The 57,671-nt window shown below is 68.8% G+C and carries 45 protein-coding genes, 4 tRNA genes and 3 pseudogenes (1 of these 52 only partly in view); 29 read left to right on the plus strand and 23 right to left on the minus strand.

Features of this window, described 5'->3' with window-relative positions:
* Positions 1-529 carry the 5' portion of a helix-turn-helix transcriptional regulator gene (locus tag HHX41_RS22445; RefSeq protein WP_182907598.1) on the minus strand. Its footprint begins 299 nt before the window's first position, so 529 of the gene's 828 nt are visible here — the first part of the coding sequence; its start codon is at positions 527-529; the stop codon falls past the left edge of the window.
* Positions 530-1,096: 567 nt separating this feature from the next.
* On the opposite strand from HHX41_RS22445, the gene HHX41_RS22450 reads away from it, so the two are divergent.
* The 5 genes from HHX41_RS22450 (at position 1,097) to HHX41_RS22470 (ending at position 5,893) form a co-directional block, all read left to right on the plus strand.
* The gene (locus HHX41_RS22450) at positions 1,097-1,606 is read left to right on the plus strand and encodes an ATP-binding protein (protein ID WP_182907599.1); all 510 of its coding nucleotides are present in this window, start codon (positions 1,097-1,099) and stop codon (positions 1,604-1,606) included.
* A 426-nt stretch (positions 1,607-2,032) separates the two neighbouring features.
* Positions 2,033-2,878, plus strand: a complete 846-nt coding sequence (locus HHX41_RS22455) for a hypothetical protein (protein ID WP_220504335.1) — start codon at positions 2,033-2,035, stop codon at positions 2,876-2,878.
* Complete coding sequence (locus HHX41_RS22460; RefSeq protein ID WP_182907601.1) at positions 2,878-3,765, plus strand: TRM11 family methyltransferase; 888 nt, start codon at positions 2,878-2,880, stop codon at positions 3,763-3,765. Before HHX41_RS22455 ends, HHX41_RS22460 begins: the two co-directional genes overlap by 1 nt.
* A 244-nt stretch (positions 3,766-4,009) precedes the next feature.
* The gene (locus HHX41_RS22465) at positions 4,010-4,237 is read left to right on the plus strand and encodes a helix-turn-helix domain-containing protein (RefSeq protein ID WP_182907602.1); all 228 of its coding nucleotides are present in this window, start codon (positions 4,010-4,012) and stop codon (positions 4,235-4,237) included.
* A gap of 6 nt (positions 4,238-4,243) precedes the next feature.
* Positions 4,244-5,893: a site-specific integrase gene (locus HHX41_RS22470; protein ID WP_182907603.1), complete on the plus strand. Its 1,650-nt coding sequence runs from the start codon at positions 4,244-4,246 to the stop codon at positions 5,891-5,893.
* 67 nt (positions 5,894-5,960) lie between these two features.
* Here HHX41_RS22470 and HHX41_RS22475 read toward each other — a convergent pair whose 3' ends face one another.
* The 4 genes from HHX41_RS22475 to HHX41_RS22490 form a co-directional block, all read right to left on the minus strand.
* The gene (locus tag HHX41_RS22475) at positions 5,961-7,031 is read right to left on the minus strand and encodes a hypothetical protein (protein WP_182907604.1); all 1,071 of its coding nucleotides are present in this window, start codon (positions 7,029-7,031) and stop codon (positions 5,961-5,963) included.
* A 480-nt stretch (positions 7,032-7,511) separates the two neighbouring features.
* The gene (locus HHX41_RS22480) at positions 7,512-10,625 is read right to left on the minus strand and encodes a HEAT repeat domain-containing protein (protein WP_182907605.1); all 3,114 of its coding nucleotides are present in this window, start codon (positions 10,623-10,625) and stop codon (positions 7,512-7,514) included.
* Between the two features lie 653 nt (positions 10,626-11,278).
* Positions 11,279-11,353: transfer RNA gene (locus tag HHX41_RS22485), tRNA-Lys, on the minus strand.
* A 133-nt stretch (positions 11,354-11,486) separates the two neighbouring features.
* Positions 11,487-12,644, minus strand: a complete 1,158-nt coding sequence (locus tag HHX41_RS22490) for an acyl-CoA dehydrogenase family protein (RefSeq protein WP_169981722.1) — start codon at positions 12,642-12,644, stop codon at positions 11,487-11,489.
* An 86-nt stretch (positions 12,645-12,730) separates the two neighbouring features.
* On the opposite strand from HHX41_RS22490, the gene HHX41_RS22495 reads away from it, so the two are divergent.
* Positions 12,731-13,162, plus strand: coding sequence for a PspC domain-containing protein (locus HHX41_RS22495; protein WP_169981723.1), 432 nt, complete (start codon positions 12,731-12,733; stop codon positions 13,160-13,162).
* 1 nt (position 13,163) lies between these two features.
* On the opposite strand, the gene HHX41_RS22500 is transcribed toward HHX41_RS22495, so the two are convergent.
* From HHX41_RS22500 to HHX41_RS22515, 4 genes are all read right to left on the minus strand, one after another.
* Complete coding sequence (locus tag HHX41_RS22500; protein WP_169981724.1) at positions 13,164-14,453, minus strand: MFS transporter; 1,290 nt, start codon at positions 14,451-14,453, stop codon at positions 13,164-13,166.
* 182 nt (positions 14,454-14,635) lie between these two features.
* On the minus strand, positions 14,636-14,977 hold the full coding sequence (locus tag HHX41_RS22505; RefSeq protein ID WP_169981725.1) for a metallopeptidase family protein: 342 nt from the start codon (positions 14,975-14,977) through the stop codon (positions 14,636-14,638).
* A 12-nt stretch (positions 14,978-14,989) separates the two neighbouring features.
* Complete coding sequence (locus HHX41_RS22510; RefSeq protein WP_310742124.1) at positions 14,990-15,820, minus strand: ABC transporter permease; 831 nt, start codon at positions 15,818-15,820, stop codon at positions 14,990-14,992.
* Positions 15,817-16,764 (minus strand): ATP-binding cassette domain-containing protein, encoded by a 948-nt coding sequence (locus HHX41_RS22515; RefSeq protein WP_169981726.1) that lies wholly within the window; start codon positions 16,762-16,764, stop codon positions 15,817-15,819. Before HHX41_RS22515 ends, HHX41_RS22510 begins: the two co-directional genes overlap by 4 nt.
* 68 nt (positions 16,765-16,832) lie before the next feature.
* Here HHX41_RS22515 and HHX41_RS22520 point away from each other — a divergent pair, with 68 nt between their 5' ends.
* From HHX41_RS22520 to HHX41_RS22560, 9 genes and pseudogenes are all read left to right on the plus strand, one after another.
* Positions 16,833-17,474: a TetR/AcrR family transcriptional regulator C-terminal domain-containing protein gene (locus HHX41_RS22520; protein WP_182907606.1), complete on the plus strand. Its 642-nt coding sequence runs from the start codon at positions 16,833-16,835 to the stop codon at positions 17,472-17,474.
* A gap of 57 nt (positions 17,475-17,531) precedes the next feature.
* Complete coding sequence (locus HHX41_RS22525) at positions 17,532-19,163, plus strand: metallophosphoesterase (protein ID WP_169981728.1); 1,632 nt, start codon at positions 17,532-17,534, stop codon at positions 19,161-19,163.
* Positions 19,164-19,236: transfer RNA gene (locus HHX41_RS22530), tRNA-Glu, on the plus strand.
* A gap of 110 nt (positions 19,237-19,346) precedes the next feature.
* Positions 19,347-19,421, plus strand: a tRNA-Asp gene (locus HHX41_RS22535).
* 20 nt (positions 19,422-19,441) lie between these two features.
* Positions 19,442-19,518: transfer RNA gene (locus HHX41_RS22540), tRNA-Phe, on the plus strand.
* A 441-nt stretch (positions 19,519-19,959) separates the two neighbouring features.
* On the plus strand, positions 19,960-20,670 hold the full coding sequence (locus tag HHX41_RS22545; protein WP_182907607.1) for a hypothetical protein: 711 nt from the start codon (positions 19,960-19,962) through the stop codon (positions 20,668-20,670).
* Positions 20,670-21,986, plus strand: coding sequence for a PD40 domain-containing protein (locus tag HHX41_RS22550; RefSeq protein ID WP_182907608.1), 1,317 nt, complete (start codon positions 20,670-20,672; stop codon positions 21,984-21,986). The genes HHX41_RS22545 and HHX41_RS22550 overlap by 1 nt, the downstream gene beginning before the upstream one ends.
* Before the next feature lie 16 nt (positions 21,987-22,002).
* Positions 22,003-22,076, plus strand: a pseudogene (locus HHX41_RS22555).
* 48 nt (positions 22,077-22,124) lie between these two features.
* Positions 22,125-22,970 (plus strand): barstar family protein, encoded by an 846-nt coding sequence (locus HHX41_RS22560; RefSeq protein ID WP_182907609.1) that lies wholly within the window; start codon positions 22,125-22,127, stop codon positions 22,968-22,970.
* A 38-nt stretch (positions 22,971-23,008) separates the two neighbouring features.
* Here HHX41_RS22560 and HHX41_RS22565 read toward each other — a convergent pair whose 3' ends face one another.
* From HHX41_RS22565 to HHX41_RS22580, 4 genes are all read right to left on the minus strand, one after another.
* Positions 23,009-23,410, minus strand: coding sequence for a PIN domain nuclease (locus tag HHX41_RS22565; RefSeq protein ID WP_182907610.1), 402 nt, complete (start codon positions 23,408-23,410; stop codon positions 23,009-23,011).
* The gene (locus HHX41_RS22570) at positions 23,407-23,631 is read right to left on the minus strand and encodes a type II toxin-antitoxin system VapB family antitoxin (protein WP_182907611.1); all 225 of its coding nucleotides are present in this window, start codon (positions 23,629-23,631) and stop codon (positions 23,407-23,409) included. Before HHX41_RS22570 ends, HHX41_RS22565 begins: the two co-directional genes overlap by 4 nt.
* Before the next feature lie 573 nt (positions 23,632-24,204).
* The gene (locus HHX41_RS22575) at positions 24,205-24,528 is read right to left on the minus strand and encodes a hypothetical protein (RefSeq protein WP_182907612.1); all 324 of its coding nucleotides are present in this window, start codon (positions 24,526-24,528) and stop codon (positions 24,205-24,207) included.
* Between the two features lie 165 nt (positions 24,529-24,693).
* The gene (locus tag HHX41_RS22580; RefSeq protein WP_182907613.1) at positions 24,694-25,566 is read right to left on the minus strand and encodes a class I SAM-dependent methyltransferase; all 873 of its coding nucleotides are present in this window, start codon (positions 25,564-25,566) and stop codon (positions 24,694-24,696) included.
* Between the two features lie 199 nt (positions 25,567-25,765).
* Between HHX41_RS22580 and HHX41_RS22585 the strand changes: the two genes are divergently transcribed.
* On the plus strand, positions 25,766-26,131 hold the full coding sequence (locus HHX41_RS22585; protein WP_220504336.1) for a hypothetical protein: 366 nt from the start codon (positions 25,766-25,768) through the stop codon (positions 26,129-26,131).
* 61 nt (positions 26,132-26,192) lie between these two features.
* Positions 26,193-27,050 (plus strand): hypothetical protein, encoded by an 858-nt coding sequence (locus HHX41_RS22590; protein ID WP_182907614.1) that lies wholly within the window; start codon positions 26,193-26,195, stop codon positions 27,048-27,050.
* 188 nt (positions 27,051-27,238) lie between these two features.
* Here HHX41_RS22590 and HHX41_RS22595 read toward each other — a convergent pair whose 3' ends face one another.
* Positions 27,239-28,279 carry a LacI family DNA-binding transcriptional regulator gene (locus tag HHX41_RS22595; protein WP_182907615.1) on the minus strand — a complete coding sequence of 347 codons (1,041 nt, stop codon included), beginning with the start codon at positions 28,277-28,279 and terminating at the stop codon, positions 27,239-27,241.
* A gap of 168 nt (positions 28,280-28,447) precedes the next feature.
* On the opposite strand from HHX41_RS22595, the pseudogene HHX41_RS22600 reads away from it, so the two are divergent.
* Positions 28,448-30,238, plus strand: a pseudogene (locus HHX41_RS22600) (glycoside hydrolase family 9 protein); the annotation flags it as partial.
* Here the strand turns inward: HHX41_RS22600 and HHX41_RS42370 are convergent.
* Positions 30,178-30,537 carry a hypothetical protein gene (locus HHX41_RS42370; RefSeq protein ID WP_396795037.1) on the minus strand — a complete coding sequence of 120 codons (360 nt, stop codon included), beginning with the start codon at positions 30,535-30,537 and terminating at the stop codon, positions 30,178-30,180. The pseudogene HHX41_RS22600 and the gene HHX41_RS42370 sit on opposite strands and share 61 nt — an antisense overlap.
* Between HHX41_RS42370 and HHX41_RS42375 the strand changes: the two are divergent.
* The 6 genes and pseudogenes from HHX41_RS42375 to HHX41_RS22625 form a co-directional block, all read left to right on the plus strand.
* Positions 30,464-30,751 (plus strand): annotated as a pseudogene (locus HHX41_RS42375) (cellulose binding domain-containing protein); the annotation flags it as partial. The gene HHX41_RS42370 and the pseudogene HHX41_RS42375 overlap by 74 nt on opposite strands.
* Before the next feature lie 291 nt (positions 30,752-31,042).
* A complete protein-coding gene (locus HHX41_RS22605) occupies positions 31,043-31,378 on the plus strand; it encodes a hypothetical protein (RefSeq protein WP_182907617.1) in 336 nt (111 codons plus the stop codon).
* Between the two features lie 177 nt (positions 31,379-31,555).
* Positions 31,556-35,146: a WD40 repeat domain-containing serine/threonine protein kinase gene (locus tag HHX41_RS22610; protein ID WP_182907618.1), complete on the plus strand. Its 3,591-nt coding sequence runs from the start codon at positions 31,556-31,558 to the stop codon at positions 35,144-35,146.
* Positions 35,147-35,242: 96 nt separating this feature from the next.
* Positions 35,243-35,995 carry a hypothetical protein gene (locus HHX41_RS22615; protein WP_182907619.1) on the plus strand — a complete coding sequence of 251 codons (753 nt, stop codon included), beginning with the start codon at positions 35,243-35,245 and terminating at the stop codon, positions 35,993-35,995.
* A 263-nt stretch (positions 35,996-36,258) separates the two neighbouring features.
* The gene (locus HHX41_RS22620) at positions 36,259-41,814 is read left to right on the plus strand and encodes a metallophosphoesterase (protein ID WP_182907620.1); all 5,556 of its coding nucleotides are present in this window, start codon (positions 36,259-36,261) and stop codon (positions 41,812-41,814) included.
* Positions 41,815-41,979: 165 nt separating this feature from the next.
* Positions 41,980-42,507 (plus strand): EF-hand domain-containing protein, encoded by a 528-nt coding sequence (locus HHX41_RS22625; RefSeq protein WP_182907621.1) that lies wholly within the window; start codon positions 41,980-41,982, stop codon positions 42,505-42,507.
* Here the strand turns inward: HHX41_RS22625 and HHX41_RS22630 are convergent.
* Positions 42,480-43,424 (minus strand): RNA polymerase sigma-70 factor, encoded by a 945-nt coding sequence (locus HHX41_RS22630; protein ID WP_310742125.1) that lies wholly within the window; start codon positions 43,422-43,424, stop codon positions 42,480-42,482. The genes HHX41_RS22625 and HHX41_RS22630 overlap by 28 nt on opposite strands.
* A gap of 479 nt (positions 43,425-43,903) precedes the next feature.
* Between HHX41_RS22630 and HHX41_RS22635 the strand changes: the two genes are divergently transcribed.
* Positions 43,904-46,027, plus strand: a complete 2,124-nt coding sequence (locus tag HHX41_RS22635) for a prolyl oligopeptidase family serine peptidase (protein WP_182907622.1) — start codon at positions 43,904-43,906, stop codon at positions 46,025-46,027.
* On the opposite strand, the gene HHX41_RS22640 is transcribed toward HHX41_RS22635, so the two are convergent.
* From HHX41_RS22640 to HHX41_RS22650, 3 genes are all read right to left on the minus strand, one after another.
* Positions 46,003-47,037 carry a WxL protein peptidoglycan domain-containing protein gene (locus HHX41_RS22640; RefSeq protein WP_182907623.1) on the minus strand — a complete coding sequence of 345 codons (1,035 nt, stop codon included), beginning with the start codon at positions 47,035-47,037 and terminating at the stop codon, positions 46,003-46,005. The genes HHX41_RS22635 and HHX41_RS22640 overlap by 25 nt on opposite strands.
* Positions 47,038-47,156: 119 nt before the next feature.
* A complete protein-coding gene (locus HHX41_RS22645) occupies positions 47,157-48,680 on the minus strand; it encodes a metallophosphoesterase family protein (RefSeq protein WP_182907624.1) in 1,524 nt (507 codons plus the stop codon).
* Positions 48,681-48,791: 111 nt separating this feature from the next.
* Positions 48,792-50,024, minus strand: coding sequence for a HupE/UreJ family protein (locus HHX41_RS22650; protein ID WP_182907625.1), 1,233 nt, complete (start codon positions 50,022-50,024; stop codon positions 48,792-48,794).
* Between the two features lie 164 nt (positions 50,025-50,188).
* Between HHX41_RS22650 and HHX41_RS22655 the strand changes: the two genes are divergently transcribed.
* Entirely contained in the window at positions 50,189-50,860 is a 672-nt protein-coding gene (locus tag HHX41_RS22655) for a hypothetical protein (protein WP_182907626.1), read from the plus strand.
* 188 nt (positions 50,861-51,048) lie between these two features.
* Complete coding sequence (locus HHX41_RS22660) at positions 51,049-51,969, plus strand: LLM class flavin-dependent oxidoreductase (RefSeq protein ID WP_259401213.1); 921 nt, start codon at positions 51,049-51,051, stop codon at positions 51,967-51,969.
* Positions 51,970-52,072: 103 nt separating this feature from the next.
* Here the strand turns inward: HHX41_RS22660 and HHX41_RS22665 are convergent, their stop codons facing one another.
* Positions 52,073-52,699: a class I SAM-dependent methyltransferase gene (locus tag HHX41_RS22665; protein WP_182907627.1), complete on the minus strand. Its 627-nt coding sequence runs from the start codon at positions 52,697-52,699 to the stop codon at positions 52,073-52,075.
* A 36-nt stretch (positions 52,700-52,735) separates the two neighbouring features.
* Entirely contained in the window at positions 52,736-53,584 is an 849-nt protein-coding gene (locus tag HHX41_RS22670; protein WP_182907628.1) for a hypothetical protein, read from the minus strand.
* 160 nt (positions 53,585-53,744) lie between these two features.
* Here HHX41_RS22670 and HHX41_RS22675 point away from each other — a divergent pair, with 160 nt between their 5' ends.
* Positions 53,745-54,983: a hypothetical protein gene (locus HHX41_RS22675; RefSeq protein ID WP_182907629.1), complete on the plus strand. Its 1,239-nt coding sequence runs from the start codon at positions 53,745-53,747 to the stop codon at positions 54,981-54,983.
* 28 nt (positions 54,984-55,011) lie between these two features.
* Here the strand turns inward: HHX41_RS22675 and HHX41_RS22680 are convergent, their stop codons facing one another.
* The gene (locus HHX41_RS22680) at positions 55,012-55,668 is read right to left on the minus strand and encodes an NAD(P)-dependent oxidoreductase (RefSeq protein WP_182907630.1); all 657 of its coding nucleotides are present in this window, start codon (positions 55,666-55,668) and stop codon (positions 55,012-55,014) included.
* A 52-nt stretch (positions 55,669-55,720) separates the two neighbouring features.
* Between HHX41_RS22680 and HHX41_RS22685 the strand changes: the two genes are divergently transcribed.
* Positions 55,721-56,212, plus strand: a complete 492-nt coding sequence (locus HHX41_RS22685; RefSeq protein ID WP_169981771.1) for a MarR family winged helix-turn-helix transcriptional regulator — start codon at positions 55,721-55,723, stop codon at positions 56,210-56,212.
* Here the strand turns inward: HHX41_RS22685 and HHX41_RS22690 are convergent.
* Entirely contained in the window at positions 56,209-57,399 is a 1,191-nt protein-coding gene (locus tag HHX41_RS22690) for an MFS transporter (protein ID WP_169981772.1), read from the minus strand. The genes HHX41_RS22685 and HHX41_RS22690 overlap by 4 nt on opposite strands.
* Between the last annotated feature and the right edge of the window lie 272 nt (positions 57,400-57,671).

A 57,671-nucleotide genomic window follows, 5' to 3' on the forward strand; every position in this document is an offset into this window, starting at 1 on the left:
GGCTGCCTACATGACGCCGCAGCACGCCGGCGTCGAAGAGGACCAAGATCATGGGTGGGTCATCTCTGTCGATGATCTGCCGGCGCTGCATACGGGCATGAACGCGTGCTTCAACCTCGTCATCGGTGATCCGGGGCTCCTGGCGGAACAGCTCTCGCGCGTAGGGCTCCGTCTGCAGCAGGCCTGGGACGAGAAGGGGATCCCAGGATCGAAGCACCACTGCTGAAGGCTCGATCTCTTCTACCCAGCCCAGGAACCAGCCGGGTCCTCCCGGGCGCGAGGCGATCCGACGGTACAAGCCGACAAAGTATTGCCTATCGCTCAGCCCAAAGATTTGGTCCAGCTTCTCCGCATCCGACTTGGACGGCGTTCGCTTCGCCATCTCCAGGCGGCTCACCTGGGTTTGCGTGCAGCCCAGACGTGACGCCACTGCAGCTTGTGACAGTTGGGCCGCCTCTCGTAGACGCCGCATCTCGGCGCCGAAACGTGCCCGTGGACCCGTGGAGTCGGGGGTCGGCTCGTGGGTCATTTCATCCCTCCAAAGAGCGGTGGAGCCGCCCCACAATGTAGCGGTCATACCGCTAACCAAACCAGCCTAGACCGCTGATTGTCATCATCTGGTTTTCACTGGTATGCAAATCCGGCTTCGAATTACCTCTAGGTACGGGCACTCTAGGCGTACGCCGATCCTGCGTGCGGGGCTGGTGGCAACCGCATATTCGGGAGACGGGCTGCTGATCACGATGTGGCCTGGTGAGCGGGTGGTTTGACGTCTCTCGTCTTGAGCCGCGATGGCATTGGAGAGGTCCGATATGAAAAGCGACGAGCGGGAGCAGCAATTCGTTCACCTGGTTCGCCTGGCATGGGACTTGCGGAATATCGGGATCGCCACCTCCGTGATGATGGCCCCCGGCGAGCCTCCAATGCTGGACATCGCGCAGGGCACTAGGCGACCTGTTCGTATTCGGGTGAGTCGTCGCGCACATGGCTGGGTATTCACCTGGAGGCCCTCGTGGTCGCGATTCTGGCGGCGCGATGGATGGGTGTGGGCACTCGATGCGAATGCGGCTGAGAGAATCCGGTCGGCGGTGATCGCGTGATTGGGCGTCAGGAACTCCACGAGGCCCGTTTTCGTGATCACACCGCGATCGGGAGGGAACTGCGCCTGTTGGGGTGGCGGCAGTTGCCCGGCCAGGCAGCGTCCGTCGGTGAGGCCCGCGCTTGGGCGAGGCGTCTCCTGGCCGGAGAAGTGGCAGAGGAACTTGCCGACGATGCCGTGCTGTTACTCAGCGAGCTGGTTACCAACTCCATCGTCCATTCGGACTCGGGGCGTAACCCGGATGGCCTCGTCACTGTGGTCCTGGCCACCGGCGGCGGCGTCACCCACTGCGAGGTGATCGATGACGGCTCCGCGACGAGCGTCCCCGTTGTTCGGGATCTGTCGGAGGAGGATGCCGGTGGCCGGGGCCTGTGGATGGTGAGCGCGATGGCAGACGCCTGGGGGTTCCACCATGACGACGAGGTTGGGAACGCGGTCTGGTTCCGGATCGGCGCTCGTCTGGCGACGGCGCATGCCGTCTCATGCTTGGAGGCTACTACCGGCTGACGAAAGCACGGTGGTCATGGTTGGGAGGGTCCGCTGGCGTTCCTCCTGATCAATATCGGCGGACTGCCACTGATCCGGCAGACGCCTTATGAGATGACCCGGTGAAGCTCCGTGCCGTCCTGTGCACCCCCAGCTACGGCGGCGCGGTCGCGGTCTCTGCCTTCCCCCATAGCAGGGCCGCCATATGGCCTGCTCGCACGCGGTCTGACGCGCGGCAGGCCCAGCGCGACGGTACGGGCAAGCCCCCGTATTACCCGTACCGTCGCGCCCTTCTCAGCCCCGGCCTCGCTTCCGATGTCCTGACGCCGTCGGCGAGGCGTCGCCCCGTAGGCACCTACGCCTGGAGCTGTCCGATCGCAGCTCTGGCGGCAGGTATTTGGTTGAGTGACAGGGATCAGGTGGCCTGGGTGACCGGGCCACACCATCGTGACAACAGCACCGCACTCCAGTACGAAATCGTCCGGTAGCTCCTCGGAGCACTTCTCGCTGGTACGGCATCTGCCGCTCAGCGTCTGGCTGACCGCTTCGGAGGGGCAGTCGCCCGCCGCATGCGCCAGCGGCTGCTGCATGCCGGTCACCGGGCGGCTGGCCCGTCAGCTCATCACGACCTGCAGTCGAGCCGACGGCTTGGTCGTCGACGTTCACCCCGCCGATCACGCGTTGGTGGCCAACGCGGTGGCCCTCGGCCGCCGAGTCTCGACCGTGGTCATCGACCCCGCGGTGGCGGGTGTCATCTGGACGAGGGTGACCTCTGGCCGTGATGAGGCCGACCTGCGCAGAGTGGAGGTGCGCGTCGCCCGAGCGGAGGCCACCTATCTGGCGCTGGCCCATCGGCGCGGTGAAGCATCCCTCGTCGTCATCCGGCGGACCTGCGATGCGGAGCCGGACATGACCTCGATCGACGGGTCTCCCCGTGAGAGCTCGCTAGGCGAGCCCGCTGCTCTGCTCGCCCCCGGCGGGCACCTGGTGGTTGTCACCGGTCTGCACCTGATCGAGGGGCGCCCGTACGACCCGGTGCCCGGCCTTATCCGTGAGGCGCAGCGGGCTGGGCTGGTCTACCTGCAGCACATCGTCGCGGTACACGGTCCGGTCCGGCGGCGCCAGATCGTCTTGTCCCTGCTCCCGGCGAACATCGCCGCCAGGAAAGCGCAGGCTGTCTCGCCGCACGTGCCTACAGCGCTGCGGGCGCACGCGGATGTGCTGATCTTCAGTAAACCCCTCACATCGCCGGTCTTCGTCGGCGCCTGCCCGCGCGGAGAGGAGGAGGCGTGATGGGTGAGCCGGGCGGGTCGGTGTGGGTGACGGGGCAGCAGCCTTCGCGGACGCAGCGGCGGGGCCGCTATCTGCCCGAGTCGATGAAGCATCCGGGCAAAATGCTGCCCGCCATCGCCGCGCAGGTGATCGCCACCTACACCGCGCCGGGTGAGCTGGTGGTCGATCCGATGTGCGGGATCGGCACCACTTTGGTGGAGGCGATCCACCAGGGCCGGCACGCGGCCGGTATCGAGTACGAGGGGCAGTGGGCCAAGCTCGCCGCCGAGAACGTCGCCCATGCCCGATGGAACGGCGCACCTGGGACGGCTCAGGTCGTGATCGGCGACTCCCGGAATGCCTCCCGCCTGCTGCCTGGGTTGGCGGGGATGGCGGCGCTGATGCTCACCTCCCCGCCGTACGGGTCCTACACGCACGGGCACATTCGTTCCACCCGGGATACCGGGCAGCCGGGGATCCGCAAGTGGAACCACCACTACTCCCGCGACCGGGCCAACCTCGCCCACCAGAGCCTGCCGGTCTTGCTGGAGGGCTTCGCCCAGATCCTGGCCGCCACCACGCCCCTTCTCCGGCCGGGTGGGGTGGTCGCGATCACGGTGCGGCCGTACCGGGTCCGTGGCGAACTGGTCGACCTGCCCGGCCAGGTCCGCAACGTGGCCGAGCAGGCGGGGCTGGTCTTCACCGATCGGATCGTGTGCCTGCTGTGCGGTATCGACGACGGTCGTGTGATCAATCGGGCGTCGTTTTTCCAGCTTCACGAGGCGCGTAAGGCATGGGAGCGCGGGGTGCCGATCCACGCGCTCGCACACGAGGACCTGCTGATCTTCCACAAACCGCTCAACGACCCGGCCGAGGCCGGGCGGTCCAACGATCGGGGGCGCCGGTGAGAACGGGACCGGTTCGGCGGCGACGCGGGGTTTGTGACCAGCGGATATTGCTTGACACCCGGCATAGAGGTGGGCGTCGATACCGGCGGCCATGGCCGATCGGTCACCCCGTGGCCCACGACGTCCGCGTACAGCGGCGACGGGGCAGGGGGCGCCCGGTTGGCCGGGCCATGGCAACGACACCACACCACGTCGCTTCGGCGGCCTGCCCGCGCCCCTGCGGGGGCAGGCGTTGACATCCCCGATGCGGGCAACCGACCTGGGGGACCTCCCGGCGGTGATCGATGTGGTCACCGCGGGGCGGCTGCTCGGATTCGGCCGGACCAAGGCCTACCAGTTGGCCAAGAACGGCGAGTTCCCCTGCCGGGTGCTGCGCATCGGACGCAGCTACCTGGTGCCGACGCGGGAGGTGTGGGCGTTGCTCGGCTACCACCACGACGGCACACGCCGTCCCGACACCGAGGAAGGGTGAACAAGGGTGGCGAATGGCACCACCTACAAAACCTGCGGCTGCCGCGACGCGGCCACGGGCAAGCAACTCGGGAAGAAATGCCCGAAGCTGCGCCGCTCCGGCGGGGGCGAGCGGTGGAGTTCCACCCACGGCACGTGGGCCTACCAGCTCGAGCTGCCCCCACACGCCGACGGCCGACGCCGTAGCCCGCTGCGGCGTCAGGGGTTCGCGACCCTGGAGGACGCCGAGGCCGAACTCGACCACGCCCGCGGGCTGCTCGCCCTGGATACCGACCCGCACACCCGGCGGAAGATCTGCGAGCTGATGCTGTCGGTCCTGAAGGACACCCGGGCGCTGCCGTCGATCGAGGAGGTGAGACGCAAGGTCCGCACCCACCAGGACCTCGACCGGACGGTCACGGTCGCCGAGTGGATGGGCGAGTTCCTCAAGCGGAAGAAGAAGATCGACCCGACCACCCGGCGATCGTACGAGACGCACATCCGGCTCTACGTCATCCCCTACCTCGGCGACATCCGCCTGGACCGGCTGCGGGTCTGCGACATCAGCGGCATGTTCGACGCGATCGAGGAGTTCAACGACGTCATCACCAGCGCCTATGCGAGCGGGAACCCGCAGGAGCGGGCGAAGGTGAAGTACCGGCGGCCGGTCGGACCCGCCACGATGCACCGCATCCGCGCCACCCTCCGCCACGCACTGAATGTGGCGATCAAACAGGACCGGCTGATCGACTTCAATCCCGCCGCCGTGGTCGAACTCCCCGCGGCCGCCCGCCCGAAGGGGCTGGTGTGGACCGAGGAACGCGTCGCCCGCTGGCGGGCCGACCACGCCGCCAACCGGGCCGCAGAAGACGAGCGCCGCGCCGGACGCAGCGTGGACGTGATCCAGGTCTACCTCGGCACGGCCCGGCCCTCACCGGTCATGGTGTGGACACCGGAACAGACCTCGGCGTTCCTGGCCTACGCGCGACGCCACCGCCTGTACGCGCTGTACCGGCTGATCGCGTTGCGCGGGCTACGCCGGGGCGAGGCCGTCGGGCTGCGCTGGCCCGAGGTGAGCTTCACCTCCGGGACGATCGCGGTGAACTGGCAGATCACCCAGCTCGGCTGGACCCCGGTCCAAGGCAAACCGAAGACCGACGCCAGCGACCGCGTCATCGCCCTCGACGCCGAAACACTTGAGATCCTGAAAGAGCATCGCAGGCGACAGGCGAAAGAACGCCTCAAAGCGGGCGAGGACTGGACCGACAGCGGATTCGTCTTCACCGACGAGTACGGCAGGCCGCTGCACCCGCAGCACGTCACCGACCAGTTCTACTGGATGTGCTACGAGGCAGACCTGCCGCCGCTCCGGCTGCACGACCTCCGCCACGGCGCCGCCTCCCTGATGCTCGCCGCCGGCGTCGAGCTGAAAGTAGTCCAGGAGACCCTCGGCCACGTCTCCTCCACCTTCACCCGCGACACCTACACCAGCGTCTATCCCGAAGTCGCACGCGCGGCGGCCGAATCCACGGCCGCTCTGCTGGCTGCCCCCAGCTCGACGGCGCCGTCTCCGGCTGGGCCGAGCAGTCACCAAAGCGACAAGAGTGAGGCCTCCCGGTCCCGACGAAAAACCCCTACAGGGTCCCGTGCGCGGTTGGCCATCGTGCCCGACGTCTGATCAGCCCTTCAGACAAGAGGTAGACGCAGGCCCGCTGGAATTATCAGCGGGCCTGACGCTTGGCAGATTAGTAACCGCCATTCATGTTGATTGATTCATCGAGCTGGCGAGGAGCGGTGGGGGCGGGCGGAGATGGTGGGTAACCGTAAATACGCTCCAGTTCCCGTCGCCGGCTACGTTCTCCTTTAAATAGTGGCGGGAACTCTTCAGCCAGGTCGCCGTTGTATCTCAGGTAGCGCAGATCGATACGGCTTCCGCTTCCGTCCCTGCTTACGAGGCGGACCCACGTGCAATGATCCGCGTAGACATCGGCCAGAGAGGTCTGATCGTGGACCAGGTCGATCTGAACATCGAGCCCAAACGTTCGGTCGAGGATCAGATCCAGCACCGCGTTTGGCGGTCGGCTATTTTGCCATTCGAATTGAATATAATATTCGCTATCGGTAGCGCCATAAAAATTGAACCACATGTCGTGGGCCATGAATGGGCTGCAGAGCCCTGGCAACCTGCGCAAAAGATCGGATGCTAGACGGCTGGCCTGGTAGTGCTCTCCGCCGATGGCGTAGCGGCCTGGCCAGGACGTGTTGATGAAGTAGAGCTCGGCGGGGTGCCAAGCGTTCGGGTGGGAGTCCCATGGGAAAGCGAGATCAGAGTCGAAGCCATCTGTGGCGATCTTGATTGCTTTGTGCCAGAGGCTTTCGTTCTCCAGCGGGATGCTGACACGTGCTGGCTCGCCAGGGCGGTACAGCACCACGTGCCCGTTCTCGTAGGAGAACCTCAATCCTGCAATTCCTTGGATCTCGATGTCATCGTTGGCTGAAGGCCCTGATGTGTGAAGCTTCGGGATGAGTTCTCGGATGAGGTCGGGTAGGTACTGTACTGGGATTCCTACGATGAGGTCCTCGGGTGAGGGGTCGACCCAGGCGATGCCGTAGGCCAGGACGAAGGGAGACCAGAAAACTGGACTCCACTCCCCGATGCGTTCCAGGATTAGCGCTTCGAGCGCGGCTTGCGCGGTCGTAGCGACGGGAATCGGGCCACATCCCTTTCTCTGATCCCGCCGCAAGGACTTGAGCGCATGCTGGTGAGCCTGGCCCGTGTAGAGAGCCCTCTTCCGCGCGTTCTCATTCGTGCCCATGACAACTCCGATGGCACGCCGCCCGGCTCAGCGTAGATCGAAGTGACAGTCGCACGTGCCTTGGCGAGTTGACGTGCTCGAGTGGAAGAGCCTAAGCCCCTGCAACCCTGCTGGTGATCTAACTGCCGGGTCGATCACCGGGAACGGCGCCCACAACGCCGGGAGTCTCTCTCCTGGCAAGAGTTTGCACTCGACACGCGGGCGGTGCAAGCGAAACCCGCCGGTTCGCTATGGCCGACGCTAATAGCGGGTCAAGGTCGTTCATTAAATGGGGTTCTGGCGCAGTTTGTGCATCTGGTGTCAATCGTGGTGCTGACTCTTTGATCACGACTGCCGTTCGGTTCGATCGATCTTTAGGGAACGGTTCACTGCTCTGCCTCGTCAGTTACCTCAGCGAACCCACCCCACTTCTTGCTTCCCCGTGGCCTAACGCAGGGATGGCTCCTCAGGTGGCGGGGCGGTGGGCTGGTCTAACAGCGCTTATCGCTCGTTACCAGCATCATGATCGTGGACAGCCAGCGCCCGGCGTGCCAGCCGACGGACCGAATATCGTCGGTCCTTTACCAGAGAGTGAAGAAGCTCAGGCGCGGGTGCATCTGCTTCTCCTAGGGTGTCTGCCAGGGTTCGGCGCACGATCGCGGCCTTGTCATGGGCGAGGCGTTGACCGATTTGCTCATCACGTTGTTCAGGAAGTTTCGCCCACCGATATGCTGCCAACGCGCGGACCGCTGGATTCGGATGTCCGATGAGCAGGGCCGGAGAGGTTAGGGCGGAGTTGGCGGGGAGCCAGCAAAGCGCCCTCGCGACGGCTTGGACGGTCGGGTCGTCAGCGGAGCTCATGAGGCTGATTCCTATCGCGTCAACCTGCGGAGCCTGGTCTATGCGGCAAGTGATGCTCGCCAGCTGTAGTCCGCAGGCAGCGAGATTGGTCTTGCCGAGATCGATGCGGAACAGACTGAGGGGGTGGGTGGGAGTAAACGGGCCGTCGTAGGCGGTAGAGTTTTCCTCTCCTTTCGCGAACCGTATGGCCATCTCAAAAAGGCGGTCGCGGGTCGGGGATGACAGGGAGCCCGCCAGGGCCGCGAGAGCCACCATTGCCTCACGCCGGTTGCGGGCCACCTCCTGGCGGTCCTGCGCTCGCCTGACCAATGCTGCAGTGACCTCTTCCCGGTCCTTTTCGGGTAGCGCTGTGACCAGGCACGCTTGCAAGCCGAGACCGCTCGCGTAGGCGATGCAGCCCGGGAGGGTTGCGTACGGCGTCAGTAGGCTGTCGCGGGCTTGGAGCGCCACAGTGATATCGGGAAGTTCGATGTCCATGCGCACGAGTAGCCGTGCTGCCGTCGCACTATCGCGGGCCAATGTCTGTAGTTCGGCGGCGAAGAGATCCGCATGTTCGGTGATGGCGACGCCAGCGAGAGTCGCCACCTGCTGAGAAATGGATGCGTCGAGCCCGATCATGTGGACGAGTTGGCCGGCGGCTCGTTTGGCCAGATCCTCATCGCCGTACAGGATCCCGGCCAGCGCCTTCACATGCGCCTCATCGCAAAAGCGGTAGGTGCCGCTCTTGCGTTCGACCAGGGGGTCAAGGGTATCCAGCAGACGGGAGGCCTGGGCAGCGGTGCCTCTCTCGATGAGCGAGGCGAGGAGCTTGAGAGCGGCCATGCCTGCCGAAGGTCCCATTTGGCTCTGCCGGATACGCCCTGAGCAATAACGTTCCCACTCGTCCAGGGCGATGGCGAGGAGGCTCGTGACCTGCTCGTCGGGAACCAGATCACCTTGCAACGCCATACCGGTGAAGCCGGCGGCTCGCTGATCAGGTACGAGGCTGGTGAGGTAAGGAGTGAGGTCGAGGTAGTCATCCTCCATGCCGCCGGCAAGCTTCTTGATCGCTTCGGTCTGGCCAGATCGGGCGTACAGCGAGGCGGCCCGCGCGTGTTCGCCGGTTTCGGCGTAGATCTCGGCGAGCAGATCGAGGGCGAATTGCTCACTGGCGAAGTGGGCAGAAGTGACCGCGGAGCGCAGGGCCCGGCGGGCGGCATGGGCCGCGCGCGCATACTTCTGGCGCCTCAACGCGGTTGCCGCATCCTCGATGTGGTTCCTGCGTTGGGCGAGCAAAGCGGTTCCACCGCTGGCCCGCATAGCCTGCGCCAGCGGATGTGTCTCCGTCCATTCCTCATCCGGCCCGTAGATGGACATGCACGTGCGAACGGCGTACAGCCATTCGGCGGTATCGTCTCCGAGCCCGGCAAGGGTGCCAGCGTTGATGGCGTCCCACCACATCTGGACCGCCGCATCCGCCGCCCCAGTGAGCATCAGATGGCGGGCGTACCTGGCCAGAATCAGCGCGGCCTCCGGCGGCGGCAGGCGTCTGCGCTGGGCGGATACGACGATGTCCTGCCAGCTCTCGGTTACTTCCGCGATGACCAGGTTGATTCTGGTTCGGAGCAGGCCGGTTGCTCGGTCGGCGGCTGCGGAGAAGGCGGGCAACCGCGTGAGGATCAGATCCGGCTGCTCGCTGGCGATCGCGGCCTCACCCAGCGCCAGAGCGTACTTGGACAGGTGATCGTCTTTCAGTTCGGCTAGGGCGTCGACCGCCGCCGCGAGTGCGGTCAGATTATCCAGGGCATGCCATGCTGCGGAATGGACGGCCAAGGCGGCGGCGGCCCGCTCTTTCGCGGGCGAGCCCAGGCGTGCCGTGTGCGCGAGTTGGCTGAGGCGATGGTAGACGCCCGTATCCTCATCAGGTCCCTCAGTGTGCGCGTATTGTTCGATGATGTCGGCGTAGAGAATCGCTGCACTGTCGCAATCTCCGCTGGCTTCCAGCGCAGCGCCAGCGCGAGTGAGCATGAGCAGAGCGTGGCCCCGATAGCCTGCCTCCCGTAGCGACATCGCGATTTCATGGAATAGCTCAGCAGCATGGAGCGGCTTGTCAGCTTCGTCGGCCGTCGCCTGGTAGAGCTTCTCGGCCAGACCCGGGATCGCCTCGACCGGCCCACGCGCCAGTGCATCCGCGCGGATGGTGCTGTCGATCGTGTCAGGGAATTGGCCGAACAGAAGCGCACGCGAAAGACCGAGGTAGCGGTGGGCGATCCAGCGCAGATCGGGATCGCTGAGCCGTTCGGCGATGGCGTAACCGTCGAGGATCTCTAGATCCAGGTCATACTCCCGTTGCGCCCACGCTTGAAGGTCATGCCGGGTTGCTGTGTTGACATCGTGGGCGGTGAAGGCGTACACGCTGTCGACCTGACGGCCCGTCATCACGGTGGCAACATCAGACTTGATCTTTCCTGGCAGGTCCTTACGCTGAAGGGTGCACGCAAAAACGATCATCTTGCCGCTATCATTGGAGATCTGCGCTCCTGGTAACCGGTCCCGGATGAAACTCCGGAAGCTCTCGAAGTCCCGTCCCTGATCACCGCCGGAGGACACCGGCCCGGTGGCGGGAACGAGGTTCCGGGTGATCCTCGCACGTGCGAATTCGCGGCAGATGTCCTCGAATGTGTGATGCCCATTGCGGCCCGACAACCGTAGCAGCGCCTCATGCACTGCTTCTGCGATGACATCAGGCGTTTCGCTAAGCCAAGGTTGCGACACGGGCAACAAGCGTAGCCAGACGGTCCGACACTCTCGCAAGGTCGCGTGACCGTTCCTGTGCGAATGATATTGCCGGCCATTTTTGGGGGGGTGGTGGTGTGGTGCAGGATGAGCCATTGGCGGTGAGCAGGGACGAATCCGCGTTCGCCCGGGAAACGCAGTGATCGAAACAGAGGGTGGTAGACGCGACGTCAATACCGGGCGGGCGTCTATCGGCGGACTGCTTGAGCGGGGTGTCCACCCCGTGACTGGCTTCCCTCGGCAGCAAACGCCTTGCCGACTTCACCGCCAACCCCTGCGTCACCTCTCCACTGATCCACGCCCAGGTAGCCACGCGCTGGTATGGGTCGAGCAGTCGTTTCAGCCCTACGGATTATTCGTCCGCAGGTTCTGAAGGCTGTGAATCGAGCACAGGTTGTGCAGACGGTCCTTGACGGTTGGCATGCAGTAGCCGGGAGTGGGAGGACTGAGAGGTCTTCGGTCGTGGTCTTCTGCTGATGATCTGTGGGGTCTGGCCTGACGGAGGGCGCCTAAACGATCTACCGGGTGCCCGGCGCGTGCCCGCGAGCGAACAACGAGCAACCAAACGAGATCAACTATTCGCCGCGAGGCACACCTCGACCGAGAAATCCCAGGTCAGATGGGGTGTGAAGTGGTGGGGCGCCAGGGACTCGAACCCTGAACCGACGGATTAAAAGTCCGCAGCTCTGCCATTGAGCTAGCACCCCGTGGTCATGCTCCTCGGACCCGCCGCGTCGCGGTGTGATCCGCGGAACACTCCCCACAATGCAGGGTACAGAGAGTACCGCGTCTTCGGCGACGCCATTGTCCCTGATCGCCCCGCCGAAGCGAGCAGAGGCGTCAGCGGAAGGCGTCGAGACCCGTGAGCGCCTTGCCCAGCGTCAGCAGGTGCACTTCCTGGGTGCCCTCGTACGTGAGCACGGACTCCAGGTTGGTCATGTGCCTGATGACGGGGTACTCCAGCGTGACGCCGTTGGCCCCGAGCACCGTACGCGCCTGGCGGGCGATGTCCAGCGCGGCCCGGACGTTGGCGAGCTTGCCGAAGCTGACCTGGGTGGGCTTCAGCTTCCCGGCGTCCTTGAGCCGGCCGAGGTGGAGGGCGGTGAGCCCGGCCTGGCCGAGTGCGACCGCCATCCAGGCCAGCTTCTCCTGCGTGAGCTGGAACCCGCCGATCGGCTTGCCGAACTGCACGCGGGTCGTCGCGTAGTCGACCGCCGCCTCCAGGCAGGCCCGGCCCGCGCCGACCACGCCCCACAGGATGCCGAATCGCGCCTCCGTGAGACACGACAGCGGGCCCTTCAGCCCTAGGACGCCCGGCAGGACCGCGGAGGCGGGCAGCCGTACGTCGTCGAAGTACAGGGAGGCGGTGACCGAGGCCCTCAGGGACAGTTTCCGGTGGATCTCAGGGGCGGAGAAGCCCGGGGTCGAGGTGGGGACGACGAACCCCCGGATGCCCTCGTCGGTCTGCGCCCACACGACCGCCACGTCGGCGATCGAGCCGTTGGTGATCCACATCTTGGCGCCGTTCAGGATCCAGTCGCCGGACGGGTCCTGCTTGGCGGTGGTGCGCATACCGGCGGGGTCGGACCCGTGGTCGGGCTCGGTCAGGCCGAAGCAGCCGATGGCCTCCCCCGAGGCCAGCCGGGGCAGCCACTCCTCCTTCTGCTCGTCCGAGCCGTACTTCCAGATCGGGAACATCGCCAGCGACCCCTGGACGGACACGAACGACCGCAACCCCGAGTCGCCCGCCTCGAGCTCCCGGCAGGCCACGCCGTACGAGACGGCGTCGAGCCCGGCGCAGCCGTACCCCTCCAGATGCATGCCGAGCAGGCCGAGCGAGCCCAGGGCCGGGGCGAGCTCACGGGCGGGGAACGTGCCCTGCTCGAACCACTCGCCGACGTGGGGCAGGACCTTGTCGGAGACGAGTTCCCTGACGGAGTCCCTGATCAGCCGGTGCTCGGGGTCGAGCTGGTCGTCGAGTTCGAGGAGGTCGTCCATGTCCGTCAGGGTATCCGGGCCCCCTCGGGGTAGGGCCAGGGGGAATCCCGATGTGCGCCCACCCCCCTGCACGGCACTGTGGAGGTATGAACGAGATGAACACCAACGGTTCGGTCAAGCAGCTCCACCGCACTCGGAACGGCAGGATCGTCGCCGGCGTGTGCTCGGGCGTCTCCGAGTACACCGGAATCGACGCCAACATCCTGCGCCTCGGGCTCGCCGTCGCGAGCTTCTTCGGTGGCCTCGGCGTCGGCATCTACGCCGTCGCCTGGCTCCTCCTCCCCGAGGAGGGCAAGAACACCTCCATCGTCCAGGACCTCATCAACAAGAACAAGGACGGCCACGTCTGGCAGGACGCCAAGGCCAAGTGGGACAACGTCCAGCAGGGCTGGAACCAGGGCGGCCGCCCCACCGGCACCCCCTACCCCCCGCAGGCCCCGCAGGCCCCCGGCTACGAGCAGCACCCGTACGGCCGGTCCTCCACCGGCGACTCCCAGAACCAGGGTCCGCAGGCCTGACTCAGGTAGCGGCGGCCCGGACCTTGGCGATGATCTCCCTACGCGACTCGGTCCAGAGCATGGTGAGCACGGCCGCGGCGCACAGCCCGGCCACGCCCGCCAGCGTCACCACCGGCTCTGGGCCGAGCCTCTGGGCGGCGGCGCCCCCGACGAGGATGCCGGCGCCCTGCGCGGCCAGCAGCCCCGACTGCACCAGCCCGAACGCCGCGGCCCGCCCCGACGCCGGGACGCATTGGACGAAGGCCGCGTTCGCCGCGAGCTGGTAGGCCCCGCCGACTCCGGACAGCACCCACAGGGCGAGCACGCCCTCCAGCGGCGGCCGGATCACGCACAGCACGAGCGGCGCGCAGGTCAGCATGGCCAGCCAGCCCATGCCCCGCAGCCGCCCCGACGGCGTGACGAACCGCCCGAAGAAGAACGCGCCGATGACCGTGCCCGTCGGCATCGCCGCCATCAGCAGGCCCGTGATCACCGGGACGGGCAGCCTCCCGTCGGCGAGCGCCGCGGCGTACGGCGCCGCGATGCCCTCGGGGATCACGTAGAACCCGCACAGCCAGGCGAACAGCACGAGCGTGCGCAGCCGCCGTTCGCCGAACACCAGACGTGCGCCGGACCGCGTCATCCGCCACATGGACGGCCTGCCGTCCTCGCGCACCGGCGCCGGGCGGTGCCGCACTCCCGCGACAATGACCAGGGCGGAGCCGAGGAACGTCGCGCAGTCCAGCGCCAGCGCCCGGTACGGCCCGAGCACGGCGATCGCCGCGCCCCCGGCGGCGAACCCCAGCATCTGCACCGCCTGGTTGGTCACGTTCTGCAGGGCCGACCCCACGACGTACCGGTCGCCGTCGAGCACCTCGGGCAGCAGCGCCGCGCGGGCGGCCGAGAACGGCGCCCCGAGCAGGACCACGCAGAAGACCAGCGCGCACAGCACCGGGAACGGCGTCGCGGGCAGGGCCATCGCGGCGAGCATCAGGGCGCGCAGCACGTCGCACCAGAGCATGACCCGCCTGCGCGGGTACCGGTCGGCGAGCCCGGCCAGCAGGGGGCCGCCGAGGATGGGCGGCAGGTAGGTCAGCGCGTAGACGGCGGCCGTGGCCAGCGGTGACGCGGTCCGGCTGTAGACGAGCACAGCGAGCGCCACCTGGGCGAGCTGGTCGCCGAGCAGCGACATGCCCTGCCCGAGCCACAGGGCCCGGAACTCGGGGATCGCGGCGACCTCCCGGTAGGTGGTCCGCACCTCGGGAGGTCGACGATGGCGGCCGGACAGCCTGCCGGGCTTGGGGGCCGCCATCTCACTCCGCAGTGGTCGCTCCGCCGGCCGTGTCCGCCGATGTCCGTCGCGGCGACTGGATATGACAGCCCGTGGTCAACATGTCACTTACAGTGCCCGTCGAATGCGACTTTTGCAAGCCGCTGACGATCCGCTTTCGCGGGACGCGAACGCGAGCCGGCGCCTGACGGGCGGGAAGGGGCTTACCAGCCGAGTTCGTGCAGCCGCTCGTCGTCGATGCCGAAGTGGTGGGCGATCTCGTGGACGACGGTGATGCGGACCTCCTCGACCACGTGGTCCTCGGTCTCGCAGATCTCCAGCGTCGGGTTCCGGTAGATCTCGATCCGATCCGGGAGCACCCCCGAGTACCAGTCACCCCGCTCGGTCAGCGGAATGCCGGTGTAGAGCCCGAGCAGGCCGGGCTCGGGCGGGTCGTCCACCACGACGACCACGACGTTGTCCATGACCCTGGCCAGATCCGGCGGGATCGTGTCCAGCGCCTCGGCGACGAGCTCCTCGAACCTCTTCAGCGGGACGTCGATCACGTGCTCATCGTGTCATCGCGAGGTGGCGGTGCGGTAGCGCCGTACGGCGAGTGGCCCGAACACCGCGATGATCAGCAGCGACCAGCACAGCGAGGCCGTCACCGGATGCCGGAGAGGCCAGGAGGCGGCGGCCGAGCCGGGGTTGCCGAACAGCTCGCGGGCGGCCGAGACGACCGCGCTCATCGGGTTCCAGTCCGCGATGGCCCGCAGCCATCCGGGCAGCCCCTCCAGCGGCACGAACGCGTTGGCCAGGAACGTCATCGGGAACAGCCAGCCGAACGTCGCGGCGTCCGCCTGCGCACCGCTCTTCACGAACAGCCCGATGTACGTGCCCAGCCAGATCATCGCGTACCCGAACAGGGCGAGCAGCGCGAAACCGGCGAGCGTCTCCAGAGGCGTGCCGTGCGGACGCCAGCCCGCGATCAGCAGGCCGCAGACGGCCATCATCGCGAGTGACAGCCAGTCCTTGGACAGGTCCGCGAGGCTCCGCCCGGCCAGCAGGGCGCCGCGCGCGATGGGCTGGGCGCGGAACCGGTCGATGATGCCGCGCGCCATGTCCTCGGCGACCGACGTGGCGGCGGCGACCGCGGACAGCGCCATGACCTGCATGAAGACTCCGGGCATCAGATAGTTCCGGTAGTCGCCCCCGCCGGGCAGCGAGATCGCGCTGCCGAAGACGTACCCGAACAGGACGGTCATGATGACCGGCGCGACCAGCTCGGCGGCGAGCTGGCCGGGCTGGGCGCGCAGTTGCGAGTAGCTGCGTCCCGCGATGACGAATGTGTCGCTCAGGGCCCAGCGCAGTCGTTCCGCCTTCGTCCTGGGAGGTGTCACGGTGATCACGCCGCCTCCTTCTCTCTTGCGGGCGCGTCCGTGAGCGCCAGGAACACCTCGTCCAGCGTGGGCCGGCGCAGCCCCAGGTCCTCCACGCCGACTCCGGCGGCGTCGAGGGCCGCGGCGACCCTGACCAGGGATGCGGCGCCGTCCGAGACGGGCGCGACGAGCCGGCGCCCGGCGTGGTCGATCTCGGGCTCGCCGGGCAGCACGCGGCGGACCGCCTCGACGCCCGGCGCCACGTCACCGGCCTCGCGGAAGACGACGCTCACCCGGTCGCCGCCCACCTTCGCCTTGAGCGCGGACGGCGACCCTGACGCGACCACCCGTCCGGCGTCCATGACGGCGATCCGGTCGGCCAGGTGGTCGGCCTCGTCGAGGTACTGCGTGGTGAGCAGCAGCGTGGTCCCCTCGGCGACGAGCTCGCGCAGCACGTCCCATAGCGCGAGGCGGCTGCGAGGGTCGAGGCCGGTGGTCGGCTCGTCCATGAACAGCACCGGCGGCGCGACGATCAGGCTGGCGGCCAGGTCGAGCCTGCGGCGCATGCCGCCCGAGTACGTCCGCACCGGGCGCCCGGCCGCCTCTGTCAGGCCGAACCGCTCCAGCAGCTCCTCGGCCCTGCGCCGGGCCGTACGGCGGGGCAGGTGGTAGAGCCGGCCGAACAGCTCCAGGTTGCGGCGTCCGGTCAGCAGCTCGTCCACGGCCGCGTGCTGACCGGCGAGGCCGATGCGGTAGCGGAGCCGTTCGGCGTCCCGGACCACGTCGCACCCGGCCACCCGGGCCGAGCCGCCGTCGGGGCGCACCAGTGTGGTGAGGACGCGCACCATCGTCGTCTTGCCCGCGCCGTTGGGTCCGAGCAGGCCGCACACCGAGCCGCCCGGCACGTCGAGATCGACGCCCCGCAGCGCCTCGGTCGTGCCGAACCGCTTGCGCACTCCCTCCGCATGGATCACGACATCTCCTTAACGCAGTTAAATTTAACAGTGTTAAGGATGTATTGAACGCCGTTAAGCTGTCAACCGTGGCACTCGAACGCGACACGATCGTCAGGACCGCGATCCGGCTCCTCGACGAGGTGGGGCTGGAGAAGCTGACCCTGCGCAGGCTCGCGACCGAGCTGGGTGTGCAGGCCCCCGCTCTCTACTGGCACTTCAGGAACAAGCAGGAGCTCCTGGACGAGATGGCCGAGGCGATCTCCGTACAGGAGGCTCCGGCGCTGCGGCCGCTCGCCGAGGGGGAGTCGTGGGAGGAGTGGCTAGCGGAGTGGTTGCGGGGCCAGCGCCGCGTGTTCAAGTCGCACCGCGACACCGCGCGGCTCACCGCCGGCACACACCCCGGCACGGCCACGTTGCGGACCGTCGAGACCATCCTGGAGTCGCTGCTGCGGGTCGGATTCACCCGTACGGACGCGATGTGGGGCCTGGGCACGCTCGCGAGCTTCCTCGGCGGGTTCGTGCTGGAGGAGCAGGCCGACCAGGAGCGGGGATCGATCGACCCCGCTCTGTTCGACGAGGCGCTGGAGAGCCTCGCGCCGTACCCGAACGTGCGCGCCGTCATGGCCGAGACCGGCGGCCCGCAGACGGACGCGTCCTTCGAGCACGGATTGGCGCTGATTCTGTCCGGTATGCGGGCCCGCCTCGAGGTCCAGCCGGACGGCCGGTAACCGCAACACCGTGATCCGGTAACCAAAAAGGCCGCGTCTTCGGGTAGTCAGGAAGGGATGAAGAATTCGCGGTTGCGGGCGCTCGCCCGGAGGACGGTCGGCAGCCGGTTCGCCCGTGTGCTCGTTCGTGTGCTCGCGGTCGTGCTGGCGGCGGTGGTCGGCGGCTGGCTCGGTATGGCGTTCGGCGCCAAGGTGGACACTCCGGTCGGCCCCGCCGACATCGGGATGTCCCTGACCCCGTCCTGGAGCGGGGAGACCGTCATCGACGTACGGCCCCTCGGCGCGCTCAGCTTCGACAGCCACAGCGGCCCGCTGCGGCTCGACCTGACGATCGAGGCGGTGCACCCGGAGGTCGCGGAGGAGATCCTCAAGAACCCCCGGTGGGCCGACCGGCTCCCGACGACGATCGAGGCCGACGTCATCTCAGGGCTGCGGAGCCTTGCCGTGCGGGCGGTGCTGTTCGCCGTCGCCGCCGGGTTCCTCACCGGCCTGGTCGCCTTCCGCCGGCTGTCGCGGGCGGTCTGGACCGCGGCCGGTTCACTGGCGATGGTCGTCGTCCTCGGCGGCGTCGCCGCGCTGACGTTCAACCCTCGCTCGATCGCCGAGCCCCGGTACACCGGGCTGCTCACGGGCGTGCCGTCCCTGGTCGGCAGCGCCCAGTCGATCGTGACCAAGTTCACCGAGTACCGCGGCCAGCTCGCCAAGCTGGTGACCAACGTGTCCCAGTTGTACGAGGCGGGGTCGAACCTGCCGATCTTCGACCCCGACCCGGACACCATCCGTGTGCTGCACGTCTCCGACCTGCACATCAACCCGCTGGGCTGGAACGTGATCAAGTCGCTGAAGGAGCAGTTCAAGGTCGACCTGATCATCGACACCGGTGACATCGCCGACCACGGGACCAAGGCCGAGAACGAGTACGTCAAGGAGATCGACTCGCTCGGCGTTCCGTACGTCTACGTGCGCGGCAACCACGACTCCATGGCGACCCAGCGGGCGGTGGCGAAGCAGAAGAACGCGATCGTGCTGGACGGCGCCGCCGCCACGGTCGAGGGGCTCAGCGTCTACGGCATCGGCGACCCGAGGTTCACCCCCGACAAGTCCGTCCAGGCGGCGGGTGACGAGAGCAAGAGCCTCCTCGACCTCGGCCGGGCCAACGCGGGCAAGCTGGCGCCGCGTGACTGGCCCCGGTCCGCCTCCACCTCGGCCCCGGACAAGATCGCCGCCGACATCGTGGCCGTCCACGACCCGACCGTGGGCAGGGGCCTGTCCGGGTACGTGCCGCTCGTGCTCAGCGGGCACGTCCACGCGCGGTCCACCGAACTGATGCCCTCGGGCACCCGGTTGATGATCCAGGGGTCGACCGGAGGCGCCGGCCTGCGCGGCCTGGAACACGACGAGCCGACCCCGCTGACCGCCTCGGTGCTCTACTTCGGCAAGAGCAGCCACCGCCTGGAGGCCTGGGACGACATCACCGTCGGAGGCCTCGGCGAGCAGTGGATCCAGTGCGAGCGTCATATCGAGCCGGACCCTGGCCGTACAATTTTTCCCGAGTCGCCGCAGGCGCCGTCGCCGACGGCAACCGGCAGCGGCTCGCCGTCGCCGGTCGCTTTGGCATCAGGGGCAAACGTCCCCTATGCTTCAGAGGTCTCCGACGGAAGGCGTCACGGAACAGGGCGAAAGCCTTGAGCCCCCATCGTCTAGCGGCCTAGGACACCGCCCTTTCAAGGCGGCGGCACGGGTTCGAATCCCGTTGGGGGCACGTGGAGCGCGTCGAGCGCACCGGATGACGGAAGGTCGAAGACCTCCCGGAAGCTGGTAAGCTAGGCGAGCCGAACAACACGGGGAAGCGAAAGCTCCCCCGGACATAAAGGTCCTGTAGAGCAGTTTGGAGTGCTCGCCACCCTGTCAAGGTGGAGGTCGCGGGTTCAAGTCCCGTCAGGACCGCGTACGGCGGCAGTAGCCGAGGTCAGGTAGCTCAGTTGGTACGAGCGTCCGCCTGAAAAGCGGAAGGTCGGCAGTTCGACCCTGCCCCTGACCACCACCCTTGAACAGCCCAAACGCCCCGAGCCGATCACGGCCGGGGCTTTTTTGATCTCCAATGACAGCAACAAGCATCGTCCTCTTCCAGCAAGGGATCGTCGTTCAACAGCCTTGATGGCGGGTGAGCGCCAGATCCGGGCGTCGACGCCTGTCCGCAGACGTCCGAGGTTAGACGTTATTCGTTTGTGATCGCATCTGTATATCACTGTTTGCTGTGGCACATCCGTGGGCGAGGCTCTCGCGTTGGAGACGCATCCGCAGATGGACAGGCATCGCCGCGGTCTTCGTGGGTCTGGCCGCCTGTCAGGGGGCGTTCGGGCGCAATATCCAGGCGGTCACGTACGGCGAGCCCACATCGTGCCCCAGCGACCTATTCGAGCCCGGGCCCGCGGCCGGGACGGTGATTGATTGCGTGGGGTGGACACTGCACGTGCCATTCGGTATGGATATCGAGCTCAGTACGGCCGCCAGCAATGCTCGCTCTGAGTCGATGTACGACACCGGCCGTATCCCCATCGAGATCACCCCGGACGGACACCGCGTCGCCTACTTGGACGTGAGGGAGCTCCGCTACGTCGCCAAGGATCTCCGCTCCGGCTTCACCCGCCCGATCACACCACGCCTCACCACTGAGGAGATCGTCGCAATCACCTCGGTGGCCAGTTCCGCCGACAGCCGCCACTTCGCCGTGTCCACCAGTGAGAACCGTCGGACATTCGTCACGGACTTCGAGACGGGCCGGACGAGGACACTCAACCAGGTGTGCTGGGCCTACGGGCTGACCGGCGACAGCCTGATGGGCAGCGCGGGCTGCGATGGTCGCGACGTCTCGATCGACGCCATCCGCTTCGACGGCACGGCGACCCGCTTCCGGTCGGAGGAGGAGCGTCCCCGTGATATGTCCGCAGATCTGCGGTGGTACATCGACTTGGGGGAGCCGACTTCGGTGTACGAGACCGCAACCGGGCGGCGGGTGCGGGTCCTGCCCTCTGAGCTCAGCGAATTCCAGTGGGCGGGCGCCGACACCCTGGTCGCACGAGACGCGGATATCCAGGATGGGGACGACTACATAGCCATCGACGCCAGAACGGGCGAGCTCATCTCGATTGGCATCCCATACTCCGACTCAATCGTCTTCGGGAAGGTCCGTTGATGTCGGACTGGTACGAGCAGGTCCGCCGTACGGCGTCGCTGTTGGGCGGACGCACGCCGTATGCCCGGCGCATGGCGGAGAAGGCACTGCGCGACAGGGCAGGCACGAAGGACGCCTTCTTCTCGCTCTATCGGTCCTATCTCAGCCGCTTCCGCGTCTGGCCCGATCCGGGCTGGGGGAAGGAACTCTCCAATTTGCAGCGTGCCGTCCTGGTTGCGTTGCACCATGACGGCTGGACCGAGCAGGAGACCGCCTATTTATGTGGGCGAAGTAGAAGAGCCGTGCGGCGGGCGGGCGAGAAAGGGCTTCGTGCTCTGGGCACCGATGGCACGGCTCTCGCCGGCACGCTACGGGCAATGACGGAGGATCTTCCCGCGGTCGCCGAGCGGGAGCTCGGGCGGAATCCCGCCGGGTGTGGTGCCTTGATTGCCTGCCTCGTCGCCTTTGTCCTCATGGTGGCCTATTGCTCGGCCCTGGATGCTTCGCTCGGACAGCACGCGGGCCGCGCTCCCTTCGTCGCCCTTGCCTTTTCGGAGCTCAATCCATTGCGCGGTCCTATGCAGGCCACGATCCGGTACGCCTACCGCGTCGAGGCGCCGGTAACCTGGCTCACCGATGGAAGACACTGGGTCGTCATCACCGAGTCGAACCAACGGCTGCTTGTCGAGGACGCCACCCCAAGCGACCTCGAGATCAGCCCGGACGGCCGGAGACTGGCCTATCACAGCCGGAGCAAGCGCGAGGTCGTCGTGTATGACCTTCCGTCGGGAAAGATCAGCAGGATCTCGAAGGCAGATGTGTCGGATTACGGCCTGTTTTTTTCTCCAGACGGTCGCCGCCTCGCGTTCACTTCCGAGGACAAACTGTATGTCTGGGACGGCAAGCGGCGGCGTGTCTCGGGGTTTGGGCCGGAGTCGACACTGTACGGCTGGATGGCGGGCGGGCAGGCCCTGCTGGTTGGCGACTGGGAGGGTGCCCGGGCGGTCGATCTCAGTGGCACCGTCCTGTTCAGCACAGGGGACTTGGACCACGTGGGCCCGTTGCCCGACGGGAGGACGTGGATCGACGTCGACGATGACGAGAATCGCTTCACGCGGTACGGCCGGCGCACAGGTCGCCGGAGCATGCGACTGCCCACGACCGCGAGGGTCCACAAGGTCGAGTGTTGGACCAGTGCGGACACCTTCGTGATCAGTACCCACGGCTACGGGCCCAGCAACTACTACCGGATCGACATCGAGACCGGAGAAGCTGAGCCTCTGCCTGCTCTGGTCCCGGAAGACCTGGAAGAGGTGCGGTTCCCCGGGTGTGTGTGATGATCGACAACCGACAGTGGCGTGCGGTCAGCGTGCTTGCTGCACCTGAAAAGCGGAAGGTCGGCAGTTCGACCCTGCCCCTGACCACCACCATTGGACAGCCAAACGCCCCGAGCGCTCCGCTCTGGGGCGTTTTCGATGTCCAGGCATGGCGCGTCGCTCGACAGCTGGGACAGTGTGATGCCTATGGAGGCTGCTGCCCTGCCGAAGTTCCTGCTGCTTGACCAGGACGACCGCGTCCTGGGCCACTGCCTTGACGCCGAAGATGCCTTCGTGGAGGCGCCGCACGATGACCAGGACGTGACGATCGAGCTTCTGGGTTGCCTTCCGTCCCAGCGGATGCGCAACTACCTGAGTGGATCCAAGCGCTACCGCCAGCGGAACCCGCTGGATGTGGGGGGGCTGCGGATGCTCGACCTCGCTGGGGAGCCACTCGCAGATTTCTGGGTGGGCGAGCTCTTTGACTGGCGACCCTCGACGATCGATCCTCAGCGGGTAGACGTGGTCGCCGACTGGGGGTGGGACAGTCCACATGCCAGTTCACGTCATGTATGGGAGCACTGGCGTACCGCCAGGCCGGACAGACCCGATCTTTGGGCCGGCTACACAGGAGCGGACAGAGAGGAATGGCTGACCATCGTCCGTCTTCAGAACCGGTGGCGGACAAGACAGCCTGATCGTCTGCCAGGCCGTACGTATGATCTCAGTGGATCACATGTCACTGATAAGGCCGGCTTCTACCTCGCGGTCGGAGAGGCGATCAACGGGCCGGGCGGCTACTTCGGCTGCAACCTCGATGCGCTGAACGACTGCCTGCGCGGGAGGTTCGGGGCGCGGACGCCGTTCACATTGATCTGGCACGATTTTCAGATCGCTCGGGAGTCGCTGGTGACTCCTTTTGATGGTCCGGACGAGCCCTCCACCTATTACGACGTCATCCTTTCCATTCTTCAGGACCACGATGTGGCCGTGGTGTTGAGGTGATCTGGCGAGCGGGCCCGGGTGTCTTACTTCCGGTTTAGTCAGCTGATCCAGCGCACCGGTTGCCCGGTTAGGCGGGCGATGGCGTCAAAATCGGCGTCTGCATGCAGCACGGTGAGCTTGTGATGGCGAGCCGTTACCGCCATGAGGAGATCGACGGGAGAGGCACACTGGTGCCACCCCCTGTCAGCGAGTTCGCGTTGCAGCCGACTTGTCTCGTCCCAAGCCGATTCGGGGATGAAGTAGTACGGAAAGGTCTCCCGAAGCAGGCTGTCGGCTTCGTAGAAGGCCGGCCGGCCGCCGACTGCACTGAGGTACTCCTGCCTGATCGGCTCGCAGATGCCGACAAGTCCGGCGGAAACCGTGTGATCCCATTCCGCACCCACCTGACCGCGATAGAAGCGGACCAAGGCACTGGTATCGATGAGGTAGAGCTCTGTCACGCCACAGCCTGTGGTGCGCCGTCACCCTTCTCGATGGCCGAGAAATCGATCTCTCCCTCAGCCACCATCTCGCGCATACGAGCTATGGCGGCTGCACGTCTGCGTCGATCGACGATCTCTCGTAGAGCGGCGTTGACCGTGTCTTTCTTGGAAGAAGTGCCGAGCAGCTTCGCGGCCTCGGCCAGGGCCTCGTCATCGAGGTCGATCAGGGTCTTGGTCATGGGCGCCGCCTTGCTCGTATATATAAATCCAGATTAGTATATCAGCAGGCGCTGGTCAGCGAGAGTTTCCAGCGGCAGAATCTCTGCGAAGACCTGGCCGGTTCCGCATCTCTCAGACCAGCTCACAGAGGAGCTCCGGAGACGAGCGATGACGGCAACGCTGACGGCAACGCTGGCCACCACGCACGCACGACGGGCACCGTCGATCACCCTCGATCCCCAGGTCTTCCATGGGGTGACAGGGCGACTGCTACACCTGAAAAGCGGAAGGTCGGCAGTTCGACCCTGGCCCTGACCGCCACCCCTGAACAGCCCAGACGCCCCGAGCCGATCACGGCCGGGGCGTTCTTGTTTGGCTTTGACGACAACGCCCCGTGAGCTGTCCCCGCTCGGCGGGTGGCAGCCTCGCCCGTCTCCTGCGGACGGGGCTCCTGACCCGCGACGGCGCACCGTATCCGTTTGGCACGTGCCCCATCAGGCCCGATTACGGCCAGCCGTACCCGGGCCATGCACCGAATTCGCAGGCGGCGCGATGCTGTCGCCGACCGCCTATCCGGTGCCGTCCGCGCCCGGTCAGGAGGCGGTCAAGGTGGCAAAGCCCGTCGCGATCCACCACCGCTCGACCTTCCTTCGACTGAGCTTCTCCGGCGGGGTGCTGGTGCAGTTGTTCGGCGCCTTGGGCGGCTTGCAGTACGTACTGCCACCCTTTTTGCCGAGGCAGATGCCGCTGCCGTCCTTATACATCTCGCCGAAGCCACCGCCTGCATTGCAGAGATCCACCATGCTCTTCGGATCGCTCGTCCACGTGATCGTCTTCTCCTCAGCCGACGCGACAGATGCCATTCCCAGCGTGGCGGCCGCAGTGAGCGCGGGAACGAGGACCAAGCGGGCGGCCATCCTGACGGCCGTACTCCCGCTGCCCCTGCCGGTGCTCGCGCCGGTCCGCCTCCCTGCCGTCCCGCCGCCTGATGTTCCGTTCATGATGTCCTCTTCTCCTGCTTCTTTCGTGTCGACTCCGGGCAGAAGCCCGGTTTTCGCTGGTCCAGGCGTACCGCAGCGCGCTTACAACCGGCCGACCGTGCACCGGCTGCCAGCCGGCTCGGTCTTGCGTGCGGTGAGCAGCAGGTACTCCCAGGCCATAGAGGTGGTGCCGGTGTCGTGCGTGTGGCGATGGGCGAGGGCGGCCAGGTCATGGTCCAGAGCGGTGACACGGTCGAGATCGTTCGCGATGGCGCGGTAGGCGGCGACGGTCGGGCCGTAGTTGGATTTGAAGTAGTCGCGGAATGCCTCGGGTGTCGTGAACCTGTCGATCCGCACGGTCCGCCGATCGGCCGTGACATCGGTGATCTGGTCGCCGAAGAGCGCGCGGACGTGTTCCGGGCGCCCCCACAGGGGCGGCGGCTGAGTGCCGGGCGGCGGCGGGGGCGCGTAGGGCTTCATCGTCGCGAACATCTGGCCGATGAACCCCTCCGGCGTCCAGTTGAGCAGGCCGATTGTGCCGCCTGGGCGACAGACGCGGAGCATCTCGTCAGCGGCGGCCTGGTGGTGCGGGGCGAACATGATCCCGACACAGGAGAGCACGATGTCGAACTCACCGTCGGCGAACGGCAGCGCCTCGGCGTCGGCCTGGCGCCACTCCAACTCCACGCCGTGCCCAGCCGATGATCGGCGTCCGGCCTCCAGCAGTTCCGGCGTCAGGTCGCAGGCGACGACCTCCGCGCCAGCCAGAGCCGCCGGGATCGCGGCGTTACCCGTTCCGGCCGCGATGTCCAGCACCCGGTCGCCGGGCCGTACGTCGCATGCCTGCACCAGGGTCGCGCCCAGGTCAGGGATGATCTCCGAGGCCACGATCGGGTAGTCACCCAGCGCCCACATCGCCCGGTGCCTGGTCTTCAAGGCACGGTCGGTCTCCGCCGCGCTGATCAAATTGCTCATGAAACGAGACTAGGTTCCGGCGAAATCGCCTCCTAGTACAACATCTGCACCGGACAGGCGCCGGGGGAGGGGCTTACGCTGCAATCCATGGGGTCCTCCTATTACCAGTTCTGCCCCGTCGCAAAGGCGATGGAGATGCTCGACAAGCGCTAGACGCTGCTCGTCGTGCGGGAACTGCTGTCCGGGAGCAACGTGGGACATGCACCGGCGCGTCGACCACGCCGTCGTCCCGGTCGGCTGGACCGTGGTGCTGTTCAGCTTCCCGGACGTGCACCCGCGCGCCCGCGACTGGTGGCTGGTGATCACATCCGGCGAAGCCGACGTCTGTGACGTGGACCCCGGCTATACCGTGGCGGTCACGGTGACCGCTGGCCTGCGCCACATGGTCGCGGTCTGGCGCGGTGATCTCAGCTGGCGCGATGCCATGCTTTCCGGCGTGGTCGACGTGCATGGCCCCGAGGCCTTCCGTGGGCAACTGCCCCGTTGGTCAGGAGTTCCTGTAGCCCCCCGCGATCATGGAGCGAGGGCTGCGCCCTCGGCCGATCCCGGAGCAGAGCACCTCTGATTCTCCAGCAAGGTCAGTCGACGCCGCCCACGTCGGCGCGGCACTTTGCCAAGATCAGCACATGGTGCGATCAGCCGCGATGCTTCTGGCGGTGGTGCTGCTCCTCAGCGATAGCTCTGGTCTGTTGGGACCGACGTTTGAGGAGAAGGCCACACAAGCCGTTTCAACCTGGCGGACCAGCGGTGCCGCGAAGATCTGGCGTGAGGGTTTCGTCCCACTCGAGGACCTGAGCACGATGCCTCGGAAGGTGCGCGAAAAGATCGACAGTGATGAGGAGTACGGCTGGGTCGTGGCCGGACCGCTGCCCGCTCCGCCGGCCGGGGCGCAGATCCGCTGGGACGACGGGTCCACGATGCGGGTCCCGGTGATCGGGCCTCGAGAGGCGCTGATGGCGCTGTCCCCCTGGCCGGAGGAGTACACCTTCCCCGACGACAAGGAGTACAAGCTGACCGGCGCCAGATTCACGACGAGACGGCTGAAGACCGTACGCGGCATGGCGACCGTGCCTGCCTGGCGGCTGTACTTCTCGAACCTCCCTGGCCCGATTGACCACGTCGCGGTCGATCAGGACGCGATCGGGACTGTCGAAGGCGCTGTCGGCGACCATCTGCCGGGCGACGTCTCGGACTTCGAGGTGCTCGACGAACGCACACTGCTGGTGAGCTACGAATACGGCGTCTGCGTCGGTGAGGAACCGTTCGACGTCATCCTCCGAGCCAGCGAGAGGCCAGATGTGGTGGTTCTGGGACTCGTGATGCCTTATCGAGGCTACGGCCCCTGCGCAGGCGTCGGCGCGTCCGGCCAGGGCGTGATCAGGCTCAACGAGCCGCTGGGCGATCGTGTGGTGGTGGACGAAATGAGCAGGCTTCCCGTCCTCTGCCGTCGTGCGCAGAACACGTGCCATGCCGGGAACGGGTGACACATGCCGCGCCCCGAATGCGACGTGATGAGCGCGGGTGATCGGTGACGGCCTGACCGCTGACGTAGCCGGCGGCAGACCGCACTCGCCGTCCCTCATTGGCGGCGACCTCCTGCACCAATGGCACCGCCGCCGCGGCCGCTGTCAGTGCTGACGCCAGGCGCCCCTTGCTGCCGGCAGTCCGCCGGTCAGGTCGGTGAGGCGGTGCTACCGCGTACGACCAGGTGGGTGGCGAGCTCGATGCGGTGCTGTTCGGACGTGTCGCCCGCACTCACGGTCATGACGAGTTCCGCGGCGGCGGCGCCCATCTTGGCCAGCGGCTGACGGACGGTGGTCATCGGCGGGTCCGTCCACTGGGCGAGCGGAAGGTCGTCGAAGCCGACGACGCTGAGGTCGTCGGGCACGCGCAGCCCGGCCCGCAGGGCTGCCTGGTAGACCCCGAGTGCCTGCAGATCGTTGCCGGCGAAGACGGCGGTGGGCCGGTCGGGGAGGGCGAACAGCGCCTGCCCCTCGGTACGGCCGGTCTCCACGTAGAGCGGACCGGCCCGCAGGAACCGGGGGTCGACGGGCACGCCTGCGGTCTCCATGGCGGCGCGGTAGCCGTCGAGCCTGGCGCGGCAGCACATCAGGGTCGCCGGGCCGTTGACCATGGCGATCCTGCGGTGCCCGAGCTCCAGCAGGTGACGGGTGGCCGCCAGGCCGCCGTTCCAGTTCGTCGCGCCGACCGAGGGAACGCGATGGCTTGGCTCGCCGTACGGGTCGAGTGCGACGAGCGGGATGGACCTGCTGGCGAGCTGCGCGTGCTCGTGGTCGCTCAGCTCGGCGGAGACGGCGATCACACCGGCGGGGCGCCGGGCCAGGACCTCCTCGATCCACTCGCGGTGCGGGGAGTTGTGTCCGTGCATGTCGGTGACAGCCACGGTCAGGCCGTAGGACTGGGCGACCTCGTTGACGCCGCGGATGAGCTCCAGCGCCCACAGACTGTCGAGAGCCTGGAAGAGGACCTCGATGATGGCCGCGGACTCGGTCCTCTCCGGGCGGCGCTGCCAGCCGTGCTCACGGATCAGCTCCTCGATCCGGCGCCTGGTGGCGACCGACACTCCAGGGCGTCCGTTGATCACCTTGGACACGGTCGGAGGGGACACCCCGGCCAGTCTGGCGATCTGCGCGACCGTGATCTCTTGGCGGCGCCGCGGTCCTAGCTCAGTGGGAAGGCTTGTGCCGGTCACACACGGAAGTTTACGGAGTTCACGACAGCATTCGTGAAATATTCAGAATCATTCGTCAGCCCGATCCTACGACCTGCGGAAATGAAACACGTCCGGCTGACGAATGTCCTCCGGCCGATCTCGCCCCCATGATGCGATCACGAAACATAAAGGCCGGAGGTGTTAATCATGAAAAAGCCAGGCTGGACGCGTCGCCCCCGAGCGGCGCTGTCCCTTGCGCTCGCCGTGAGTGCGGCGTCGTTCGCCGTCGTGACCGCGACGAGCCCGGTGCAGGCCGTCACGCGGCCGCCGCTCGGGCAGAACATCAAGGTCAACCAGGTGGCCTACGCGCCGGGCATGGCCAAGCAGGCGACCGTCGTGAACTCCTCCACCTCGCCGCTGACGTGGAGCCTGCTTGACGGGTCCGACCAGGTGGTGGCGACCGGAACCACGACCGTCTTCGGGCAGGACGCGCCGTCGGGCGACACCGTCCACAAAATCGACTTCTCGTCGTATACGGGTACGGGCACGAACTTCGTGCTCACCGTGGGCAATGAATCCAGCCGGCCCTTCGACATCGGCGCCGACACCTGGAAGAAGCTGCCGTACGACGCGCTCGCGTTCTTCTACCACCAGCGCAGCGGAATCGCGATCCAGGCTCAGTACGTGGGCAGCCAGTACGCCCGGCCCGCCGGGCACGTGAACGTCTCGCCCAATCAGGGCGACAACGCCGTGCCCTGCCGCACGAGCTGCGGATACACACTGGACGTCCGCGGCGGCTGGTACGACGCCGGCGACCATGGCAAGTACGTGGTCAACGGCGGCATGTCGGCCTGGCAACTCGTCAACATCTACGAGCGGGCCAGGCATGTCTCCGGCGCCGACCCCGCGGCCTTCGGGGACGGCGCCATGGCCATCCCGGAGCGGGGCAACGGCGTGCCCGACATCCTCGACGAGGCCCGCTGGGAGATCGACTTCATGCTGAAGATGCAGGTCCCCGACGGGAGACCGCTGGCGGGTATGGCACACGCCAAGATCCACGACCAGGCGTGGACCGGCCTGCCGTTGCGGCCCGACCAGGACCCCCAGCCCCGGCTGTTGTCGGCGCCCACCACCGCCGCCACGCTGAACCTCGCCGCGTCGGCCGCGCAGTGCGCCCGCGTGTGGGCCTCCATCGACTCGGCCTTCGCCGGCCGCTGCCTCGCCGCCGCCGAGAAGGCGTACGCGGCGGCCAAGGCCAACCCGTCCGTCATCGCCCCCAGCAGCGACGACCAGGGCGGCGGCTCGTACGTCGACACCAAGGTGACCGACGAGTTCTACTGGGCGGCCGCCGAACTGTACGTCACCACGGGCAAGCAGACCTACCGCGACGACCTCACCGGCTCGTCTCTCTACTACGGCAAGAGCTTCACCAACGAGGGCGCGCAGTGGTCGGAGGTCGGCTCACTCGGCGACATCACGCTCGCGCTCGTTCCGAACGGCCTCACCTCCACGATCGGGACACAGCTGCGCAACCGTTTCGTGAGCAACGGCGACACGTTGCTCACCGCGATGCGCGGCCAGGGCTACCCCGTGCCGTTCGCGCCGCCTGGCGGAGGCTACATCTGGGGCTCGAACAACCTGATCCTCAACAACGCCGCGCTGCTCGCGCTCGCCTACGACTTCAGCGGGCAGGAACGCTTCCGCACCGGGGTGTTCGAGACGATGGCCTACGAGTTCGGCCGCAACCCGTTGGGCCAGTCGTACGTGACCGGGTACGGCGACCAGCCCTCGCACAACGTCCACCACCGCTTCTGGGCCCACCAACTCGACTCGTCGCTGCCGATCGCGCCGCCCGGCGCGCTGGCCGGCGGCCCCAACAGCGGGCTGCAGGACCCGGTCGCCCAGGAGAGGCTCAGCGGTTGCAGGCCACAGAAGTGCTATCTGGACGACATCAACGCCTGGTCGGTCAACGAAGTCGCGATCAATTGGAACGCGGTGCTGGCCTGGGTGAGCGCCTGGACCGCGGAGAAGGTCGGCACCTCCGCGAGCCCATCACCGTCGCCCTCGGCTTCGCCCAGTCCCAGTCCCAGTCCGTCTCCGTCCCCCTCTCCCTCTCCCTCGCCGAGCCCGTCTCCATCTCCGTCTCCGTCGCCGAGCCCTTCGGCGAGCCCGTCTCCGTCACCTTCACCTTCGGCGAGCGCCGGTAAGGCCTGCACCGCGACGTACGCCGTCACCAACCAGTGGCCCGGCGGCTTCGGGGCGACCGTCACCGTGAAGAACACCGGAACCGGAACCACCAGCGGATGGACGGTCGCCTGGACCTTCCCCAACGGCCAGACGATCAGTCAGCTCTGGAGCGCCTCATACACGGTGAACGGATCGAACGTGACGGCTGCGAACATGTCTTGGAACGGCACGCTCGGCGCCGGCGCGTCCACCTCGTTCGGCTTCAACGGCTCCTGGAACGGCGCCAACTCGCTTCCGTCCCAGGTGACCTGCACTCCTGCCTGACGAAGCACGGGCCCCGCGCGGAAACCGGTGCGGGGCCACACCCGTTCGAAGCAGGTGTGTCGGTAGTACGGGATCTCGCGGCCGAGGATGTCGCTGAGGATCCGGGCCGCCTCTCGGCGGTCACCCGCGCGACGTGCTGGGCCGCGAGGGCCCGGGCGCACGCCGCCTGCCGCAGAGGCGATGACCAACGCCTGCATACCAAGCCGATGCGAGGGCGCTGTCTTCGGCCGGCAGTCGAGTGTGTCACTTTAGGTAGTTGTAGCAACACGGAAAGTAGCAGCAAGATCTGGGGTGACCGCCACAACTGCCGAGGAGGCTTTCTTGACGCTGTCCAGCGTTTCCACTCTCGCCCGCCGCCTGGCCGGTACCGCCGCCATGGTCTTGGCAGCCGGCACCGTCTGCCTGCCTGCTACGGCGGCCACCCTGCCGGCGCAACCGCCGCAGGGCGTGGTCGCGCCGCAGAACGGCGCTGCCCAGCGGCCCGCCGGAGATGACGTGTACCGCACCTGGTACACGAGCCACTCCAAGTGCGTGGCAGCGGGTCAGGGAGGGATCGATCGAGGCCACTGGGAGCACTACACCTGCTCCGAGGGCGACTGGTTCTGGCACCTGTGGACCAACCGCTGAGCCGACGGGACGACGGGCACATGGAAGACGGCCGCGAGCCGGGCGTGGCGCGCTAGTTCCGCATACTCGGTGTAGGAGCCGTAGGCGCAGGTGCCGTATGAAGCGGCGCCTGCGCGCTCGGGTCTGGCCGGCCGTACGCAGCCGAACCAGGTCCGGTGAGCGGCCGTCTAAGGAACCATGACAGCAGACGCGCTGCGCCCGGGGGACCCGGCGATGCTGGGCCGTTACCGGCTGGCGGGCAGGCTCGGCTCGGGTGGCCAGGGCGTCGTCTACGAGGGCTACGACGAGGTGGCCAACCGCGTGGCGGTCAAGGTCCTGCACGCCTACCTGTCCGGCGACTCTCCGCTACGCCGTCGCTTCACCCGGGAGGTCACCGCGGCGCAGCAGGTGGCGTCGTTCTGCACGGCCCGCATCCTGGATCACGACCTCGACGGCGAGCGCCCCTACATCGTCACCGAGTTCGTCCCCGGTCCGAGCCTGCGCGCGGCGGTGCGGGAGGAGGCCCCGCTCTCGGGCGACCCGCTGCACCGGCTGGCGGTGGGCATCGCCACCGCGCTGGCCGCCATCCACCAGGCGGACGTGGTGCACCGTGATCTCAAGCCGGAGAACGTCCTGCTGGGGCCCGACGGGCCACGAGTGATCGACTTCGGTATCGCCCGGGCCGCCGGCCTGTCGATGACCTCGATGGGGGAGCTGGCCGGCACCCCGATGTACATGGCGCCAGAGCTGTTCTCCGGAGGACGCGCCGAGCCGGCGGCCGACGTGTTCGCCTGGGGCGCGGTGGTCTTGTTCGCCGCGACGGGACGCGACGCGTTCACCGCCCCGACGACGTTCGCGGTCATCAACCGGCTGCTCAATCACGACCCCGACATCGATGTCCTGCCGGAGAGGCTGCGGGAGCTGGTTCGCGCCGCGCTGTCGAAGGACCCGGCCGCGCGTCCGTCCGCGGAGCATCTGCTGCTGGCGCTGCTCGCTGGTGGTGGTGAAGATGGCGGTGGTGAAGATGGCGGCGTACGCGCGAGGCTGGCCGAGGGCGCCGAGGCCGCCGCCGACGTGCGGCCGCCCGGCGGGCCCGCCGACGAGCCGACGCTCGGCGCGGTGGCCGAGCAGTGCTACGCCGGGCTGCCGCCGTCCGAGCGCCAGGTGGCACGCGATCTGCTGCTGCGCCTGGTGGACGTCCGCGACAGCGACGAGGCGCCGCGCATCGCCGCCCTGGACGAGCTGATCGAGGTACGGCACGCCGAGCGGGTGCTCGCCGCGTTCGAGCAGGCCATGGTGGTCCGCCGCCAGGGAGACGCGGTCGCCATCGGGAACGCCGCTCTGCTGTACGCATGGCCCAGGCTCCACGAATGGGTGACGGGCGACCGCGAGGCGCTCGGCCGTCACCGGGAGCTGGGCGAGGCCGCCCGGCGGTGGGCGCGCAACGGCCGCCGCCCGGAGGACCTCCTCCGCGGCACGGCACTGCGCCAGGCGCTGGAGTGGACGGACACCACGCATCTGACCCTGAACACCACCGAGCAGACGTTCGTCGAGGTGAGCAGGACCGCGTCGGTGCGGCTGACCAGGCGGCGCCGCCTGGTCACCACCGGCCTGACGGTCCTGCTCGTCGCCTCGCTCACCGGCGGCGCCCTCGCCTGGCAGCAGTCGGTGCGGAGCGACGAGGCCGGCAGGCGCTTGGCCGATGAGCGGGCACAAGCCACGGCCCGGCGGGTGGCCCTGCAGGCGGACGCGCTGCGCGAGATCGACCCGGTGAAGGCGATGCTGCTCAGCGTGGCCGCCTACCGCATCGCGCCGGTCCCCGAGAGCGCCTCCGCGGTGCTGAGCTCGCTCGCCCAGCAGGAGCAGTCGGTCTTCACGGATCCCGCCCCGGCCAACGAGGGACGGGCGCTGAGCCCCGACGGCCGGACGCTGGTCAGCGCCGGCGCCGGCCGGGTGACCGCCTACGACGTGGTGACCGGACGGCCGGTCAGGACCTTCGGCGGGATCGGCGAGGCGCCCGTCACCGCCGCGATGGGCCCTGACGGTGACACGCTGGCGCTCGCGCGGGGCAAGATGATGGAGCTGTGGAGCCTGCGGACCGGCAAGCGCCTGGGCGGGGGCCGGTGGGGGCCGGAGGAGATGAAGGGCGACGACGGTCGCCCGGACAGCGTGGAGTTCAGCCCCGGCGGAGGTTACATCGTCGTCCGGGACAACATCGGCGGGCCGTACGTCGCGCTGTGGAACGTGGCGCGGCGGGCGCTGGAAAAGCCGCAGAAGCCGGACGAACACCTGGGCGGAGCGCTGCTCGGACCGGACGACCGCTTCGGTCTCGTCAACGGAGCGCTGCGGGCGTTCCCCGATGGGGGAACGCCGGCGGGCAGGCGACTTCCGCGCGACGTGCCGGGGGCGGTCCTCGCCTTCAGCCCCGACGGCGCGCTGGCCGCCGTACAGGGGAGCGGAACGCGGCTGTGGAACCTGTCCACCGGCACGTGGGACCGGCGGGTCCTCCCCGGGCTCTACACCGACGCCGTGTTCAGCCCCGACGGCCGCTTCCTGATCACCTTCGTGAACGCCGCGGGCGGGCGCCTCACGCTGTGGCGGCTGGATGACGCGGCCCCGACCCTCCGGCTCACCGTCGCCTCCAGGATCGTCGGATCCCCGCGGCTCGACTCCGGAAATCGCACCCTGAGAATCCTGGATGACGCCGGACGGGTGACCACCTACGACGTCGGCCGGCTGACCGGTCCCCGGCGCGTCCTGCCTCCCGACGCTCTGCACCCGCGGTTCACCGCCTCGGGAGACGCGTTGTTCGCCCTGACGGGCGGCACCGTGCGCAGATGGTCGGTGCCCGGCTTCACGGAGAACGGGCGGCTCGAAAAACGCTTTCCACTCCGTGGGCGGGACAGGGACGCGCTGATCACGCAGGTCAGCCCCGACGGGCGTACCGTGGTCACCCTCCCCCCATACGACCTCAAGGGCCCCACACTCTGGGACGCGGAGTCCGGGCGCAAGCTGGGCGAGGTGCCCGTGGCCTCGGAGTACGACAGGGCGGACATGCAGATCAGCCCTGACGGCCGCCTGCTCGCCATCAGTCACACCCTGCCCAGCGACTACTACGGCCGGGGCAGCGTCGTCATCGTCGACCTCGCGCAACGCAAGCAGGTGATGCGGTTCGGCCCCGTCGCGGGAGGCAGCCTGTCCTTCAGCTCCGACAGCAGGTTCCTCGTGACCGCCGATCAAGGGGGCACCGACGTCATCGACCTCGTCGCCCGTAGGGTGCTTCCCCCCGAGGAAGGCCCCGGGACGCTCGCGGAGAGGTGGATGACGCTCGCGCCGAAAGGCCCGCTGGGCGCATCTCCGTACGGGAGCAGAGCGGTGGCCCTGTGGGACACCCGCACCTGGCGTACGACGGGCCGGGTGTTCAGGGTGCCGGGAGACGTGGTGGGGGCCAGGTTCTCGCCCGACGGGCGAATCCTGGCCGTCGCCCACGACACCAGGGTGACGCTGTTCGACGTGGTCGCGGGCCGTCAGCTCGGCGCCGGCTGGACCGTGACCACCGGCACGTTCGATCCGAACGCGATGGCCGGCCCCATGCCCGCGCTCGCTTTCACGGCCGACGGCTCACTCCTGCGCGTGGTCGGGTACGACGGCGCGTTCCAGGAGCTGCCGGTCGACCCCGCGAAAGCCGTCCCTGCCGTGTGCGCGCGGGCCGGGCGCCGGCTCGCACCGGAGGAGTGGCGCGAGCACGTGGGAACAGACCTGGGCTACCAGGAGGTCTGTTCCGCCTAGATCAAGCGAGAGGCATCCCCCGACCTCCGGCCGGGCGACCCGCGATTGATCGGCGTGTGGGTGAACCGAGGCGAGGGTGCGTACGTGGTCTGAGGCATGAGACTACGACTGATCCTGCTGGTGGCGATGACGGCGCTGACCGCGGCCTGTGGAGGAGGGGAACCGGACACGTCGGCGGCCGCGGCTGACGACGGGCCGGCGAAGCCGGTCGCCTCGTGGGGCGCGGAGGGCGGGTTCGTGACCGCGACCATGAACGTGCTGCGTCCGCCGAGGACGGTGCTGTACGGCGACGGCCTGGTCATCGCCGACGCGAGCAAGCAGCTGACGCTCACCGATGCCGAGACGGGCGAGGTGGTCGCGCGGATGCAGGAGTACCTGGGTGGGCAGCCGCCGACGGCGGCGCCGAAGCCGGGTGCGCCGTCGGTGACGGACGTGCCGGACACCGTCCTCGGCGTACGGGGGAAGGACGGGAAGATGCTGGAGGTCCGGGTCCCGGCCCTGGAACAGCTCGCGGACTTCTACCCGAAGCAACTGCTGGACGCGAAGAAGCTGATGGAGGGCCTGGCGACCCGGGCCGCCGCGGAGGGCACCGACTATGTCGCCGGCCGCGTCCGGCTGGTCGCCGAGGAGGCCCCGTCGGCGGAGGGCGAGCCGTCGCCGTGGCCCGAGGGCGTTCCGGAGCCTTCGGGCGTGGTGGACCCGGTCTGGCAGAAGGACGTCGAGGGGGCGGCGGCGAGCGCGGTCACCAAGGCGGTTCCCGCCGGGCAGGAGTACGGCCGGTCGCTCTTCAAGACCAGCTCGGGGGAGACCTTCGTGCTGTCCTGGCGTTACCTGCTGCCCCAGGAATAGCCGCCGGCCTTCCCGGTGCCGGAGTGCGGGAACGCTCTCCCGCGCAGGAGGCGCTCACACTGCGCCGGGCGGAGGTGCTCGCGGTGTGGCCGAAAGGTTGTCCGCCGCCGTTTCAATCACGGACTGTCCCTATGCGTCCGAAATGTGAGATATGCCAGGTTTAGTCGCTCGTTTGCCTTCGCGACATGCGTGCGAAGCGAACCGTTTCACCTGCCCTGATTTCTATGATCGGCACGCTTGAACCATGTGAAACGGTAGAAAACATGACGCGCAGTAGCGCACCACGCACATCCACCTGGTCCGGTGCTGTCACGGCCGTCGCACTCGCGGCCGGCGCGCTGGTCGGCGCCCCGGCTTCCCCGGCCTCGGCGGCCGGCGAGGATCGGCCGGCCTACCTCGGCAGGACCCTGTACACCGGCGAGTTCCACGCGCACACCTCGGTGAGCGACGGCGTCAAGCTGCCGCCGGACGCCTACGAGCACGTCCACGACGAGACCGACGCCGACTTCTTCGCGGTCACCGAGCACGACGTCATGTGGGACATCCGCAACGGCGACGACTTCGTCGACAACTGGCGGGACGCCGACTCCGCCGAGTGGCGCTACCTGCACGAGAGCGCCGCGAAGTTCAACGCCGGCCAGAAAGACCTGGTCGCGGTCCCGTCGATCGAGAACACCTGGTACGACGGCACCGGCCACATCAACGTGTTCGGCACCGACTGGCACGTGACGGCTCGGGCGACCGAGAAGGGCAGCGTCGACGGGTACGGCAACGTGTTCGGCACCGGCGACATGAAGTACGACTACTTCACGTTCCTGGCCCGCCTGAAGCAGGACCCGGACGCGATCGGCCAGTTCAACCACCCGTCCACGAAGGACAAGGGCGACTTCTTCGGCTTCAAGGGCCTCGACTCCGTCGCCGACGACCGGATGGACCTCATCGAGGTCAAGTCCGCCGACGCGGTGGGCGAGTTCCAGAAGGCGCTGGACGCCGGCTGGCACCTGGCCCCGACGTGGAACGGCGACGAGCACTCCGCGACCTGGGTGTCCGGGAACCCGTCGATCACCGGCGTGTGGGCCAAGGAGCATTCCCTGGACGCGCTGTACGCGGCGATGCGGGACCGCAGCCTCTACTCGACCGCCGACACCAACGCGGTCCTCGGGTTCGGCGGCAACGGCAAACTCATGGGCTCGATCCTGCCGGGTGACACCACCGGCCTGGACGTCGAGCTCCGCCTCGCCGACCCGGACGCCAAGGACTCCTTCACCTCCGCGCGCCTCATCACGAACGGCGGCGCCGTCGCCCACGACTTCGGCGCGATCAGCGGCAACGACCTGACGCTGAAGACCACGCTGAACGTCCGGGACGGCGACTTCTACTACGTCCGCGCCGACCAGGCCGACGGCAACTTCCTGGTCTCCGCGCCGATCTGGGTCGGGAAGACCACCCGCGGCGCGAACTACGCTCCGGTGATCACCGTCCCGGCCGGCTTCCCCGCCACGGCGCGGTACGGCGACACGATCACGCTGCCCCAGGCGACGGCGACCGACGACTCCGGCGTCCAGCCGGCGGTCACGTACAAGGTGTTCGATTCCGCGGGCGAGGTGCCGGTCTCCGGCGGCGCCTTCCGGATCCGCTCGTACGACGACGCGTTCGTGGTCGTGAAGGCGACCGACAACCTCGGCAACACCAACGCCGAACTGCTGCGCGTCCGGGTCTCCCAGAAGGAGCCGGACCCCGCGGGCGTCTTCCGCTTCGGCGGCAACGCGACCGTGGGCGAGAAGCCCGGCTCCGCCGGCGTCGCGGTCACCACCGACCGCGCCGTCGAGCGGGTCTACGCGCAGGTCCTGCCCGAGGGATCGGACGACTGGTCCACGGCCGAGGTGCTCACGTCCACCAACGACCGGCCGTACGAGGTGAACACGGTCGGCAACGACGAGCCGGTCTACCAGCACTCCATCACGGGCCAGACCCTGCGCTCGCACGAGTTCCGGCTGACCGGGCTGAAGGTCGGCACGACCTACCGGTTCCGGTTCGGCGTGGCCCGCGACGGTCGCGCACCCGCCGCCACCGACGCGCCGGCCTGGACCGACGTACGCGGCGGGTTCCGCGCCGGCGGCGCCAAGGGGGAGCCGGTCTACATCCTGGGCGACGTGCAGGTGCCCGACGGCGACGCCGGCGAGCTCACGCTGCCGGGGCGGGTGCTCGACCGGCTGAAGAGCCAGGCGCCGGGCGGCGGTACGGTGATCCAGGTCGGCGACCTCGTCGACCGCGGCGGCCGGGGCGAGAAGTGGGCCGAGATCCACGAATCCTTCCTGTCCACGCTCGACCTGCAGTACGCGGGCCTGGTCGGCAACCACGAGACCTACGAGGACCTCGACTACGACGCGGTCGGCAGGCAGCCGGGTGCGATCTTCACCAACACGTTCGCGCTGCCGGGCAACGGTGTGATCGGCGAGAGCAACTACTCCTTCGACCGCGGCGACGTCCACTTCTCCGTGCTGAACTCCAACACGCGCCTCGACGAGCAGCTCGACTGGCTGGTCGACGACGTACGCGCCTCGGACGCGACGTGGAACGTCGTCGTGGGGCACTTCTCCTACTACGGCGGCCAGCACGCCGACGACGGCGGCATGGACATCGACCGCGACAAGGTCACGCGCGTGCTCGACCGGCTCGGCGTCGACCTGTACGTCGGCGGGCACGACCACGTCTACAAGCGGTCCACGATCTACGACGGGCGCCTGGCCACCACCCCCGAGGAGGAGGTCGCGGGCACCACGTTCGTGACCATGGGGTCGTCCGGCCCGAAGTTCTACGACAACCAGAAGTTCTGGTGGGACGACAAGGTCTTCGACGAGAACGTCCAGATGGGCGGCGTCCTGACGGTGACCGACGCCGGCCTGCGGCTGTCGACGTACACGATCGACGGGCGCCTGGTCGACGAGGTGACGGTCGCCAAACCGCGCGGTTCCTGGAAGGTCTCCTCCGCCGAGATCAAGGACCGTGAGCTGAAGGGCGTGGGTCTGTTGTCCTCTCCGGGCAGCCTGGACAAGGTCACCGTCATGGCGGCGACGTACGACAACGCGCAGCAGCGGATGATCGACGTCCGTACCCTCGACGTCACGCTCGACCACCGCGGTCGCGAGCAGTACGTCCGGTTCGGCACGCCGCTGCCGGTGGCGCCGAGTTCGACGGTCAAGCTCTTCACGTGGGACTCACTGGGGTCCGGCAAACCGCTCCGGCCCGCCGTGACCCTGCGTGAGGGCCTGGCCGGCGAGGGCAGCGAGCAGGCGCCGTACCTGATCGACTCGCCCGACGACCTGGCCAAGGTCGACAACGACCCGGCCGGGCACTACCGGCTGACCGCCGACCTGAACCTCACCGGCCTCGCCCGCGCTCAGATCGGCCGTACGACCACCTTCACGGGCGTCTTCGACGGCGACGGGCACACGATCTCCGGGCTGGCCGCCCTGCCCGGCCAGGGGCCGGGCCTGTTCGCCGACAACCACGGCACGATCGAGGACCTGGTGGTCCGGGGCGACGTCACCACCGACCGGTCCACCGCCGGCCTGGTCGCCGACGCCAACCACGGCACGATCCAGCGCGTCCGCGTCGACGGGTCGCTGACCGCGAACAGCTACGTCGGCGGCATCACCGGCCACCACTTCGGCACGGTTCGCGACAGTATTTCCACGGTGGACGTGCGCGCCACGACCCAGTACGCCGGCGGGGTCGTCGGCGTCTCGGTCGGCGGGTCGGTCACCGAGAACGTCCTGGCCGCCGGCGCCGTCGTCGCGAACGGCGCGTCCGCGGGCGGTGTGGCCGCCTACGGCTACACCGACACCCAGGTGCGCCACACGGTCGCGCTGAACACGAACGTCTCCGCGTCGAGCTACGCGCACGCCATCGTCGGCCGCGTCTACACCGGGCAGACCGCCACGCTCGAGGACAACCACGTCAGCCGGTCCGTGCCGATCAGCGGGCAGTCGCTGACCGGCCCGCCCGCGGCCGACAACCAGAAGGGCAACGTGGTCGCGCCCGCGGAGATCCAGAGGCAGACCTTCTACCAGGAGCGCGGCTGGGACTTCGCGACCGTCTGGCAGTGGAACGACGTCGCCAGGCGCCCGACCCTGCGCATGGCGCCCGAGACGCTCGAACCGGTCCCGGCCCCCGGGCTGCCGGCCGACGAGCGCGGCTTCTACAAGATCGGCAGCGCCGAGGATCTGGCCCTGATGGGTAAGCACCCCTCCTACGACTACGTGCTCGCCGCCGACATCGACCTGACCGGCACACCGTTCACCAGCCTGCCGGGGCCGTTCACGGGCGAACTCGACGGTGCGGGCCACACGATCAAGGGCCTGAACTCCACCACCGGTGGTCTGTTCACCCAGATCTCCGGGCACGTCCACGACCTCGCGGTCCTCGACGCCACGGTGAACACCACCACCGCTCGCGCCGGCATCCTGGCCGGCAGCAGCACCGGCACCGTCGAGCGCGTCCAGGTGTCCGGGGCCGTGACCGCGGGCTCGCGCGCGGGTGGTCTCGTCGGCGATTCGCAGGGCGTCGTGCGCGACGCCTACTCCGCCGCGAACGTGCACGTGCGCGGCACCGAGGCGGGCGGCGTGATCGGCGTGGCCCTGGCCGGCTCCACCACGGAGCGGGTCTTCGCCACGGGCTCTGTCACCGCCGACGGCCGCAACGACGGCGGCGTGGCCGGCTACGGCTACACCGGCACCACCATCCGCGACTCGATCGCGCTCAACCCGACGGTGACGGCACCCTCCTGGGCGCACCGCTTCCTGGGCCGGGTGCTGGCGAACAACGTCGCCACGCTGAGCAACAACTGGGCGGCCGAGACCGTCGAGGCGAAGTCACAGACCGAGACCGCGATCGGCCCGGCCACGCTCAACGGCGCCACCGCGACCCGGGACGAGGTCGCCGCCCAGGCGTTCTGGGCCGGCAAGCTCGGCTTCGACTTCGAGCACGTCTGGCAGTGGGACGCCGGCCTGGGCCGGCCGGTGCTGCGCGGCATGGCCGCACCCGAGGCGACGGCGGCGCCCGCCGCCGTAACGACCGCCGCACCCGCCGAGGCGCCGACGGCGGCCGCACCGGAGACCAGCGCCGAGCCCGGGGCGGCGCGGACCCTCACGTCCCCCACCGCATCCACCACCGCGTCCACCACCGCGGTCCCGGGGGCGGCCGAGGTCGTCGAGGCCGGCGGCATCCGCCACGAGGCGGTCGCGAACGACGACGGCACCGTCACCGTTACGGTGTCCGCCGGGACCGCGGCGGCGGCCGAGCAGCTGTCGTTCCTCCTGCTGGAGGCCGGCGCCTCGACGTCGGCTCCGGCCGAGGACGACATCGCCTACCTCGGAGAGGCGCCTCTCGACGAGCAGGGCAACGCGACGCTGACCGTGCTCCCGGACCGGCCGGGCGGGACGATCCTCGCGCTCAACACCTCCGGTGACATGCGGCGCCACGTCGCCTCGCTCCTCCCGAGCACGCCCGCGACCCCGGCGATGAGGGTGCTCCACGACGCCGTCACCGCCACGGGCAAGACGAAGGGGAACGCACCCGCCCAGGCGACGATCACCCTGGTCTGCGCGGGTGCGGACAAGTGCCGGGAGCAGGTCGCCGTTTCCCACGACGGCCACCTGCTCGACACCAGGAAGGTCACGCTCCAGCCCGGCAAGACCGGGGACCTGAAGCTCACCCTCCGTGACGAGGCCCGTGCCGCCCTCCTCGCCGGCGAGTCGATCACTCTGGACGTACGGATCGGCATGGCCCCGGCGGTCCAGGTGACCGTCACTCCGTGACGTACCGGCCGGGGAGGTCCCGGACTCTCCGGTGATCCCGAGCGCATGGCGCCCGCGGCCTCGGCCGCGGGCGCCATGGCTGTAACGCACTAGTCACTTGTTGTGTACTGTCACGGACAGTTATCTCTCGGCAGCATGGAGTCTCCCCGAAGAACGGAGACGGATGTGGCCAGTGAGTTCCAGCGGAGGAAGGTCGGCGGAGTCTTCCGGGCGATGGATGTGGACGGCGACGGCCGGCTGACCGAGGCCGATTTCCAGGCGCTCGCCGGCCGCTGGACGGCCGTCGCCGGATCCGGCGATCCGGAGCGACTCGCCTCCGTCATGACCGGCTGGTGGCCGGTGCTCCGGGCCGCCTCCCGCCGGGACGGCGACAACGCCGTCACTCTCGACGAGGTGCTTCTCGTCGTGGAAGGACTCGGCGACCGGGCGGACGCCGTCTCCGCCACCGCCGACGCGATGTTCGAGGCCGTCGACCTCGACGGGGACGGTCTGATCTCCCGTTCGGAGTACGGCGCGCTCATCGAGACGTGGAACGGGACGCCCACGGCGACCGACGAGGTCTTCCCCCGCCTGGACCTGGACGGCGACGGCCACCTCACCCGCGACGAGTTCCGCACCCACTGGACGGAGTTCTGGGCGGGGGACGACCCGAACGCTCCCGGGAGCTACGTATTCGGCGTTCTCGTGGAGTAGCCGGGGGACGGCGTCCCCACGGCGGACAGTGCGGCGATCTTGGTGGGGTTCATCAGCCACAACACCTGGTCGATGCCCTCGTCCGAGGCGTTGACGGTGAGAACCGTGAACAGCTCGCCGTCGCGGTGCAGCAGAGCGGCCGCCTGCCCGTTCACGTCGGCCCATTCCACCTCGACCCCGGCCCAGAACCGGTCCGCGAACGCCCTGACGTACTTCGCGACCCGGAACGCGCCGATCACGGGGATGCGCGAGGCGCGGACGGCGCCGCCGCCGTCGGAGTAACTGACGGCGTCCGCGGCGAGGAGCTCTTCCAGCGCGGCGAGGTCGCCGGAGCGGGCGGCGGCGACGAAGACGGTGAGCAGCCTGCGCTGTTCGGCTCGGGTCACCGGTGCCCGGCGCTCGGAGACGATGTGTTTGCGTGCTCTGCTGACGAGTTGCCGCACCGCGGCCTCGCTCGCCTCGATGATCTCGGCGATCTGCCCGTAGGGGTAGTCGAACGCTTCTCGCAGCACGTAGGCCGCGCGTTCGGTGGGCGAGAGCTTCTCCAGCAGGAGCATGACCGCGAAGCCGAGGGCTTCGCCTCGCTCGGCGCCGAGGTGAGGGTCGTTACCGGTGTCGACGGGTTCGGGCAGCCACGGGCCGACGTACGTCTCGCGGCGGACGCGAGCGGACTGCAGGGTGTTGATGGCGAGGCGCGTGGTCACCGTCGCCAGGAACGCCCCCGGGTCGGCCACGATGCCGCGGTCGTACGCCTGCCAGCGCAGCCAGACGTCCTGCAGCAGGTCTTCCGCTTCGGCGGAGCTGCCAAGGATCCGGTACGCGATTCCGAACAGGCGTGGCCGCACGCTCTCGAAGCTGGCCGCCGCCTGGTCGAGGTCCTCCGCCCCGCTGTGATGGCTCCCCGCACCGATATCCACGATCGTGATGGCCCCGTTCCTCCGGCGGATGGACCTCTACAGCTTTTCATCCGCCCGCGCAGGGGCTTCGCCGGGGGATCGTCGATCCGGTCGCGTCCTTATCGCCGTCGCGTGAGATTGATCTCCACTGGCATTCTCGTACGCCTTCGTTTTTTCGGTGGATTTGACGACAGGATGATTGACGGCTCGTCGCTTCCCGTGAGTCGAGGGGCCCGACGTGGTGCCGGTGTTTATCGATCCCGGGCGCGGGGATGGTCGGCGTCGTAATCGCCCAATTCGGGGCGAATCGACGGATCCAGGAGGCTGACATGACTGGATACCTGCCGTATCGCGATTCCACTCCCGCCGCCCGTATCGGGGGCGTGCGCGGCTGGCAGGCGGATATTCTCCGCGGCGAGTCGTAGCTGAGTGAATCGAGGTGCTGCGGCGCGTACGGCCGCAGTACCTCGACATATCACACGACGTATCGGGGGACGTCCATGGCGCGATTGTTCTACCCTGCCGCCCGGCGCGGCGACGTGGTGGAGAATCTGTTCGGAAATCCCGTGCCCGATCCCTATCGCTGGCTGGAAGACGGCGATGACGCGCGCGTGCGGGAGTGGGTCGCGGCCCAGGACCGTCTCTTCCGCACCCACCGCGAGCAATGGCGTGACAAGGAATCCTGGGCGTCTTCCGTGGCCGAGGTGTCCTCCTTCGGCGTGTCGGAGCCCCCGATGGTGCGGGGCCCGGTCATGTTCCTCGCCGAGCAGCGGCGCGGGGACGAGCAGCGGCGCCTGCTCGTCGTCGACGCCGAGGGCGGCAGGCGGGTGCTGGTCGACCCGATGGAGGCCGATCCGTCCGGTCACACCGGGCTGTACGCCTGGTGGCCGTCCCGTGAGGGGGAGCGGGTGGCCGTGCAGATGGAGATCGCCGAGCAGCCCGGCAGCGACGTCGTCGTGCTGGACGTGCGTACCGGCGAGGTCGTGGACGGGCCCTTGCCGCGTGCCCGCAACACCTCGCTCGCCTGGTTGCCGGGAGGGGACGCGTTCTACTACGTCAGCCGTGTTCCCGACGAGGAACTGGCCTCCGGCGACATGCGGCTGCACCGGCGGGTGCGGTTGCACCGGATCGGTGCGCCCTGGCAGGCCGACACGGTGGTGTTCGGCGGCGAGGACGCCCCCGACCACTATTACGGGCTCACGGTCAGCCCCGACGGCCGTCATCTGGCCGTCACCGCGGCGGCCGGGCCCGCCCCGCGAAACGACGTGTACGTGGCCGAACTCGCCGATCCGGAAGCTCCGAGCTTCGTCAAGGTCGTGGACGGAGACGCCGTCCGCGCGCGGGTGCTCCCGCGCTTCCTCGCGGACGGCCGTCTGCTGCTGGTCACCGATTACCAGGCGCCGTGCGGCCGCGTCTGCCTGGCGGACCGGCACGACACCGGCCCGGGAGCCTGGCGCACGCTGGTGCCCGAAGATCCTGAGGCCCCCTTGGACGAGTGCCTGGTCCTGGACGGCCCGGCGCTCGCCCGGCCCCTCCTGCTGGTGGCGCGCGCCCGCCACGGCACCTCCACACTGACACTGCACGACCTGGCCGACGGCCGGCCGCTCGCCGATCTGCCCCTTCCCGGCGCGGGCATCGTGTCATCCCTGCGTACGAGCGTCCCGCCCGGGCACCAGGCGTGGTTCAGCTACTGCGACGCGACCACGCCCCCCACCATCTATCGGTACGACGCCGTCCGCCGGAGGGCGGAACGGGAAGCCGGCGCGGCGACGGCCGGGAACACCCCGGCGATCCACAGCCGCCGTGTCCGCTACCGGGCCGGTGACGGCACCGCGATAACGCTCTTCCTGTTCACGGCGGACGAGGAAGACCGGGGCCCGCGTCCCACCCTCCTGTACGGCTACGGCAGCTTCGGCATGCCGATGCGCCCGTGGTTCTTCCCCCTGGCGGCCGCATGGGTCGGCGCCGGCGGGACGTACGCGGTCGCCTGCGTGCGCGGAGGCGGCGAAGAGGGCCAGCGCTGGCACGACGCCGGGCGCGGGCCGCACAAGCACCGCGCGGTCGGCGACTTCAACGACGCCGCGGCCTGGCTCATCGAGACCGGCGTGACCACCGCCGACCAACTGGCGATCTATGGTCAGTCAGCCGGGGGTCTCCTGGTCACCGCCGCCGCCGTGCGGCGGCCGGACCTGTACGCCGCTGTCGTCGCCGAAGGCCCGCTGTGCGACATGGTGCGCTACGAACGGTTCGGCCTGGGATGCACCTGGACCGATGAGTTCGGCAGCGCCTCCCGGCCCGAACAGCTCCAATGGCTGCTCAGGTACTCGCCCTATCACCACGTCACGCCCGGAGTCCGCTATCCCGCGTTCCTGCTCACCGGCGCGGTGACCGATCTGCAGACAGGAGAGGCCCACGTCACCAAGATGTGCGCGGCCCTCCAGCACGCCACCAGCGGTGACCGGCCGATCCTCATGCGCAGGGAACCCGACACCGCCCACGCCGCCTCGCCCGCGAGCAAGGAACGCGCCCTGACCGCGGACATCCTGGCCTTCGCCGGTGAACACACCGGCCTGTCACCGGGACGGACGGCCGTACGTCTTCACGAGACGGCCGCGGAACGGTGAGGAACCCGCCCCGGACGGCCACCGGCCTTACGACGGCGCCGGGCGGCCAGGGCCGCGACGACGAGTCCGCAGACGACGAGGAGGACGAGCAGCAGCGTCCACGGCGGGGTCCACGCGTGCGTGGTGCTCTCGACGGCGGCGAGCGGGGCGACCGAGCCCGCCGCGTCGGTGAGCAGCGGGACGAGGGAGACCGTCCCCGTCAGTCTCAGCGCGGGCGTCACCCCGCGGACCGGTACGGAGACCTTCCAGGTGTCGCCCGGGAGCAGCTGGGGCGAGTCGTCGATGTGTCCAGCCTCGGCGTGCCAGCGCCCGAAGGGCCCGGACACGGACACCGTCTGACGAGCGGTGAGAACGCTGTTGCCGTCGTTGCGGATCGTGTAGGTGACGGTGGCGTCGCCCTTCCCCAGCGGATTGGGCGTGCCCGAATAACCGACGTGCAGGTTCTCCACCGACAGGCTCGGCTTGAGCTCTCCGCCCACGCGCAGGCGGATCCGGATGCCGAGGCGGCGCCCGTCCGCCGCGCCGGCCGAGGCCGGTGAGGTGACGATGCCGCCCATGTACTCGCCGGGCGCGGCGTCCTGCGGAAGAGCGACCGTGAACGGCACCTCGGCCGACTCCCCGGGCGGGACCGTGACGTCGGGGCGGTCCGTGCGGACCCACGCACCCACCCCGGCCGGTTTCGCGTCCCTGCCGCGCAGGTCGAGCCGGCCCTGCTCCGTGGTGAACCCGTCCGCGGCGTACACGGCCAGGTGGAGCGGGGTCGTGCCGCGGTTGGCGATCACGAGTCCGTCCTGGAGCCGCCCGCCCGGGTCCAGGGTGTAGCTGTAGTTCCGCCGGCCGGATCCGAAGTCGTTGGAGGCGGTGGTGACCGTCCAGGAGGCCTCGCCGTCCGCCGCCGCCGCGGGGGCCGCCCCCACGTCGAGGAGGGCGAGCGTGGCGAGCAGCACCACGGCGACGGCCCGGGCGAGGGAGCCTGCCGCGCTTGTCGCGGGCGGTCTGAGCGGGTGCATCTGATTGGTCCTCGGTGGTCTCTTGGGCGGGGACGGGCGACGTGCCGTGGGGCGGGCGTCATGACGACGCCCACCCCACGGTCGATCGGGGCGAGAGGCCCTACGTCACCCTCGGTCGTCTACTGGAGCCAGTCCGACTCGGCGGCGGCCGGTGTGTCCTCGCCGGCCTTGCCCTCGTTCGTGTGGATCACGACCTTGTCGACGAGGGAGCCGACTTCGGGAGCGGCGGTGGCGCCGTTGTCCGGGCCGCACCACTTCACCTTGCCGAGCTCCACCGCGGCGTTGGGGGCGGCGCAGGTGCCGCTGCGGATGTTCTCGACCACGAGCTTGTTGCCGCGCACCTGGACCCGCACGTACGTGCGGACGTGCTCCTGGTTCTCGACCGAGTTGGCCCAGTGGCTCTTGGGGTTCAGCGGGTCGGGGCCGAAGTCCGAGCCCACGACCGGAGCGGTCAGGTCGTAGTACTTCGAACCCGACGCGGAGTTCGCCGTCACGTAGATGACGCCGCCCGGGCCCTTGGACACCTCGGTGGCGCCCGGCTGCTCGTCCTGGTTCGCCTTCTGACCGTTCTTGAGCACGTAGCTGCGGGAGTAGCTGTGGTCGTGACCCTGCAGGACCAGGTCGATGCCGAGCTTCGAGAAGGCCGTCGGGAAGTCCTGACGCCGCACCTTGTTGTCGCCGTCGTTCGCGTGAGCGGCCGGCGAGTAGATCGCGTGGTGGTAGATGAGCACCGTGTGCTTGGCCTTGGCGCCGTGGGCCTTGACGACGTCGGTGATGTAGCCGACGTGCGCGGCGTCGGCGCCGTTGGAGTAGGCGTTGCTGTTGATGTCGATGAACAGCACGTTCTTGTACATGAACCAGTAGTTGCCGCCCGACCGGGTGGTCGAGGCGCCGTTGTAGTACGGCGCGGAACGGTCGGTGTTCGGCGTCCAGAAGTGCTGTTCGTACGCCTTACCGCCGACGTCGTGGTTGCCGATGGTGGCGGCCCACGGGTACTGCCGCAGCTTGTCGGGCGCGAGGAACGCGTCCCACTGCGTCTCGGTGTTGGCGGTCTCGACCTGGTCGCCGCCGGATACCAGCAGCTCGGCCTTCGGGTTGGCGGCGAGGGCGACGTTCAGGGTGTCCTCCCACCCGGCGCCGTCCTTCGCCACGTTGCCGGACGAGCCGATCTGCGGGTCGCCGAAGAACAGGAAGTCGAGGTTGTTGCCGTTGAAGTCCTGGGTCGTGAAGGAGTACGTCGGGGACCAGCTGCCCTCGGTGCCGACCCGGTAGGCGTACGCGGTGTTCTGCTTCAGGCTGTCGATCGTGGCGTGCGCGTTGTAACCGCCGTTGACGACGTTCGCGGTGACCGTGGCCGCGAACGTGACGGCGTTCGCGGGGAATTGGCCGTCGACGACCTTGGACGCCGGCGCGACCTGGACCACCTGCGCGGTGCCGGCCGAGGAGTACCACGACACGACGCGCTGCGTCTCGTCGGCGCCCACGCCAAGGACGACACCGGTGAGCGTCACGCTGTCGGCGTGGGCCGCGGTCGCGAGGCCGCCGCCGAACACGGCGCCGGCGCTGAGGGCGGCGGCGGTGGCGCTGAGGGCCACCCGGCGCAGGACGTGCCCGGGGCCCTGAGTCCCCTTGTCGAGCTTCATTGCTTTCCATCCATTTGGGGGTATTGGAGCGATTTGCACGCTTTCGGGATTCAATGTCGTGAAGATGAACATGGGGCGGGCGGACCGTTGCGCTTGCCGGAAGTTGTGATCTCAGGCTCCGAGCACTCGCTGCACGAACCACACAAGGCCCATCGCGGCCACACCCGCCGCGATCGCCCCGGTCGTCCACAGCCCCGCGATCGGCCGCCGGTGACGCAGCAGGGCGAGCAGCGGGAAGACGGCGACGATGATCGACAGCTGGACGGCCTCGATGCCCACGTTGAAGACGAGCAGCGACCACAGGAGCGTCCACGACCACGCCTGGTCGATGCCGAGCGCCGAGGCGAAGCCGAGGCCGTGCACGAGGCCGAAGCAGAAGACCACCGCGAGCCGCGTCCAGCCCGCGCGGTCCAGGCCGAGGTGGCCGTGACCGGCCGTCTCGAGATCCGTGGCGTGCGATCGGCGCCGCCAGATCCGCCACAGGTGCCAGCCCGCGACGACCGCGATCGACAGGGCGATGACGGGCTCGACGAACGCCGCCGGCACCTCCACGAGGCCGAGGGCGGCGAGGACGAAGGTCACCGAGTGGGCCAGCGTGAAGGTCGTCGCGGTCAGCACGATCTCGCGCAGGCGGCGTGACCCCGCGATGAGCGCCAGCAGGAACAGGATGTGGTCGAGTCCGCCGAGCAGGTGCTCGGCCCCGAGCCGGAAGAACTCCCAGAACCGCTCGAACCAGGACTGCTGCGTGGAGAACGACCGATGCTGGGCGTCGAGGGCCGTGCTCCCGGACTTCAGGTCGAGGTCGTAGGTGACGATCGTCTTGCTGTCGCGCACGTATCCCTCCGAGCCGGGGAACAGCCCGCTGCGCACCTCGTGCGCCTCGGCGGACTCCGGGCACCGGTAGTCGAGAATCAGCCGCGCGTAGGGGACGCCCTCGCGTGGCCCGATCGTGAAGCCGCCGTCCCTGACCGGGGCGCACGCCGTGCCGCCGGCGGTGACGCCGAAGCGCTCGGTCACGTACGCGACGACCGAGTCGGCGTGGGCGTCGAGCGCGGCGGCCTGCTTAACCGCGTCACCGGCCTCGAACGCCGCGGTGCCCGCTTTGAAGAGCGGGTCGTCCTTCTCGTAGTCGGCGGCGGAGACGACGAGAAGGTCGTACTCCAGCTGGAGTTCGGCGCGGACGTGCCCGGTCGCGGGCGAGGCGAGGCTGACGTAAACCGTCGAGGTGAACCCGTGGGCGAGAGCGGGCAGGGCGCCCAGCGGAGCGGAGAGGGCGCTGAACAGGACGGCCACGGCTGCGGCGGCGATGACAGCATAGACACGACGCCGAGCGGCGGGGGACATATGACTCCTTTTGGCTTTGGCGTACGAAATCTGCTCGATTGAGATGAACGATCGGTATCTCGGGCGCGAACCGACGAGGAATCACGTTCGGCGGACGCGACCTCCGCATCGGACATGGGGTAGGAAATAGGCGCAGTCCCCGCCGCCTTCGAAGGACGATCCCCATGCGCTCTCGGCTTCTGCCTGCCTGCACCCTGGCCGCGGCAGTCGCGACCGCCCTGCTGGTCAGTGGATGCGGCTCCGGTGACGACTGGTCCCGGCCGCACGCGAAGCCCACCGCCGTCGGCACCCCGGGCCCCGGGTTCTTCCCGGCGACGTCACCCGCGCCCGAGGCGACGATCACACCCGGGCCCGGCTCCTGGAACGGGGTCCACCCGCCGGAGGGCTACCGCGTGGTGCTGCTCACCGCGGGGGAGGACCGCCAGACCAGGACGCTGGTGAGCGCGGTGACGGCGTGGGCCGAGGAGGAGCGCGTCAGCCTCAGGACCGTCACGGCCACGCGGCCGGACCAGTTCGTCCCGAGCATCAGCAGGGCGATGGAGATGAAGCCCGATCTCATCGTGAGCGCCGGCGACGACCTCGTCGACCCCCTGGCCCTGGTCACCCCCAACCACCTCGACCAGCAGTTCCTCGTGGTCGGTGCGGAGCTGGCCGAGCCCACCGCGAACGTCACCGCCGCCGACTGGCCCGGTGCGTCGTTCCGCGGCGAGGGCCTCGGCATGTCCTCGACGTACGACCCGGCCAGCTTCACGCCCGAGCGCGCCGGACGCGCCGTACGAGCCGGCGTCGCGTCCGTCCTCACCGGCATGACCGGCATCGTCATCTTGCTCGATTAGGGCCGCTCGGGGGTCGGCGGCGGGACGGGCGGCGGCCCAGCGATTAGCATCCGATCATGACCGGTGACGGCCGACCGGCCCCCCCGGCCGCGTTGGACATCGCCGAGCACCAGCGTCACCCGCACCACGGACCAGCCCCCGCCCCGCGCGGACCACGCGCGCCGGGCCGTTTCGATCGGGAGTAGACCTTGTCGCAGACGACTCAGCCGCCTCAGCCGATGTTCGGCGTCTCCGTGACGCCCACGCCCGACGTGGCGCTCGTCCGGGAGCTCACGGTCACCGCCGAGCGCCACGGCCTCGACCTCGCCGGCGTGCAGGACCACCCGTACGCGGCGCAGCTGCTGGACGCCTTCGCGCTGATCGGTGACCTGCTCGCGCACACCGAGCGGATCCGGTTGTTCCCGGACGTCGCGAACCTGCCGCTGCGCCCGCCGGCCATGATGGCCCGCACCGCCGCCGCGCTCAACCTGCTCTCGGGCGGCCGATTCGAGCTCGGCCTCGGCGCCGGCGGCTACTGGGACGCCATCGCGGCGATGGGCGTGCCGCGGCGCTCCCCGGCCGAGGCGCGGCACGCCCTGGAGGAGGCGGTCACGATCATCCGGGGCCTGTGGCGCCCGGGCCGGAGCGTGACCTTCCACGGCAAGTACTACGACGTCTCCGGCATCCAGGGCGCCGACCCCGGACCGTCACCCGTACGGATCTGGCTCGGCGCCCAGGGGCCGCGCAGCCTGGCGCAGACCGCGCGGATCGCCGACGGCTGGGCGGCGCCGATCCCCTCCTACCTGCCGTACGAGCGCTGGCCGTCGTGCAACGAGATCGTCGACCGGGAGGCGGAGGAGCACGGACGCGACCCCCGCTCGATCCTGCGCATCGCCCAGATCCCGGGAGTGGTCACGGCGGGCGGGCGGCCGGGCACGACCCCGCTCCTGCGCACCGGTGCCGAGCCGCTGCGCGCCGACGCCGACACGTGGGTAACCGAGCTGACCCGCCTCGGCACGGAGCAGCCCTTCGGCGCCTTCGTCTTCTGGCCGGAGGAGCAGTCGGCCGACCAGGTCAAGCGCTTCGCCGAGGACGTCGTGCCCCGCGTGCGGGACAACCTCGCCCGCTGAGCGCGCGATCCGGGCCACGCGTCCGCCGGTCGGCGGACCGTACGCGGACGGGTCACGGAGCCGCGCGGGTCACGGAGACGTGCGGGTCACGGAGACGTGCGGGTCACGGCCGGACGGCCAGCACCCGGAAGCCGATCCCGCGCGTCGTCCGCGTCACCGACTCGAGTTCGAAACCGGCCTGTTCCAGGAACGGCCGGGGATCACGGGTGAGGTAGTCGGCCGCGAACCGCACGAACAGCGGTTCGGCCAGCCGCATCCCGGCCCGGATGACCCGGTTGCTCGACGGCCCGTGCTCGGCCAGCACGAACCGCCCGCCGGGCCTGAGCACCCGGTGGGCCTCGCGCGCCGCGGCCGCCGGATCCGGGATCGTGCACATCGTGAACGTGGACACCACGGTGTCGGCGACGCCGTCGGCCAGGTCGAGGCGCTGCACGTCGCCCTGCCGCAGTCGCACCCGCTCACCCAGGCCGGCCCGCGCCGCCCGCCGCCGCGCGAGCTCCAGCATGCGCTCGGACAGCTCGATCCCGACGACCGTGGTGCCGGCGTCGTACAGCGGGAGGTTGAGCCCGGTGCCGACCGCGATCTCCACGACGTGACCGCTTGCCTGCCCTACGGCCCATTCCCGGCTGCCCGGGAAAAGACGGCGCTCCTGGGCCAGCATCTGGCTGTCGTACCGATCCGCCATCCGGTCGAACACCCGCCGTACGTCGGCGTCCGTGGTAGGCCGCATAGATCGACCCTACCCAACGGAAACTTCGCGAATGAATCACGGAATCCTGACGACGTTGTGATTCGGCTGGTTCGCGGGGAGGTCGTCGAAGACGACGACGCGGGATGCCGGAGGCGCCGTGACCCTCACCTTCGCGCCCCAGTGGTGATACCGCGTGTCCACGACGCTGGTGTAGACGGTTCTGACCAATTCGTCGTCGCGGGAGAACTCGTAATCCTTCTCCGCCCACCGCGTCACCAGGCGAACCGGCAGTCCGTCCGGGCCGACGAACAGTCTGAACGAGACCTTGAGCCTGTCCGGATTCATGGGGCCCTGCGCCGCGTACAGGTCCTGCGTCCTGAGGGTGCCGCGATATTCGCCCGGGCGGTGGACCACCGCTTTCGAGATCACGAACTTGAGCCTCGCGGGGCTGAGCACGTCGACGATTTGATGCCCGCGCTGGCCATAATTTCCCCAGGTCGCGGTGTTCCCGTCGAATCTGGTCCAGGTCTTTCCCGCGGGCATCGGACCCCACCCGAAACCCTGGACATAGGTGTCGGACCCCACGTTGACCGCGCGGAGCGGGGCGCGCAGGTCTTCCAGGTGCTCGCGGGGGACAGTGGCTTCGAGCGCAGGGGTGATTTCCAGCCTGGAGGTGAGGTCATAGCCGGTTACGCCGGATTTGCCGAATCCGATCGAGCCGGTGGTGTGGGTGACGTAGGTCTGTTTGGCACGTTTGGAAGTCGTTCGGGCCGTCTCCGAAACCAGCACTCCACGTCCAGCCCCGAACTGCTGCCTGAGCGCCTCAACCGGCTGAGCGGGCGAATCGGCGTGAGCGGCGCCGACGCCGGCGGACAGCGCCGTGAGCATACCGAGCACAACACCGGCGACCGCGAGACGCTTCATATCTCCCCCTGGGCTGAAAGCACGCTCGAAATCCTGTCGGCTCCGAATCACGAATCGATCTCGATATCGGCAGGGCTTCGATTCGCGGCGAGCTTCACACCCCGCGCGCCGGTGAAATGTGCGGAGAGCCGTTTCCCTGCCCCTACTTCAGGAGCCGACGATGGATGACGAGATTGAGCTGATCAGCGACGGCGATGGACTGGCGGTCATCGGGAATCCGACGGCTGTCGAACGCTTCCTGGTCTCCGAGGGACTGCCGTCGAAGGACCTCGGACTGCGACGGCTCAGATCTGTTCTCGATATCGGGGCTGGAGCCGCACAGGCAGGTTCCGAGATCGCCGCCAACTCAGGTCGCTGGGTGAAGCTGACCAAGGAGTCCGCACAGCTTGTCGAGAAGTACGGGCTGAGGAAAAGCTCGAAGTCGGGTCTCAGTACCGGTGTGCTGAAGGGGAACAACGGCCAGATCAAGGGATTCGTCGATTTCACGAAGGGGTCAGGGTCGTTTCTGACCAACCCGGCGATTCTGGCTGGTGCCGCGGGGATCATGGCGCAGGTCGCGATGCAGCAGACGATGGACGAGATCACCGACTATCTCGCCACGATCGACGAGAAGGTCGACGACGTGCTCCGCGCCCAGAAGGACGCTGTGGTGGCGGACATGATCGGAGTGGACCTCGTGATCGAAGAGGCCATGACCATCCGGGAGCAGGTGGGCCGGGTCTCCGAGGTCACGTGGTCGAAGGTGCAGACCACATCGGTGACCATTACACGAACCCAGGCGTACGCGTTGCGCCAACTCGACGCACTCGCGGAGAAGGTGGAGCACAAGACCAAGATCGCTGATCTCGCCAAGACGGCCAAGGAGGCCGAGTCCAAGGCTCAGGAGTGGCTCGCCGTTCTGGCTCGTTGCTTCCAACTGCAGGACTCGATCGCCGTGCTCGAACTCGACCGGGTGCTGGACACGTCTCCGGAGGAGCTGGACCGGCATCGCCTCGGGCTTCGGGCCGCACGGCAGAACCGGCTGGATCTCATCTCACGGTGCACCGAGCGTCTGATGGCCCGCATGGATGCGGCTGCCGGCACGGCCAACACGAAGGTGTTGCTGCACCCGACCGCGTCCCGGGCCGTGGTGCTTTCGAGCGACCATGTCGCGATCGCCGTCGTCGACTTCCACGGGCGGCTCGGGATCGAGCACGGTCGGCAGTCATTGGAAGCAAGACGATGGGTGGACGCGGCCGTGGAGGTGAGGGACAAGGTGCTCGAGACGGGAGCAGAGGGCGTCGATGCCGCCAGGCACCTCGGTAACGAGACCCTCGGCCGGGCCAGATCGGTGACGGGCAAGCTCTCCAGCGGGATCACCGAGCGAGCGCTCCGTCGGCGCGGGGACGAATCGGGATGAGCCCGTCTCGCGGTGCCTTCTCTCGCGTTCAGTACGCCACGGTGAAACGGGTCCGGTGGTGGCGCGGCCGTTCGGCCTCGTCCAGCAGCGCCACCGCGAGGTCCTCCATGGAGATGCGGGACTCGCCGTCGGCGTCGACGAGGAGTTCGTCGGCACCCACGCGGTACCGGCCGGTCCGGGCGCCGGGGACGAGCAGGTCGGCCGGGCTCAGGTAGGCCCAGTCCGCGGTGGTGTCGGCCCGGCAGGCCGCCAGCTGGGCGACGCAGGCCGACGCGATGGGCAGCAGGAAGGACGGATAGCCCGGCCGGTCCATCAGACGGCCGCCGCCCTCGACGGTCAGGCTGCCCGCGCCGCCGACGAGCAGCAGGCGCACGCCGGTCTTGGCGCACGCCGCGAGCAGCGTGGTGGCGGCCGCGACCAGCTCGCCCTCCTGGCCGGGGGCCGGGCAGGTCGCTGTGATCACCAGGTCCTGCCCGGCGATCGACGCGACGACGTCGTCCACGTCGGTCGCGTCGCCGGCCCGCACGTGCACCCCGCCGTGCACCCCGCCGTGCACCCTGTCGGGCAGCCCGGCGAGCCGCACCGCGGTCCGGGCCACGGCAGTCACCTCGTGCCGGCGGGACACGGCCTCGGCGACCACACGCCTGCCCACGTTCCCCGTCGCCCCGAACACCGTGATGCGCATGCCTGTTACTCCCTCTCGATCCGGGTGGTTGCCGTGGCGGTAACCTTGCGATGTGCCCGATCATGTGGACCACGTTCTGCAGCAGTGGGCCCATGCCCGCCCCGACCTGGACGTGTCTCCGATGGCGGTCTTCGGCCGGCTGTCGCGGCTGACCCAGCTCGTCAACAACGAGCTGCGCCGCACGTTCGCCGAGCACGACCTGGACCCCTCGTCGTTCGACGTCCTGGCCACCCTCCGCCGTGGCGGCCGGCAGGCCCCGGCCGAGCTGATGCGCTCAGCCATGATCACTTCCGGGGCGGTCACCCAGCGCCTCGACCGGCTGGAGGCGCGGGGCCTGGTGACCCGGACGCCCAGCGACGTCGACGGCCGCGGTGTCCACGTCGATCTGACCGAGGCGGGCCGCGAGCTCATCGACCGCGCCCTGCCCGACCACGTGGACACCGAACGGCGCCTGCTCGCCGGGCTCACCCCCGCCCAGCGGGAGAACCTGGCCGAGACCCTCAGGCAACTGCTGACGTCACTGGGCGACGAGCGGGCTTCCTAGACCCGCCTGGCGCCGGACACCACCAGCGACGTCAGGATCACGAGACCCGCCGCGACCCACAGCACGCCGGTCACGGCGACCGCCCCGACGATGAGGCTGGCGAACAGCGCCCCCAGCGCGATCGCCAGGTTGAACATGCAGGTGTTGAGCCCGGTGGCGGCCTCGATGCCCTGCGGCGCCGCCTTGATGATCCAGGTCTGCACGCTCACCGGCAGGCCGCCGAACGCGAACCCCCAGGCGATCAACAGGATCGACCCGGTGACCGCGTTGCCGCCGAGGAACGGGAACGCCGCCAGGATGACCGCGAGCGCGACGCTGACCGCGACGATCGTGCCGCGGACGTTGCGGCCCGCCCACGAGCCGGCGATGAAATTGCCGATCATCCCGGCCACGCCGTACGCCAGCAGCAGCGGGCCCACGAACGTCGCGTCCACTCCGGAGACGTCCTGCAGGATCGGGCTGACGAACGTGAAGGCGCCGTAGTGCCCGGACACCAGCAGGAACGTGGCGATGACGCCGACCCGGACGGCGGGCGTGCGCAGCTGCTCGCCCAGTGTGCGCAGCCGGACCGGCTCGGTCGCCGGCATCCGCGGCAGCAGCACGGCCAGCGCGATCACCAGCAGGAGCGCGACCACGGCGACCGCGCCGAACGCGACGCGCCAGCCGGTGAGCTCGCCGACGAACGTGCCCGCGGGGACGCCGAGGACGTTGGCGGCCATGGCGCCGAAGAAGATCAGTGAGGTGGCCCTGGCGACGTGCGCCCCGGGGACCAGGCGGACGCCGAGGCCCGCGGCGAGCGCCCAGAACCCGCCGATGCTGACGCCCACGAACAGCCGCGCCACCATGAGCACGGCGTACGAGGGGGTGAGCGCGGACACGACGTTGGCCACCAGTGCCAGCAGGATCAGGCCGAGCAGGACCACCCGCCGGTCCAGCCCCCGGATCGCCACGGGCAGCAGCGGGGCGGTGACGGCGGCGACCAGGCCGGACACGGTCACCATGAGACCGACTTCGCCGTCGGTGACGTTCAGGCCGCCGCCGATGGCCGTGAGCAGGCCCATGGGCAGGTTCTCGACGGTCACCACCAGGAAGGTCCCCAGCGCGACGGCGATCACCGCGAGCCAGTTCTTGATGGGCACGCGATCCGGTCTGCCGGCTTCGGCGGAGACGGACTCGATGACGGTCATCTGGTTCCTCCTGTGCGCGTGGCCCGGTCCGGGCAGGGGAGAGCGGACGTTCGTGCGTCGGCTGGGCAACTTCGCTTAGTGCTAAGAGACATTAGCTTAGCGCTAAGTGATTGACCAGAGGGGCCGGTGACGGCGCCCCGGCGGCATGGGCGGGCGTGCGATCCGGCGATCGCGCGCCGGAGGGCGGGGAGCCGCGCCGGCGGATGATCCGGGGAAAGCGATTGTCCGTGGTGCATTCTCACCACCGCCGTTTCTCGCGCGTGCTCAAGGCA

This window comes from Microbispora sp. H13382 (assembly GCF_014161445.1).
GTDB lineage: Bacteria > Actinomycetota > Actinomycetes > Streptosporangiales > Streptosporangiaceae > Microbispora.

Excerpts from the sequence above, each read along its gene's own strand:
- HHX41_RS22460 (WP_182907601.1), top strand. The coding sequence starts at position 2,878 with ATGGGTGAGCCGGGCGGGTCGGTGTGGGTGACGGGGCAGCAGCCTTCG.
- HHX41_RS22465 (WP_182907602.1), top strand. The coding sequence starts at position 4,010 with ATGCGGGCAACCGACCTGGGGGACCTCCCGGCGGTGATCGATGTGGTC.
- HHX41_RS22475 (WP_182907604.1), bottom strand. The coding sequence starts at position 7,031 with ATGGGCACGAATGAGAACGCGCGGAAGAGGGCTCTCTACACGGGCCAG.
- HHX41_RS22490 (WP_169981722.1), bottom strand. The coding sequence starts at position 12,644 with ATGGACGACCTCCTCGAACTCGACGACCAGCTCGACCCCGAGCACCGG.
- HHX41_RS22495 (WP_169981723.1), top strand. The coding sequence starts at position 12,731 with ATGAACGAGATGAACACCAACGGTTCGGTCAAGCAGCTCCACCGCACT.
- HHX41_RS22500 (WP_169981724.1), bottom strand. The coding sequence starts at position 14,453 with ATGGCGGCCCCCAAGCCCGGCAGGCTGTCCGGCCGCCATCGTCGACCT.
- HHX41_RS22525 (WP_169981728.1), top strand. The coding sequence starts at position 17,532 with ATGAAGAATTCGCGGTTGCGGGCGCTCGCCCGGAGGACGGTCGGCAGC.
- HHX41_RS22545 (WP_182907607.1), top strand. The coding sequence starts at position 19,960 with ATGGATATCGAGCTCAGTACGGCCGCCAGCAATGCTCGCTCTGAGTCG.
- HHX41_RS22550 (WP_182907608.1), top strand. The coding sequence starts at position 20,670 with ATGTCGGACTGGTACGAGCAGGTCCGCCGTACGGCGTCGCTGTTGGGC.
- HHX41_RS22560 (WP_182907609.1), top strand. The coding sequence starts at position 22,125 with ATGTCCAGGCATGGCGCGTCGCTCGACAGCTGGGACAGTGTGATGCCT.
- HHX41_RS22570 (WP_182907611.1), bottom strand. The coding sequence starts at position 23,631 with ATGACCAAGACCCTGATCGACCTCGATGACGAGGCCCTGGCCGAGGCC.
- HHX41_RS22575 (WP_182907612.1), bottom strand. The coding sequence starts at position 24,528 with ATGGCCGCCCGCTTGGTCCTCGTTCCCGCGCTCACTGCGGCCGCCACG.
- HHX41_RS22580 (WP_182907613.1), bottom strand. The coding sequence starts at position 25,566 with ATGAGCAATTTGATCAGCGCGGCGGAGACCGACCGTGCCTTGAAGACC.
- HHX41_RS22585 (WP_220504336.1), top strand. The coding sequence starts at position 25,766 with ATGCACCGGCGCGTCGACCACGCCGTCGTCCCGGTCGGCTGGACCGTG.
- HHX41_RS22590 (WP_182907614.1), top strand. The coding sequence starts at position 26,193 with ATGGTGCGATCAGCCGCGATGCTTCTGGCGGTGGTGCTGCTCCTCAGC.
- HHX41_RS22610 (WP_182907618.1), top strand. The coding sequence starts at position 31,556 with ATGACAGCAGACGCGCTGCGCCCGGGGGACCCGGCGATGCTGGGCCGT.
- HHX41_RS22615 (WP_182907619.1), top strand. The coding sequence starts at position 35,243 with ATGAGACTACGACTGATCCTGCTGGTGGCGATGACGGCGCTGACCGCG.
- HHX41_RS22620 (WP_182907620.1), top strand. The coding sequence starts at position 36,259 with ATGACGCGCAGTAGCGCACCACGCACATCCACCTGGTCCGGTGCTGTC.
- HHX41_RS22635 (WP_182907622.1), top strand. The coding sequence starts at position 43,904 with ATGGCGCGATTGTTCTACCCTGCCGCCCGGCGCGGCGACGTGGTGGAG.
- HHX41_RS22640 (WP_182907623.1), bottom strand. The coding sequence starts at position 47,037 with ATGCACCCGCTCAGACCGCCCGCGACAAGCGCGGCAGGCTCCCTCGCC.
- HHX41_RS22645 (WP_182907624.1), bottom strand. The coding sequence starts at position 48,680 with ATGAAGCTCGACAAGGGGACTCAGGGCCCCGGGCACGTCCTGCGCCGG.
- HHX41_RS22650 (WP_182907625.1), bottom strand. The coding sequence starts at position 50,024 with ATGTCCCCCGCCGCTCGGCGTCGTGTCTATGCTGTCATCGCCGCCGCA.
- HHX41_RS22655 (WP_182907626.1), top strand. The coding sequence starts at position 50,189 with ATGCGCTCTCGGCTTCTGCCTGCCTGCACCCTGGCCGCGGCAGTCGCG.
- HHX41_RS22665 (WP_182907627.1), bottom strand. The coding sequence starts at position 52,699 with ATGCGGCCTACCACGGACGCCGACGTACGGCGGGTGTTCGACCGGATG.
- HHX41_RS22670 (WP_182907628.1), bottom strand. The coding sequence starts at position 53,584 with ATGAAGCGTCTCGCGGTCGCCGGTGTTGTGCTCGGTATGCTCACGGCG.
- HHX41_RS22675 (WP_182907629.1), top strand. The coding sequence starts at position 53,745 with ATGGATGACGAGATTGAGCTGATCAGCGACGGCGATGGACTGGCGGTC.
- HHX41_RS22680 (WP_182907630.1), bottom strand. The coding sequence starts at position 55,668 with ATGCGCATCACGGTGTTCGGGGCGACGGGGAACGTGGGCAGGCGTGTG.
- HHX41_RS22690 (WP_169981772.1), bottom strand. The coding sequence starts at position 57,399 with ATGACCGTCATCGAGTCCGTCTCCGCCGAAGCCGGCAGACCGGATCGC.